A 56,973-nucleotide genomic window follows, 5' to 3' on the forward strand; every position below is an offset into this window, starting at 1 on the left:
GCGCCCCGCCGTCCCCGGGCTGGTGGACCCCTCGGGCCGCACGGCGGTCGACCTGCGGGTCTCCCTCACCGACCGCTGCAACCTGCGCTGCGGGTACTGCATGCCGCCGGAGGGCCTGGAGTGGATGCCGTCCGGTGACCTGCTCACCGACGACGAGGTCGTCCGGCTCGTGCGCCTGGCCGTGGAGCGGCTGGGCGTGCGGGAGGTGCGGTACACCGGGGGCGAGCCGCTGCTGCGCCGCGGCCTCGAGCGGGTGGTGGCTGCGACCACGGCGCTCCGCACGGCCGACGGCGCGCCCGTCGAGGCGTCGCTGACGACCAACGCCCTGGGCCTCGAGCGCCGCGCCGCCGGGCTGGCCGCCGCGGGCCTGCGGCGCGTCAACGTCTCGCTCGACACGCTGCGGCCCGAGCGCTTCGCTCAGATCACCCGGCGCGACCGGCACGCCGACGTCCTGGCGGGCGCAGCCGCGGCGGCCGCCGCGGGCATCGGCCCCGTCAAGGTCAACGCCGTCCTGCTGCCGGGGGTCAACGACGACGAGGCGCCCGAGCTGCTGGCCTGGTGCCTCGCCTCCGGCTACGAGCTGCGCGTCATCGAGCAGATGCCGCTGGACGCCCAGGGCGCCTGGACGCGCGAGGGTCTCGTGACGGCCGACGACGTCCTCGCGAGCCTGCGCGCGGCCTACGACCTCGAGGCCGACGACCCCGCCGCCCGCGGCGGCTCCCCCGCCCAGACCTGGTGGGTGCGGGCGCGGGGCGCCGACCCGTCGACGGCCCCGCTGGGGCGCGTCGGCGTCATCGCGTCCGTCACCCGGCAGTTCTGCGGCGCCTGCGACCGCACACGCCTCACCGCCGACGGCCAGGTGCGCAGCTGCCTGTTCTCCACCTCGGAGACCGACCTGCGGGGCCTGCTGCGCGCGGGCGCCGACGACGACGAGGTCGCCGACGTGTGGCGGGCGGCCATGTGGGGCAAGGCGCCGGCCCACGGCATCGGCGAGGCCGAGCCCCTGACGACCAGCGGCTTCGCGCGCGCGTCGCGGCCCATGAGCGCGATCGGCGGGTGAGGCGGACGTGACCTCCCCGACCCCCGGGCACGCACCCGTCGCCGGCGCCTCCGGTGGCCCCGCCGCGGACGGCGTGCGGCTCCGCGTGCGCCTGTACGCCGGCGCCGCCGCGGCCGCGGGCACGGAGGAGGACGTCGTCGACGTCCTCGCCGGCGAGGCGGGCGCGGTGCCCGACGTCGACGACCTGCGCCGCGCCCTGGCCCGCCGCCATCCCGCGCTCGCGCCCGTGCTGGAGGTCGCCACCGTGCTCGTGGGCGAGGTCGCCGCCGGGCCGGACGACCCGGTGGTCGTCGGCCCGCAGCTCGCGGGGGCCCCGCTCCCCGTCGTCGACGTGCTGCCGCCCTTCGCCGGTGGCTGAGGCGCCGGCCGAGGGCGCCCGCGGGCCGCTCGTCGAGGTCGTCGTCGTCGCGGCCGACGACCCCCGGCACCGCGCGCTCGTGCGCGACGCGGAGGTCGAGCTGCAGCGCCGCTACGGGGAGGGGTCGCTCGAGCCGCCCGAGGGGGCCTCGCACCCGGACCCGGCTGACGTCGTCCACCTGCTCGCGGTGGCGAGGGACGTGGCGCTGGGCTGCGCCGTCGTGGCGCCGCTGCCCGTGGTGGGCCCGGGCGTCGGCGAGGTCAAGCGCCTCTTCGTCCCCGCCGCGGCGCGGCGCCGCGGGGTCGCCACGGCCCTGCTGCGCGCGGCGGAGGACGCCGCGCGCGGCTGCGGGCTGCGCGCGCTGCACCTCGTGACGGGGACCCTGCAGCCGGAGGCGATCGCCCTCTACGAGCGGGAGGGATGGTCGCCCGTCGCCCCGTACGCGTGGGCCGACGACCCGATGACGCGGACCTTCGGCAAGCACCTCACCGCTGACCGCCGCTGACACGCGGGGCGGGGCGGTGGACGGGGAGGGTGTCCCGGCGCTCGCGGCGCCCCGGCCCTCAGGGCATGCCCACCCACTCGGCCCCGCCGTCGGCGAGCACCTGGCGCTTCCACACCGGCAGGCGCGCCTTGACCTCCTCGACCACCTCCTCGCAGGCGGCGAAGGCCTCGCGCCGGTGCGCGGCGGCCACCGCGACGGCGAAGGCGACGTCGCCGACCTCGAGCGCGCCGGTGCGGTGGCTGACGGCGAGGGCGTCGACGGGGTGGGCGGCGAGCACCTCGCGGGCGACCTCCTCGACGACGCGCCCCGCGCTGGGGTGGGCCGAGTACTCCAGGCGCGAGACCCGGGCGCCGTGGTCGTGGTCGCGCACGATGCCCCCGAACGTGACGACGGCGCCCGCGGCGGGGTCCTCGACGGCGGCCGCGTGCTCGGCGACGGACAGGACGTCCTCGGTGACGACCGCCCGGGCCAGGCGCCGTGCGGGCGGCGCGACCCGCGAGGCGTCCCGCGGCGTCCTCGCGCCGCCCGCGGCCCGGGGGTCGCCGGCCGGCGGCCCGGCGACGTCGGCGGTGGTGGCGACGGATCCGGCGGCGGGGGTCTCGGGCGTGCTCACTCCCCCACGGTAGGCGCGGGGCGGGCGACCGACCCGCCCTCGCCGTCGCCCTGGGCCCAACCCCCGCCGCGCCTCGGCCGGTGGGGGGCTCGCTCAGCGGCCGCCGAGCGCGGCCGCCTCGAGGCCGTGGACGACGAGGGGCCACCACGGCGGGGCGCCGCACGCGCGCCCGGCGTCCGTCGCCGCGACGAGGCGCGCCTCGTCGCCGTCGGCCAGGACGACGTCGTCCGGGGTCCCGCCGACGAGGGCGATGTGGCGCCACCGCGACGCCGGGGCGCGGCGCCCGTCGGCCGCGACGGGCCGGTGCCGGGAGAAGCCGAGCGGGCGCCCGGCGCCGACGACGGGCAGCGCCCACAGGCCCAGCCCCGACCTGTCCAGCCCCAGGCTGTCCGGCCCCGAGCTGTCCAGCCCCGAGCTGTCCGGCCTTGGGCTGTCCGTCCCCGAGAGGTCCGTTGCCGCACGCTCCGGCCCCGGGACGCGGGGGCGCCGCAGCAGCACGCGGCGCTCGTCGTCGACGACGAGGCCTCGGACGCCCCGCGTCGTCGCGGCCGGCGGCGGCGCGGCGCTGACGACGAGGTCGACGTGGACGGCGACGCCGTCGGGGCGCACCTCCACCCAGCTGCCGAGCACCTGCTGACCGCGCCGCTTCGGCACGCGCAGGCCGCTGGCGACGAGCCGCCGCAGCAGCTCCCCGGCCGGCACGAGCGTCGCCCCCGCGGCCTGCAGGTCCGCGAGCCGCTCCGCCGGCACGTCGTAGTGGTCGCCCTCGAACCCGCGCGCGGGGATGCCGACCCGCCGGGCGAAGGCGTGGAGCTCCTCGCGCGAGACGTCGCTGACGAGGTGGGACCACTCGCGCCCGTGCGCCGGCCAGCGTGGGGGGTCGACGAGCACGGCCACCGGCCGACCCTACGTCCGCCCCTCCCGGGCGCCCCCGCCGTCCGCCGTCCCCCGCCCCCGCAGGGCGATGTGTGGCCATGTCGCCCTGCCACCACCCCTCCCAGCGGCGACGTGTGGCCATGTCGCCCTGCCACCACCCCTTCAGGGGCGATGTGTGGCCATGTCGCCCTGGCAGGGGGCCCGAGGGCGACATGGCCACACATCGCCCTCCGAGAGGGCTGCCGGGAGCGACATGGCCACACATCGCCCCTGCGAGGGGCAGCCGAGGGCGACATGGCCACACATCGCCCCTGCGAGGGGCAGCCGAGGGCGACATGGCCACACATCGCCCCTGCGAGGGGCAGCCGAGGGCGACATGGCCACACATCGCCCCTGCGAGGGGCAGCCGAGGGCGACATGGCCACACATCGCCCCTGCGAGGGGCAGCCGAGGGCGACATGGCCACACATCGCCCCTGCGAGGGGCAGCCGAGGGCGACATGGCCACACATCGCCCCTGCGAGGGGCAGCCGAGGGCGACATGGCCACACATCGCCCCTGCGAGGGGCAGCCGAGGGCGACATGGCCACACATCGCCCCTGCGAGGGGCAGCCGAGGGCGACATGGCCACACATCGCCCCTGCGAGGGGCAGCCGAGGGCGACATGGCCACACATCGCCCCTGCGAGGGGCAGCCGAGGGCGACATGGCCACACATCGCCCCTGCGAGGGGCAGCCGAGGGCGACATGGCCACACATCGCCCCTGCGAGGGGCAGCCGAGGGCGACATGGCCACACATCGCCCCTGCGAGGGGCAGCCGAGGGCGACATGGCCACACATCGCCCCTGCGAGGGGCAGCCGAGGGCGACATGGCCACACATCGCCCCTGCGAGGGGCAGCCGAGGGCGACATGGCCACACATCGCCCCTGCGAGGGGCAGCCGAGGGCGACATGGCCACACATCGCCCCTGCGAGGGGCAGCCGAGGGCGACATGGCCACACATCGCCCCTGCGAGGGGCAGCCGAGGGCGACATGGCCACACATCGCCCCTGCGAGGGGCAGCCGAGGGCGACATGGCCACACATCGCCCCCTGGCGAGGGGAGGAGCGGGGTCAGGGACGCCGCGAGGGCGGCACCCCGGTGGGGTGCCGCCCTCGTGGGACGTGCTGCTGCTCGCGCAGCGGTGCCGGGCCGGGGCCCGGCGGGCGGGATCAGAAGTCCATGCCGCCCATGCCGCCGTCGGCCCCGGCGCCGGCGCCGGCCGCCGCCTTCTCGGGCTTGTCGGCGATGACCGCCTCGGTGGTGAGGAACAGGGCCGCGATCGAGGCCGCGTTCTGCAGCGCCGAACGGGTGACCTTCACCGGGTCGTTGATGCCCGTGGCGAGCATGTCGACGTACTCGCCGGTGGCGGCGTTGAGGCCGTGGCCGACCTCGAGGTTGCGCACCTTCTCCGCCACGACGCCGCCCTCGAGACCGGCGTTGACCGCGATCTGCTTGAGCGGGGCCTCGACGGCCACCTTGACGATGTTCGCGCCGGTCGCCTCGTCGCCCGTGAGCGAGAGGGTCTCGAACGCGCCCTTGCCCGCCTGGATGAGGGCGACGCCGCCGCCGGCGACGATGCCCTCCTCGACGGCCGCCTTCGCGTTGCGGACGGCGTCCTCGATGCGGTGCTTGCGCTCCTTGAGCTCGACCTCGGTGGCCGCGCCCGCCTTGATGACGGCGACGCCGCCGGCGAGCTTCGCGAGGCGCTCCTGGAGCTTCTCGCGGTCGTAGTCGGAGTCGCTGCGCTCGATCTCGGCGCGGATCTCGTTGACCCGGCCCTGGATCTGGTCGGTGTCGCCCGCACCCTCGACGATGGTCGTCTCGTCCTTGGTGATGGTGACCTTGCGCGCCTGGCCGAGGAGCTCGAGGCCGGTGCTCTCGAGCTTGAGGCCCACCGTCTCGGAGATGACCTGGCCGCCGGTGAGGATGGCCATGTCCTGCAGCATCGCCTTGCGGCGGTCGCCGAAGCCCGGCGCCTTGACGGCGGCGGAGCGGAAGATGCCGCGGATCTTGTTGACGACCAGCGTGGCCAGGGCCTCGCCGTCGACGTCCTCGGAGATGATGACGAGCGGCTTGCCCGACTGCGTGACCTTCTCCAGCAGCGGGAGCAGGTCCTTGATCGAGGAGATCTTGCCCTCGTTGAAGAGGATGTACGGGTCCTCGAGCACGGCCTCCATGCGCTCGGAGTCCGTGACGAAGTAGGGCGAGATGTAGCCCTTGTCGAAGCGCATGCCCTCGGTGAGCTCGAGCTCCAGGCCGAAGGTGTTGCTCTCCTCGACCGTGATCACGCCCTCCTTGCCGACCTTGTCCATGGCCTCGGCGATGAGCTCGCCGATGGACGCGTCGCCGGCGGAGATGCCCGCGGTGGCAGCGATCTGCTCGCGGGTCTCGACCTCGGTGGCGGAGGAGAGGAGCTGCTGCGAGACGGCCTCGACGGCGCGCTCGATGCCCTTCTTCAGGGCCATCGGGTTGGCGCCGGCGGCGACGTTGCGCAGGCCCTCGCGGACCATGGCCTGGGCCAGGACGGTGGCGGTGGTGGTGCCGTCGCCCGCGACGTCGTCCGTCTTCTTGGCGACCTCCTTGACGAGCTCGGCCCCGATCTTCTCGTACGGGTCCTCGAGCTCGATCTCCTTGGCGATGGAGACGCCGTCGTTCGTGATGGTGGGGGCGCCCCACTTCTTCTCGAGCACCACGTTGCGGCCCTTGGGGCCGAGCGTGACCTTCACGGCGTCGGCGAGCTGGTTCATGCCGCGCTCGAGACCGCGACGGGCGTCCTCGTCGAACGAGATGATCTTGGCCATGCTGGGGGTTTCCTCCCGGTGACGGGTGGGGCGGCCGGTCGGTGCCCGCGACGGACGGGTCGCGTGCGCGCCGGTCACGTCCCGCCGCGCCCACGGCCCTCACCTGACGACCGAGGTCCGTTGTCACTCTCGTGCGAGAGTGCCAGCCCCCATGATGAGCACTCTCCCCCCTCGAGTGCAAACGACCGGGCGTGCGGACGACCGGGGCGGGCGGACGACGCCGGCGGGCGGACGACCGGGCCCGCGCACCACGCCGGACCCCCGGACGCGACGACGCCGCCGCCCCGGCGGGGCGACGGCGTCGGACGGCGGCCCTGCTCGGGCGCCGGAGGGGTGCGGGGTGCCTCAGGAGGCGGGGCGGACGGCCTCGGCCTGCGGGCCCTTCTGGCCCTGCCCGACCTCGAACTCGACCTGCTGGCCCTCCTCGAGGGAGCGGTAGCCGTCCATCTGGATGGCCGACCAGTGCACGAAGACGTCGGGGCCGCCGCCGTCGACGGTGATGAAGCCGTACCCCTTCTCGGCGTTGAACCACTTCACGGTGCCCTGAGCCATGGTGCTACTCCTGTGTCGCTGTGTGCGGGTTCGAGGCCCGGGGAGGGCATCGGGTCTCACGCTCGCGTGGCTCGCGATGGTTCCGACGTGCGGGCCGTCCGTACGGGTGCGCGGTGGACCGGTGCTCATCGAACTGCTCGACCGGCGCCGAGAGTAGCGGCTGGCCCTGGCCGTGGCGAGGGTCGAGAGGCGCCTACCCGCCGAGCGAGAACCACACGCTGACGGCGAGCGCGGCGAGCGCCGCCAGCACCACGACGACGAGCACGGGGGCCGCGCGGCGCCAGGGGCCGGGGCGGGCCCGGTGGGCTCCCTGGCGGCGGGGCTCGCCGGCCGGCTCGTCGAGCTCGTCGCGGGGCGGCCCGGAGACGGCCACGCCCGTCAGCCCCGCGCGCCCAGCCGGCGCTCGGTGCGCGAGCGCTGGCGCTGGCTGCGCATGCGGCGCAGCCGCTTGACCAGCATCGGGTCGTGGGCGAGCGCCTCCGGGGAGTCGAGCAGCGCGTTGAGCACCTGGTAGTAGTGCGTGGCCGAGAGGTCGAAGAGCTCGCGGACCGCCTGCTCCTTCGCGCCGGCGTAGCGCCACCACTGGCGCTCGAAGGCGAGGATCTCCGCGTCGCGCGCCGAGAGACCTCCGGCGGGCGGGGCGGCGGGCTGCTCGGCGCTCGCGCCGGTGGCTGCGTCGTCCACTCCGGTCTCCTCCCGCGCTGCCGGCGTCGTCCGTCGGCGCCGAGCCCGCACCCTACGCCGCGAACCACACCGCTGTGGTTCGCCGGGGGCGCCGGTCACGGGCCGGTCCGGCGGACCGCCCGGACGGCCCCTACCGTGGCCGCGTGCTCGAGCCGGGGACCGCCGCAGGCACCGACGGCGCGGCCTCCCCGCCGCCCGAGGTGGTCGGCCCCGCACGCCGGGCGGGCGTCGACCTGGCGGTGGTCCACCCCGCCTGGTGGCCGGCGCTGGCCCCGGCGCGGGCGGACCTCGTGCGGGCCCTCGAGGCCGTGGCGGACGACGTCGCGGCCGGCCGGGAGGTCCTGCCCCGCGGCGACCGGGTGCTGCGCGCGCTCGCGCAGGCCCCGCAGGACGTGCGGGTCCTCGTCGTCGGCCAGGACCCCTACCCCACGCCGGGCCACGCCGTCGGCCTCTCCTTCTCAGTGGAGCCGGACGTGCGCCCGCTGCCCCCGACGCTGCGCAACCTCCTCGCCGAGCGGGACGCCGACACGGGCCTGCCGCCCGCGGCCACCGGCGACCTCACCGCCTGGGCGGGGCGCGGCGTCCTCCTGCTCAACCGTGTGCTCACCGTCGAGGCCGGCCGGTCGGGCTCCCACCGCGGCCGGGGGTGGGAGCGGGTGACCGAGGAGGTCGTGCGCGCCCTCGCGGCGCGCGGCGGCCCGCTCGTCGCCGTCCTCTGGGGCCGGGACGCGCAGGCGCTGCGCCCGGCCCTCGGCGGCACCGCCGTCGTCGAGAGCGCCCACCCGAGCCCGCTGTCCGCGCGGCGCGGCTTCACGGGCTCACGGCCCTTCACCGCCGTCGACGCCGCCCTGGCGGCGCAGGGCGCCGGACCGGTCGACTGGTCGCTGCCCACCTGACCCGCCCTGCGCCGGCGCGACCGCGGTCGGGGACGCCTGCGGGGGCGCCGGCCGCCCTCCCTCGGGCGCCCCACCCGCTTCCCCGCGCCGGGGCACCGAGCTCCTGGTAGGAAGCCGTACCGGCACCGGGGGGTGGTGCCCGCCCGTGACGACCGCCGCCGAGAGGGGCCGCCCCGTGGACGACCCGTCCCCCCGCCGCGCGCCCCGCCGCGCCCCGGGCGCAGGGGTGCGGCCGGCCGAGCCCGGGGCCTGATGGCCCTCGTCGTCCTCCTCGGGGGCCTCGTGGCCCTGGCCGCCGCCGCCCCGCTCCTGGGCCGCGCCCTGGGCCGCACGTCGTGCCTCGTCCTGGCCGCCGGGCTCGCGGCGGCCACGGCGGTCGTCGTCGCGCTCGTCCCCGGCGTCGTCGCCGGCCGCGACGTCGTCGCGTCCACCCCGTGGCTGCCGTCCCTGGGGGTCGACGCGGCGCTGCGCCTCGACGGCGTGGCGCTCGTCTTCGTCCTCGTCGCGCTCGTCGTCGGCGTCCTCGTGCTGGCGTACTGCGCCCGGTACCTCGACGACGCCGAGGCCGCCGGGCCGGTGCCCGCGGTGCTCGTGCTCTTCGCGGCCGCCATGTGCGGCCTCGTCCTGGCCGACGACCTCGTCCTGCTCTACGTCTGCTGGGAGCTGACGACCCTCTGCTCCTTCGTGCTCGTCTCGACGGCGGGCGCGCCGGCCACCGCCCCGGGGCGCCAGGCCCTCGTCGTGACGGTCGCGGGCGGGCTGTGCCTGCTCCTCGCCGTCGTGCTCGTCGTCGTCGCGACGGGCAGCACGAGCGTCCACGCGCTCGTGTCCGACCCCGACCGGCTGCTGTCCTCACCGCTCGCCGGGCCCGTCGCCGCCCTGGTCGTGGTGGCGGCGGCGACGAAGTCGGCGCAGCTGCCCTTCCAGGCGTGGCTGCCGGGCGCCATGGTGGCGATGACGCCGGTCAGCGCCTACCTCCACGCGGCGACCATGGTGAAGGCGGGCGTCTACCTGCTCGTGCGGACGAGCGCCGTCTTCGCCGGCCAGCCGGCCTGGACGGCCGTCCTCGTCTCCCTCGGCCTCACCACCGCGCTCGTCGGGGCGGTGCTCGCGCTGCGCGAGCACGACCTCAAGGGCGTCCTGGCGTACTCGACGGTGAGCCAGCTGGGGCTGCTCGTGGCGGCCGTCGGCGTCGGCACCCCCGAGGCGCTGGCCGCGGCGCTGCTCCACACCGTCGCCCACGCCCTCTTCAAGGCGACCCTCTTCATGCTCGTGGGCATCGTCGACCACGAGACGGGCAGCCGCGACGTCCGCGACCTCGCCGGGCTGCGCCGCGTCATGCCGTGGACCGCGGCCGCCACCGGCGTCGCCGCGCTCTCGCTCGGCGGCGTGCCGCCGCTGCTCGGCTTCGTCAGCAAGGAGTACCTCTACGAGGGCTTCCTCACCGCCGGCCCGGCCGCCTGGGCGGGCCCCGTGGCAGTCGGCGTCGCGGTCCTCGCCTCGACGCTGACCCTCGCCTACGCGGCCCGCGTGGCCCACGGGGCCTTCGGCGGCGAGGACCTGTCCCACCCCGGCCTCCACGAGCCGTCGCCGCTCTTCCTCGCCCCCGGCGCCGTCGCCGCCCTGGCCGGCGCGGTGCTGGGCCCCGCGGTCTCCTGGCTGTCCCCGCTGGTCGCGGCCGCGACGTCGGCGGCCCTGCCCGGCGAGGAGGCCCCCGAGGTCCACCTCTGGCACGGCGTGACGCCGCAGCTCGTCCTCTCCGGGGTGACGCTGGCGCTCGGCGCCCTGCTCTTCGCGCGCCGCGACGCGGTGGACCGGGTGCTGCAGGCCTGGTCGCCCCCCTCGGCCTCGGCCGCCTTCGAGCGCGGCCACGCCGGCCTGCTCCGCCTCGGCGAGGTCGTCGGGCTCCCCGACCGCGCGGGCGGCGCGCCGGCCCAGCTCGCGCGGCTCCTCGTCGCCGTCGTCGTCGTGGCCGCGCTCGCGGCGGTCGGGCTGGGCCCGCAGCCGGAGCGGCTCGTGTCCGAGGACCCGGTCGCGTGGGGCGTCGTGGTCCTCGCCGCCGGGGTCCTGGCCGCCCTCGCCGTCACGCGCTCGTCCCTCGTCCTCGTGGCCCTCGGCGGCACGACCGGCCTCCTCGTCGCCGTCTGGCTCCTCCTGCGGGGGGCCCTCGACGTCGCGATCACCCTGCTGCTCGTCGAGGTGCTCACGGCCGTCGTGCTCGTCCTCGTGCTGCGCGGGCAGCCCCGGCGGCTGCCGCGCACCTCCGCGCGCCGGGCGCTGCCCGTCACCGCGACGGCCGTGGCCACGGGTCTCGCCGCGGGCGGCGCCGCGTGGGCCCTCACGGGTCGACGCCCCCTCTCCGACGTCGGCGCGCAGGTCCTCGCCGAGGCCGAGCCGCTCACCGGCGGCACCAACGTCGTCAACGTCGTGCTCGTCGACCTCCGGGGGCTCGACACCTTCCTCGAGACGGTCGTCGTCGGCGTCGTCGCCCTGGGGCTCGTCGTCCTCGGCCGCGGACCCGCGGGGCGCCGCACCGGCCCGCCGGGGCCCGACCCGGTCACCGAGGACCTCGTCCTGCGCGTGGGCACCCGGCTGCTGGCCCCCCTCATGGTCGCTCTCGGCGCCTACCTCCTCTGGCGCGGCCACGACGAGCCCGGCGGCGGCTTCATCGCCGCGCTCGTCCTCGGCACGGCGGTCGCGCTCGGGCACCTCGCGGGCGGGCGGGCGCCCTTCGCCCGCACCCCGCGCGCGCTGCGGCCGAGCCTCCTCGTCGGCGGCGGTCTCCTCGTCGCCCTCGGCACCGGACTGGTGCCCCTCCTCGGCGGGGACGCCCTGCTGGCCCCCTTCGACCTGCCGCTGCTCGGCGCCCTGGGAGTCACCTCGGCGCTCGTCTTCGACGTCGGCGTCCTCCTCCTCGTGCTCGGCCTCGCCGTCGCCGCCGTCCACTCCCTCGACGCCGGCGTGCCCGACGTGGGGCGCGCGGACGAGCAGCGCCGCGCCACGCGCCCGCACCGCGAGGCCGACGGGGACGAGGACGGCGAGCGCGACGGCGCGCCGGTGGGCGGCGCGGCGGGAGGACGGCGATGACGACGGCCCTGCTCGTCGCGCTGCTCGCCGCCGCCGGGACGGCGCTCGTCCTCCAGCGCGGCGCCCTGCGGCTCGTCGTCGGCTTCGTGCTGCTGGGCCACGTCGGCACCGTGCTCGTGCTGTCGGCGTCCGGCGGGGACCGCCGGGGCGTGCCGCTGCTCGGGCAGGGGCCCGAGGACGTGCCGCTCGCCGACCCGCTGCCCCAGGCCTTCGTCCTCACCGCCGTCGTCATCGCCTTCGCCGTCACGGTGCACCTGCTCGGGGTCCTGCGCGCCGAGAGCAGCGCCGCCGACGACGACGAGGAGGACGCGGCCGTGGAGGAGCGCCAGCAGCGGCGCGCCGAGGGCGCGCCCTCGGACGCGGACGGGCGCCCCGCCTCCGCCGCGGACCCCGCCGGCTCGCCCGCCCCCGGCGACGACGGCCGCGGCGCCGGGGCCGCCCGGTGAGCGCCGCAGGGCCGGGCGCCCAGGCGCTCGTCGTCGCCCCCGTCGTGCTGCCCATGCTCGTCGCCGGGCTGCTCGTCCTCCTGCGCGGGACGTCGGGCGCCGGGTCCCCGGCCCTCGCCCGCTGGGCCGGCGTCGCCACGAGCGGCGCCGTCGGCGTCGTCGCCGCCCTCCTCCTCGCGCGCACGCTGTCCGGCGAGGTGCCGGCGACGCAGGTCGGGGGCTGGGTGCCCCGCCTCGGCATCGCCCTGGCCGCCGACGTCTTCGCCTCCGCCGTGCTCCTCGCCGTCTCCCTCGTCGTGCTCGCCGGCCTCGTCTTCGCCGGCGGCACGCGCGAGGACCGGGCGCCCGCCCTCGTGCCCCTCGTCCTCGTCATGTCCGCCGGCGTGCACGGGGCGCTGCTCACGGCCGACCTGTTCAACCTCTTCGTCTTCGTCGAGGTCATGCTCGTGCCGAGCTACGTGCTCCTCCTCCTCGGCCGGCGCCGCACCCGGCGGCGGCTGGCGGCCGCCCGCCTCTACGTGGCCGTCAACCTCCTCGCCTCCACCGTCTTCCTCGTCGGCGTGGGCCTCGTCTACGCCGCGAGCGGCACGGTGGCCCTGGCCGAGCTCGCCGCCGGGCCCGCCACCCCCGCCCGGCAGGCGGGCGTCTGGCTGCTCCTGCTCGCCATGGGCGTCAAGGCCGCCGCCGTCCCCCTGCACGGCTGGATGCCCCGCAGCTACGCCGTCGCCGGCCCCGCCGTCCTCGCCGTCTTCTCCGGCCTGCTCACCAAGACGGGCGTCGTCGTCCTCGTGCGGCTCGACGCGCTGCTGCTGCCCGGCGGGTCGGTCGTGCCGCAGGTCGTGCTGGTGGTCGGCCTCGTCACCGCGGTGGTCGGGGTGCTCCTCGCGGTCGGCGAGCACGAGTTGACCACCGTGCTCGTCGCCCACATGGTCAGTCAGGTGGGGTACCTGCTGGCCGCCCTGGGGCTCGCCTCGACGGCGGGGACGGCGGCGCTCGTCGTCTTCCTCCTGCAGTACGTGCTCGTCAAGGCGGCCCTGCTCATGGTCGCCGGGGCGGTCGAGACCCGGTACGGCACGACCGCGCTCGAGCGCCTCGGCTCCCTCGCCCACCGGGAGCCGGTGCTCGCCGTCGCCTTCGCCCTGGCCGCCGCCGCCCTCGCCGGGCTGCCCCCGACCTCGGGCTTCGTCGCCAAGCTGGCGCTCGTCCTCGCGGCGGGCGAGGACGGGCGGTGGGTGACGGCGTCGGTGCTCGTCGCGGTGAGCCTGCTCACGCTCGTCTCGATGCTCAAGCTGTGGCACCGGGTGTTCTTCGGCGCCCCCGAGGACGTGCCCGCGCGGGCGGCCGCGGCGCGGGGCGCCGGCGCCGCCGACGACGCCCGCCCGGCCGAGCGCAGCGGCACGACGCCCGCCGCGAGCGGTGACGCCGCCGCTCGCGCCCCCCGGCGCGAGCGCGTCGCGATCGCCGGCCCCCCGCTGGTGCTCGGCGCGCTGGCGCTCGTCGCGGGCGTGGCGGCGGAGCCCCTGCTCGCGGTCGGCGACGCGGCGGCCCGCGGGCTCGCGGACCCCTCCGCCTGGCTGGCCGCCGTCACGGGGGGCGCGCCGTGAGCCGCGACGGGAGGGGGCGCCGCCGGGGCCCCGTGAGCGCCGTCGGGCACGCCGGTCGCCTGGTCGCCTTCGCGGGCTGGTACGTCGGGCGCTTCCTCGCGGCCAACCTCGTCGTGCTGCGCGAGGTGCTCACGCCCGGCAGCGGCGTCGCGCCGGTCGTGCTCGAGCTGGTGCTGCGCTGCCGCACCGACGTCGAGGTGGCCTCCTACATCGCGCTCGTCGGGCTCACCCCCGGCACGCTCGTCGTCAGCAGCCACGACGGGCGGCGGCGTCCCCCGGACGGGCCCCCGGGCGGAGCAGAGGACGGGGACGAGGACGGGTCGGGCGACGGGCGGGGCGACGTCGTCGTGGCCGCCCACGTCATGCACGCCCCCGACGTGGCGGAGGCGCTGGCGGAGCTGCGCGAGCTGGAGACCCGCCTGCTGCGGGCCCTGCGGGCGGGCCCGGGCGCGGTGCCCCCGCCCCCGCCGCACGGCACCGTCGCGGGACCGACGGACGAGAGGGGAGCCTGATGGTCGTCGAGGTCGCCCTCGGGGTGATGGCCCTGTCGCTCGGGGTGTGCGCCTGGCGCGTGGTCGTCGGCCCCTCGGACGCCGACCGCGTCCTCGCCGTCGACCTCGGGTTCGTCGTCGTCGTGTGCGCGACGGCGCTGCTCACCGTGCGGCTGCGGACGCCGGCCCTGCTCGACCTCGTGCTCGTCGCGACGCTCGTCGGCTTCCTCACCACCGTGGTGCTCGCGCGGCTCGTCGCCGGGAGGGGGCGGTGAGCGCCGCGGCGGTCGTCGACGTCGTCGGCCAGGCCCTGCTGCTCGTGGGCTCGCTGCTCGTCGGCACGGCGGCGCTCGGGCTCGTGCGCCTGCCCGACGTCTACGCGCGCACCAACGCCGCGACCAAGGCCGCCGCCCTGGGGCTCGTGGTCGTGCTCCTCGGCGGCGTCGTGCTGGCCCCGACCGCCGGCTCCGTGCTGACGCTGCTCGTGGCCATCGCCCTGCAGCTCTTCACCGTGCCGATCGGCGGCTTCGAGGTGGCCCAGGCCGCCCGCCTGTCCGGCGCGCCCGTCACCCCGCTGACGCACCACGACGACCTGGGGCTGCCGCGGGAGGGGAGCCCGCGGGACGGCCGGCAGGGGGCAGACCAGCAGCGGGACGGCGAGGACGAGGGCGGCGTGCCGGTCGACGGGCAGGAGCGCGGCCCGGCGTGAGCGGGGGCGCTCAGCTGCGCAGCGGCGTCTCGCGGCGGCGCCGGGAGGCCTGGTCCAGGCCCCGCTCGACGGGCGCGGCCACCGAGTCCCCGAGCGAGGCGCCGGCCCCGATGGCGAGGGCGATCGCCCCCGCCTGGCCGAGCAGCACGAGCCCGGAGATGACGGTGCCGCCGGTGAGCTCGACGAGCGCGGTGTAGATCGTCAGACCGGGCAGCAGCATGATCGTGCCGGGCACGACGACGGCGAGCGGGGTGGCGCGGCGGCGCAGCGCGGCGACGCGGCCGACGGCGCCGACGACGAGCGCCGCGACGAGGGTGCCGAGGGCCCGCGGGCCGCCCGGGTCGCTGGCCGCGAGCAGCGCCACCTGCCCGGCCGCCGCGGCCACCGCCGTCACGAGGAGCAGGCGCGGGGGGGTGCGGTAGGCCACCGCCGCGGCGCCCGCGCCGAGGGCGGTCGAGACCAGCACGACGGGCAGCGGGGTGAGCGCGCCGCCGACGGCCGCGCCCACGGCGTCGGGGTCGACGCCCGGGACGCCCGCGCGGCGGGCGACGTCGAGGGCGAGGACGACGCCGCCGAGGATGGCGGCCGTCGTCATGAGGACGGTGACGAGCCGTGCGGCCGCCGTCACGGGGAAGCCGCGCAGCGCGTCCTCGACGGCCGCCACGAAGGTGCCGCCGGGCAGGAGCACGACGATGCCGCTGGCCACGACGAGCGCCGACGGCGGCACCTGGCCCGCCAGCGAGGGGGGCAGGGCCTCGGCCGCGAGGGTGAGCAGCGAGGACAGCGACCCGGCGATGAACGCCCCCGCGCCGACGGTGAAGAAGGCGGGCGCCCCGGCGCGCGACATCGCCCGCGCGCCCGCGTCGACGGCGAGCGCCATGACGAAGCCCGTGAGGAGGGCCAGCGGTCCGCCGCCGAGCCGCGCGACGACGGCGACGGCGAGCAGGCCCCACGCCACCCGTACCATCCAGCGCCGGTAGGGGCGGGGGCTGCTCTCCACCTCGGCCAGGCGCACGGCGACGTCGGCGCGCTCGAGGCGGCCCTCGACGAGGTCGAGGACGAGCGCGTGGGCGGCCGACAGGCGCGCGTACTCGGTGCCCGTGGACCGGACCACCTGCAGGCGGACGACGGGGGGAGCGTCGGCCGGGGCGTAGGCGACGGTGACGGAGGAGTACGTGATGTCGAGGTCGAGGTGCTGCTCGGACAGCCCGAGGGCCACCGCGGCGGCGACGACGCTGGACTCCACCTCGGCCGTGCCCGAGCCGGAGCGCAGGAGCAGGACGGCGAGGCGCAGCAGCAGGTCGACCTGGCGGTTCGGGTCCGCCGGCGCCGCCATCCGGTAGGGCGAGGCGAAGGGGGTGCCGCGCAGCCGGTCGACGATGAGGACGGGACGGGTCTGCTCCTCCTCGCCGATGACCCGCCGTCGCCACCCGGCGGTGCGCGCCTGCCCGCCGCCGCGGGGGACGCCGCCGCCCGTCGCCGTGGGCCCGGTGGTCGGGCCCGTGGTGGACCCCGTGGTGGACCCCGTGGTGGACCCGGTGGTGGACCCGGTCGTCGGGAGGCCGGTGGGTCCCGTCGTCGGACCGGTGGCGGGTCCGGTGGAGGGCGCCTCGCGGCGCCGTCGGCGGCCGGCGGGCTGGGGGGCTCCGGTCACTGGGAGATCCTCCCGAACCACAGCAGGGAGCCGAGCGCCGAGAGCACGACGAGCACGAGCGCGAGGCCGGTCCAGCGCGCCGTCGTCTCCTCCTCCTGCCGGACCGTCCCGATCGAGGAGCCGATGTCCTCGTAGACGGCGTCGAGCTCGCCGGCGGACTCGGCCTCGTAGGCCTGCCCCCCGGTGGTCTCGGCGATGTCGGCGAGCTCGCCCTCGTTGACGGGCACGGGCGTGCGCACCCCCTCCTGCGTGATGGTGCCGCCCGGCGTGCCGAAGGCGATGGTCGAGACGGGGACGCCGGCCTCGGCGGCGGCGCGCGCGGCGTCCTCGTTGGTGCGCCCGACCGTCGTCTCCCCGTCCGAGAGGAGCACGACGGCCGCGGGCACCGGCGCCGTCGGGTCGTCCGGGTCGGGCGGCGCCTGCTGGACCGCTGCGAGCGCGGCGTACAGGCCCTCGCCGATGCCGGTGTAGGAGGCCAGCTCGAGGCCGTCGATCCCCCGCTCGACGAGGGAGCGGTCCGTGGTCGGCGGCACGAGCACCTGCCCGGCGCCGGCGAAGGCGACGAGGCCGACGTTGAAGCGCGGCGGCAGCTCGGCGACGAAGGCGCGCGCCGAGCGCTGCGCCGCGGTGAGCCGGTCGGGCTCGACGTCGGTGGCCCGCATGGAGATCGAGACGTCGACGGCGAGGACGACGGTGGCGCGCTCGCGCGGCACCTCCACCTCCCCGAGGGGGCGGGCGAAGCCCACGGTCGCGGCCGCGACCCCCGCGACGAGCCCGGCGGCGACGACGTGGCGGCGCCAGGCGCGGCGGCGCGGCGCGACGGCGGCGAGCACCGGCAGCGCCGAGAAGCGCAGGGCGTTGGTGCGGCGCCGGCGCTGCGCCAGCACGTGCGCCACCACGAGGGCGGGCACGAGCAGGAGCAGCCACAGCCGCTCGGGGGCGAGGAAGCCGGTGACGAGCCCGTCGAGGGGGCCGCCCGCGGCGGGGGCCGCGGCGAGCACCGGCAGGGCGGCGAGCGGCGCGGCGCTCACGCCCGGCCCGCCATCCGGTCGACGGCGCGGGCGGTGCGCCGCTGGGCCAGCACGAAGCGCGCCGTCGCCGCCACCCAGTCCTCGTCGGTGGACAGGCGCAGGTGCGCGGCCCCGCACCGGCGCAGCGCGGCGGCGACGCGCGCCCGGTGCTCGGCCCCGGCCGCGCCGAAGGCGGCCCGGACCTCGGCGCGCCCGGTGTCCACCTCGAGCACCTCCCCGCTCTCGGGGTCGACGAGCTCGACGACGCCGACGTCGGGCAGCTCGCTCTCGCGCCGGTCCACGACCTCGACGGCGAGGACCTGGTGGCGGGCGGCGAGGCGGCGCAGGGCCCGCTCCCACGGCGGGGGGCCGCCCGCGGCGCCCTCCCCGTCGAGGAAGTCGGAGACGACGACCCGCAGCCCGCGGCGGCGGTGCGCGGCGCCGAGGCGCTCGACCGCGGCGGCCAGGTCGACGGCCGGGGCAGCGGTCGGGGCACCGGCCGAGGACCCGGCGGACGGCCCGGGGCCCCGGCGGCCGCGGCGCGGACGCGGCGGCAGCGGGGCGGGCTCGGCCATCGCGCGCCCCAGCAGCTCGCGCAGCGCGGCGTGCAGGGCCGTGCGGCCGGTGCGCGACGGGCGGCGCACCACCCCGCCCTCGTCGAGCACCCAGGCGCCGAAGCGGTCGCCGAGCCGCGTCGTCAGGTGCCCGACGACGGCGGCGGCCGTCACCGCGAGGTGGCGCTTGTCGCTGCGCGCCGTGCCGAAGGCCATGGAGGGCGACAGGTCGACGAGCACCCAGGTCTCGAGCTCGCGGTCGGCGACGACCTCGCGCACGTGCGGCTCGCCCGTCCGCGCCGTCAGGGGCCAGTCCATCCAGCGGACGTCGTCCTCGCCCGCGCGGTACGGGCGGCTGTCGGCGGGCTCGCTGCCCGGCCCCGTGCGCACGCCGAGGTGCTCCCCGCGCAGGAAGCCCTCGAGGCGGCGCACGACGGCGAGCTCGAGGCCCCGCAGCGCCCGCGCCCGGCCCAGCACCGCGGCCGCGCCGGCGGCGGCCCGTGCGTCGTCGCCGGGGCGGCCCGGCCCCCGGCCGAGCCCCGTCCCGGGCCCCCCGGCGGGCGCCGGCCCGGTCGGGCGCAGCACGGCCGTCACCGCGACGGGGCCCCGACGGGCACCGGGGGCGCCACCGCCGCGACGAGGCGCGCGACGACCTGCTGGGCGGCCACGCCGTCGGCCAGCGCGTCGAGGGACAGGACGAGGCGGTGGGCCACGACCTCGACGGCGAGCTCGCGCACGTCCTCGGGCAGCACGTGGTCGCGCCCGCGCACGAGGGCGAGCCCCCGTGCGGCCGCGAGGAGGCCGAGGGTGGCCCGGGGGCTGGCCCCCGCCTCGAGCAGGGGGGCGACGTCGGGCGCGCCGTAGGCGGCCGGGTCGCGCGTGGCCATGACGAGACGCACGACGTAGTCGCTCACGAGCGGGTGCACGTAGACGGCGTCCGCCGCCTCCTGCAGCCGCAGGACGCGCTCGGGGTCGAGGACCCGCCGGGCCCGCGGCGGGGCGACGCCCATGCGCCGGAGGATCTCGGCCTCGTCGGCCGCCCCCGGCAGCGGCACGTCGACCTGCAGGAGGAAGCGGTCGCGCTGGGCCTCCGGCAGCGGGTAGACGCCCTCGGACTCGACGGGGTTCTGCGTCGCGATGACGGTGAAGGGCTCGGGCACGGCGTGCGTGGCGCCCGCCAGCGAGACCTGCCGCTCGCCCATGAGCTCGAGCATCGCCGCCTGGACCTTCGCCGGGGCGCGGTTGACCTCGTCGGCGAGGACGACGTTGGTGAAGACGGGGCCGAGCTCGACGCTGAAGCGCTCGGTCGCGGGCGACCAGATGCGCGTCCCCACGATGTCGGAGGGCACGAGGTCGGGCGTGAACTGGACGCGGGCGAAGCTGCCGCCGAGGACGGTGGCGAAGGAGCGGGCCGCCAGGGTCTTCGCCGTCCCGGGCACGCCCTCGAGGAGCACGTGCCCGCGGGCGAGGACGGCGACGGCGAGCCGCTCGACCATGCCCTGCTGCCCCACGACGACGCGGCGCGCCTCGGCCACGGCCTCGGCGACCTCCTCGGCCGCGCCCCGCGCCGGGCCCGGCTCCGACGGGTGGGCGGGAGCCGCGCCAGCGGTCGCGTCGGGGTCCTCGGTCGCCACGCGCCCATCACACCACCCCGGCTCGAGGCGCGGGTCGACGCCCACGGGTCGGCCGCCCGCCTGCGCGCCGGTCGTCGGCCTGCGCGGCGGTCGTCGCGGGCGGGGCCCGACCTCGTCGGCGGAGGCCTCGCCGGCGGGGGCGGGAAGCGGGTGACCCCGGACCGGCCCCGCGACGCTGTGGTGTCATGAGCGCGTGAGCGCGGAGCCGGGCCCCGGAGAGGACCGCCCGGACCCGGCCGAGGGCGCCCACGAGCGCGCACAGGCGCCCGCCGGGAGCGGGGACGAGCCGCACGGGGACCCCGGCCAGGTGCTCCCGCTGCGCCCCGGCGACCCGGGCCGGCTCGGGCCCTGGTCCGTCGTCGGGCGCCTGGACCCCGACGAGGGCGCCCCTCCCGCGCCCGACGGCGCCGCGCGCCGGGGGCCCGCGCTCGTGGCGGCGGCCTCCGACCCGGGCGAGGCGGCCGCCGTCCTGGCCGCGCACGGCCCCGACGGCGCGCCCGCGCGGGTGGTCGTGCTCGGGCCCGGGCCGGCGGGCGACGCCGCGGCGCGCGACCGCTTCGGGGCGGCCGTGGCCGAGCTCGGCGCCGGCGGGCGGATCGTCGGCGCCTCCCTCGACGGGCCGTGGCCGTGGGCGGCCACCGCCGCCTCGGACGCCCGCTCGGCGCGGCTCCTCGCCCGCTCCCCGGTCGTCGACGGCGCAGCCGCCGCAGCGACGCGCGGTCCCGCCTTCTCGCCCCACTGGGTCGGCGCACCCCGGCCGGTCGCGCCCGCCGCCGCGGCACCCGCCCCGGCCGCGGCCCCGCGGCGCGACCGGCGCCCGTGGTTGCTGTCCGCCGTCCTCGGGCTGCTCCTCGTCGCGGCGCTCGTGCTGCTGCTGACGGGCGCGTGCCAGCCGACCGGCGGCGGCCCGGCGCCGCAGCCGAGCAGCTCCCAGCCCTCCCCCCAGCCGTCGCCGCAGCCCTCCCCCGGCCCGTCCTCGGGGCCCTCGCCCTCCCCCGGCGCCGAGCCGTCCCCGGGCGAGGGCGACCCGGGCCCCGGCGAGGAGGGCTCGCCGCTGCTGCTCGGGCCCGGCGTCGTCGGGCCCTCCTTCGGCCCCGACGACGACACCGAGGTGCTCACGCTCGAGGACCTGCCCTTCTCCTTCCGCGTGCCCGCGGGGTGGACGTGCGAGCGCGCGGCGCTCTCGGCGCCCGTGGTGCGCTACGACTGCGCGTCGCCGGACGGGGCCTCCGGCGGCGCCGTGCAGCTGCAGCCGTGCCCGCAGCCGTGCGGCCAACAGGCGTGGTGGGCCCTGCAGGACCTGCTCGCCCCGGGCGCCACGTGGTTCGAGGTGGACGCGACGACGGTGGCGGCCGAGGACTCCGCCCCCGGCCGCGAGGCCTCCTACCGGCTGCGGATGAGCCACCTCCTCGTCGCCGGCGAGCGCGAGGAGTCCGACCTCGACGCCCCCGACAGCCACCTCTACGCCGAGTTCTGGTCGCCCGAGGACGAGCGCCGCGCGGTCCAGGGCGTCGTCAACGACCTGCGCGCCAACACGCCCTAGCCGCCTGGTCCGTCCGGGGGCCCGCTCCCCGCGGGCTCACCGGGAGCGCCCCGGCGCGGGGCCGCGCCGCCCTACGCTGGCCCCATGGGCGCGGGGGGACGGGCGCCGGCCGCGCGGCCACGGGCCGCCGCCTCCGGTGCCGCCGCGCTGCTCGGCGCCGTCCTGCTCGCCGTCTCCGCGGCCCTGCCCGGCCCCGCGCGCGGCGGGCTCGTGCTCGCCGTCCTCCTCGCCGCCGGGCCGCTCGTCGCGCTCGCCGTGCGGCGCTTCGCGCCGGAGCGGCGCGCCCAGTGGCTCCTCGTCGCGGCCGCGGGCGCCGCCCTCGCCCTCGCCTGGGTCGGGCACCTGCTCGACTCCTGGCTGCTGGCCTGCCTGGCGCTCCTCGCCACCTACGCGTGCCTGGCGACGTCGGCCCAGCTGGCCCTCGGCCTCTCCGGGCGCCGGCGCTGGGTGCTCGTCGTCGACCTCGCGGCGGTCGCCGTCGTCGGCGCCGCGGGCGCGCTCTGGCTCGTCGCGGTCGTCGGGGGCCCCCCGCCCGCGGCCGCCGCCCTCGTCGCGGGCGGCGACCTCGTCCTCCTCGGCCACCTCGTGGCGCTGCTGCACTCCCGAGCCCGCGTCACGGTCTCCGTCCTCGCGCTGGTCGCCGCGCTGCTGGCGCTCGTCGTGCACCACGTCGGGTCGTGGGCCGACGCCGCGCCCGTCGCGTCGTCGTCCTGGGCCAGCGCGCTCGTCGCCGTCGCCGCCCTCGCCGTCACCGCGGCGTGGCACCCGAGCATGGCGGCCTTCGGCGACGTCGTCAGCCCGCTCGTGGCGCCGCGCCGCCAGGTGCTCGTCACGGTGCCGGCGGTCGTGGGCCTGCTCGCGGCGCTCGCCCTCGCCGCGGCCGGGGCGCTGCCCGAGCCGCCGCGGGGCACCGGCGCCGTCGTGGCGGTGGCCGCGCTCGCCGCCGTCCTGCTCATGACGACGAGCTCGAGCCTGCAGTCCGCCGTCGACCGCGAGCTCCTCGAGACCGACCCGCTGACCCGCGCGGGCAGCCGCCTCGCGCTGGAGCGCCTCCTCGCCACGCAGATCCACCAGGGGACGGACCCGGTGCGCCTCGTCGTCGTCGAGCTCGACGACGTCGCCGTCCTCGCGCGCCGGCAGGGCCGCCAGGCCGCCGACGACCTGCTCGTGCGGCGCGTGCGCGCCCTCGAGGACGGCCTGCCCGACGCGGTCGTGTGCCGGACCGGCCCGCAGACCCTCGCCGTCGTCGTGCCCACCGCCTCGCGGGCCCGCCGCCAGGAGACGCCGCTCGGCCTCGTCGCCGCCGTCCGCGCCCAGCTGGAGGCCCCCGGGCCGGAGGGGCCGACGACGCCCGGGGCCGCGACGTCGACCGCTGCGGTCCTCACGGTGCCCCCGCGCGCCGACCTGCCCGCCGAGGGCCTCTCGACGCGCGAGATCGTCGCCGCCCTCCTGCGGCACGCCGAGGTGTCCCTGCTCGCCGCCCGCGACCGGCGGGTCCCCGTCGAGGCCGACGTCGCCCGCGACGGCGCCTACGAGCGCGCGCGCCGGCTCGACAACGACCTGGCCGCCGCCCTGGAGGGCGCGGAGCAGATCGCCGTCCACTACCAGCCGCTCGTGGACCCGCGCACCGGCGCCGTCCGCTCCCTCGAGGCGCTCGTGCGCTGGGAGCACCCCGAGCTCGGCTCGGTGGCGCCCGACGACTTCCTCACCGCCGCCTCCCTGCAGGGGCGCGCCCGCGACCTCGACGACCTCGCGCGCCGCCAGGCCCTCGCCGACTTCCGCACGTGGCGGGCCGCCGGCGTCGAGCCCGAGCACGTCGCCGTCAACCTGTCCGCCCAGAGCCTGGAGTCGCCCGACCTCGTGGAGCGCGTCCTCGCCGACCTCGCCGCGGCGGGCGTCGAGCCGCACCACCTCGTCGTCGAGGTCGTCGAGCAGGAGGAGCTGCGCGACCTGCGCGCCGTCGCCGAGCGCCTCCACCGCCTCCACGCCACGGGCGTGGGCGTGGCGGTCGACGACTTCGGCGTCGGCCACGCGGCCCTGCAGTACCTCCTGCACCTGCCGGTGACGGCGGTGAAGCTCGACCGCAGCCTCGTCGCGGAGGTGCTCACCCCGGGCGGGCGGGCCCTGCTCGGGTCGGCGGTGGCGCTCGCCACCTCGCTGCGGGCCGAGGCCGTCGCCGAGGGCGTGGAGTCGGTCGAGCAGATGCGCGCCGTGGCCGACCTCGGCTTCGCCCTCGCGCAGGGCTGGTACGGCGGGCGCCCGCGCCCGGCCGAGGAGACCGGGGCCCTGCTCGCCCAGCGCGGGACGCGCCGGCCGGCGCCGGCCGGGGAGGTCGCCGGGACGGGTGCGGCCGCGGCCGGTCCGGCCCGACCGCGCTAGAGGCCCCGCTCGCGGGCGGGACCCGCCGGCGGCTCAGCCGGCGACGACGGGCCCGGCCTCGGACGCCCGCGCGGGGGTCCGGACGGCGAGCTGGTCGACGAGTCCCGACCCGACCGCGGCGACGGCCAGAACGGCCAGCCACAGGACGGCCACCGTGGTCGCCAGGTGCTCCAGACCTGCGCCGACGTCCGTCCCGAGGCCGGCGACGGACAGCAGGCCGCCCGCGGCGGCGGAGCCCGCGACGCCGGCGGCCGCACCGCGCGAGAGCAGTCGCAGGGGGCGGGAGCAGGCGGACCACCCGACCTGCAGCATCGCCCAGGCCGCGGCGCCGAAGCCGGTGACCGCGACGCTCGTGTGGACGAGGTCCTGCGTGGTCGAGCCCGTGGTGAGGGGGACGGGGCAGCCCTCGGTGCAGGTGACCCGGGAGGCGACGGCGAAGGCCAGGCCGGCGGCCGTGAGCGTGGCGCTGGTCGACCACGCCCCGAGCACCGGCGCGCACGCGCGGTGGCCGCGCAGGGCCCAGGCGACGAGCCCGCCCCCGGCGGCCAGGACGAGCAGGGCGGTGTTGACGACGCCCGCCGTGGGCATCCCGTCCGCGCCGAGCTGGCTGACGTAGACGCCGTCGCCCTCCACCCGCAGGCGGGCCGCCCACAGGGCCGCCAGGGCCAGCAGCGCGGCGAGAGCTCCCGCACCCGCCGCGGCACGGCGGTGGCCGGCCGCCGGCCGCGACGACGCCGGGACAGCGAGGGGCGTCGCGTCGTCGTGGCCTCCGGAGGCGGGCCCCGGCCGGTGGTGCGGGCGGTGGTGCGGGCGGTGACGGGGTGCTCCTCGCTCATGCCCTCGACGCTCTGGAGCGGACCCGGACCGCGTCGTCGGCCGAGCGGCCCCGGCCGCGGAGCCGTGAGGTGCTCCGGCGAGGGCCGGCACGACGGGGGCGCTCGACGACCGGACCGCGCCGACCTCCCGACGGCCCCGGGTGACGGCGGAGGAGGGCCGGGAGGCGGCGGCTGCGGTCCGGTCGGACCGTGGCCGTGGCCTCTCGGCCGCAGCGGGCGGCCGACGCGGCGACCTACCGTCCGGGGGTGCCCGGGCCCGTGCTGACGACCTCGCCGTCCTCCAGCACCCGGCAGGGGCGGCGCGGGGCGGAGCCGCGGCGGCGACGGGTCGTGCGCGAGGCCGTGGTCGTGGGGCTGGTCGTGCTGTCGATGACCTTCTCGCTGGGCGTCGAGCCCGAGACGGAGGTGGTCCCGCGGCTGGCGACCGTCGTCGTCGTGGTGGTCCTGCTGCTGCTGCGCGGACGGGCGCCGCTGGCCGTGACCGCCGGGACGGCCCTGCTCATGCTCACGGGCCAGCCGGTGCAGGTCGCCGCCCTGGTGGCCCTCCTGCAGGTCGCCGTCCGCAGCAGCTGGCGTCGGACGTCGGTGGCCGCGGGCCTGCTCCTGGTCGGCTACGCGGCCGCGCTCGTCGTCCACCGGTCGACGCCGTGGGCGGCGTGGCTCGAGAGCGCCGCCGTCCTGGTGACCGGCGCCGTCCTGCTCCTGGGCGCGACGGCCGGCGCGGGCCTCTACGCGGGTGCCCGACGCCAGCTGCTCGCCGAGGCGCGCGAGCGGGCCGACCGCGCCGAGGCCGACCGGGCGCGGCACGCCGAGCGAGCGCGTGAGCGGGAGCGCGCCCGGATCGCCCGCGAGATGCACGACGTGCTGGCGCACCGCCTCACGGTGCTCGCGCTCCACGCCGGGGCCCTCGAGTACGGGGCCCGCGCCACCGGCGGCGAGGTGGCCGAGACCGCCGGCGTCGTGCGGGAGAGCGCCCACCGAGCGCTCCAGGAGCTGCGCGACGTCCTGGGGGTCCTGCGTGCCGCGTCCGACGACGGCCCGGACGACGCCGGCGGCGGCGGGCTGCGTCCGCCGCCGGCTCTCGCCGACGTCCAGGGGCTCGTCGACGAGGCGGCAGCCGCCACCGGGTCCCCGGTGCGTCTGACCGTCGACGGCGACCTCGACGCCGTCTCCGCCCCGACGGGCCGAGCGGCGTACCGGGTGGTGCAGGAGGGCCTGACGAACGCCCGCCGCCACGCGCCGGGCGCTGCGGTCCTCGTCGTCGTCCGCGTGCCGGCGGGCTCCGGCGACGTGGTCGTCGAGGTCCGCAACGACCCCCCGCCGCCCGCCGCAGGAGCACCGCCGGTCGCCGGGCTGGCGGGGCGCGGCAGCGGCCTGCTCGGCGTCGCCGAGCGCGCGGCGCTGCTCGGCGGGCAGGTCGAGCACGGGCCCACGCCCGACGGCGGTCACCGCCTCGCCGTGCGGCTGCCCGGGGCGGGGACCGGAGCAGGAGCCGGGCCGGGGGCCGGGACGGACGGGAGGCCCGCAGCGGGCGGACCTCCTCCGGCGCTGGAAGGGTCCGGGGCGTGAGCCTCCGGGTCCTGGTCGTGGACGACGACGCCCTCGTGCGCTCGGCCCTGCGGATGGTGCTCGCCGCGGCGGACGACGTGGAGGTCGTCGGGGAGGCCGCCGACGGCGCCCGGGCCGTGGCCGCCGCGCGCGAGCTCGCCCCGGACGTCGTCCTCATGGACATCCGCATGCCCGGCACCGACGGGCTCGCGGCCACCGAGGAGCTGCTGCTGCGCGGTCCTCGCGAGGCGCACCGCCCGGCGGTCGTCGTCCTGACGACCTTCGACGCCGACGACCACGTCCTGCGGGCCCTGCGCGCGGGCGCCGCGGGGTTCCTCCTCAAGGACACCCCGCCGCACCTCATCGTCGACGCGCTGCGCACGGCCGTCGACGGCGCCCCCGTGCTCTCGCCGTCCGTCACCCGGCTGCTCATCGCCCGCGCCGTCCGCGAGAGCGGCGACGACCGCGCCCGAGCCGTCGTCGCCGGGCTCAGCCCGCGCGAGCGCGACGTCGTGGCGGGCGTCGGGCGGGGCCTGTCCGACGCGGAGATCGGCGCCGAGCTCCACCTCTCGCCCGCGACCGTGAAGGCGCACGTCTCACGCCTGCTGACGCGCCTACACCTCGAGGGCCGGGTGCAGATCGCTGTGCTGGCCCGGGACGCCGGGCTGCTGTGACGCCGCTCGCGATCAGCGAGCGGGCACCGGCGGCGAGGCCCACCGCGCAGTCGGTGACGTCGGACTCCCGCAGCCAGGAGTCGACCGCCTGCCGGCGCCGCTCCGGTTCCTCGGCGGCCGAGCCGCCACCCCTCGCAGCCGTCTCACTCGCGGTCGCAAGCGGATCGGAAGACCGCGGTCGGCTCGTCGCCGGACGTGCGACAGCAGCCCGGCCCTGGACAGCCCGCCCGCAGCATGGTCACACTTCTGACCATGTCACCGTCGTCGTCCATGTCGCTGGCCGAGGCCAAGGCGCACCTCTCCGAGGTCGTCAACCGCGTGGGCGTCCAGCACGAGCGGGTGCTGGTCACCGTCCACGGCGCCCCTTCGGCGGTCCTCATCTCGCCCGCAGACCTCGACGCGCTCGAGGAGACGATCGCCGTCCTCTCCGACAGCGACGTCGTCATGCGCTTGGCCGCCTCCGACGCCGAGCTCGCCGCCGGCCTCGGCGAGTCCGAGGCTGACCTGGCCGCCGCCATGCGCAGCCGGCGGGACGCCGCGGCCCGGTGACCTCTTCGCCCGAGGACGGGCGCTTCTCCCTGGTCATCACCCCGACAGCCCGACGGCAGCTGACTGACGTCCTCCCCGAGGCACCGGCCTTCGCCGCCTACGAGTTCGTCGTCGGCCCACTGCTGGACAACCCCCACCGGGTCGGCAAGCAGCTGCGCGCACCGCTGCACGACCGGCACAGCGCCCGCCGCGGCACCTACCGCGTCCTCTACCGGATCGACGACCAGGAGCGAACGGTCACGGTGCTGGACGTCACCCACCGCCGCGACGCGTACCGCAGCTGAGGCGGTGCGGGCTCCCGCCCGCCGTCGCCTCGCCACAGGGGATGGGCATCCGGCACGCGATGCGCCGCCACCGCGCCGCGGTCACGAGGAGGGAGCTCGCGCCCCCTCGGCAGCTGCCACGACGAGCAGCACCGCCGCTGCGCAGAGCACGAGAGCAGGCAGAAGCAGGCACAGGCCGAGACCGACGACCGTGACCACCGCCCACACCAGCGACGCCGCGGCGGCCAGGGACACGAGCAGGGCGGCCCTGGCTGAAGGCGCCCTCGACGCCCCGGCCCGAGCGACCACCGTGAGCAGGAGCGGCGCACCGATCACGACAGCCGCGACCGTCCAGCCCTCGTCGACGAGGTCGCCCGCGAACAGGAGCGCGACAGCCACGACGAGAGCTGTGGACACCGCGCACAGCACCACAGCGGACCTTCGCAACGCGCCACTGCGACCGCGCGAGCCCACGTGCGCCTCCAGCTGGAAGTGCGGGCGTCGGCGCCCACGTGGCCACCGTCCCACGCGGGATCGCTGGCCGGACAGCGTCCCGCTGTCGATCCGCTACCGGTGATGTGGGTCGTGGTCCGCTCAGCGGCCTGGTCGACTCGGAGGGCGGGCTGCGTCAGAGGTGGCTGGGCCCGGCCTCGAGGGGGCGGGGCTCGTCCTCGGGGTGCAGGCGGACGGCGAGGACGGCGACGTCGTCGCTGGTGCGGGGGTCGGTGGCGGTCGGGTCGTCGTGCACGAGGTCGTGCAGGAGTGCGTCGACCATGTCGGTGAGGCCGAGGGAGGCGTGGCGGGCGGCGGTGGCGCGCAGGACCTCGAGACCCTCGGGGAGGGGGCGGTGGCGGCGCTCGACGAGCCCGTCGGTGAACAGCAGCAGCGTCGACCCGGGGGGCAGGTCGGCGAGGTGGTCGCGGCGCCGGGCGCCGGGGTGCACGCCCAGCAGGAGGTCGTGGTCGTGGTCGAGGTAGTCGGCGTGGCCGTCGGCGGTGATCAGCAGGGGGGGTGGGTGGCCGGCGTTGGACCACCGCAGCCGCCGCAGCCCGCGGGTGGCGTGGGCGTCGGGCTGCTCGATCCGGCCGAGCAGGACGGTGGCCATGGTGGGCAGCCGGAGCCCGGCGATGGCCTGGTCGACCCTGGCCAGGACGGCCGAGGCGGGCTCCTCGGAGGCCCAGGCCAGGGTGCGGGTCATCGCCCGGAGCTGGCCCATCTGGGCGGCGGCGGCGATGTCGTGGCCGACGACGTCGCCGATGACCAGGGTGGTGGCGCCGTCGGGCATGACGACGGCGTCGTACCAGTCGCCGCCGACCTGCTCGGTGTTCGCGGCCGGCAGGTAGCGGGCGTGCCACTGCAGGTGGTCGGGCTGGGGCAGGTCGGTCAGCAGCGCCCGCTGCAGGGTCACCGAGGTGGCCACCGCCTGGGCGGCGCGGGCGGCCTCGGCGTCGTGGGCGCGGATGCGCTGCAGGGCCAGGGAGCACTGGGTGGCGAAGGCGTCGAGGACCTCGACGAGCTGGCGAGGGAATGTCTGGGGCTCGGCGTACCCCACCGACAGCGACCCGACGGGTGCTCCGTCGACGAGCAGGGGCACGAAGGCCCAGGCCTGGCACCCGGTGAGGTCGGCGGCGTCGACCATCCCGTGGCCGTAGGCCACGCAGGCCGCGCGGTCGGGCAGGAGGGTCCGGCGGCCGGTGGTGGCGGCCAGCGGTGTCGGCAGGGGGTCGTCGGCGGCCATCTGCGCGTAGGCCACCGGGGCCTGGTCGCCGAGCTGGTTCATCGACACGCGGACCACGTCGCCGTCGACGATCGCGATGGCGCCGCCCTGGGCGCCCAGGGCGGTCAGGCCGTGGCGGACGACGACCTCGGTGAGCTCCTCGACGCTGGTGACGGCGGCCAGGCGGGTGCTGACCTGGGCCAGGGCGGCCAGGGTCCGGGCGACGGTCCGCTCGGCCTCGCGGGCGGTGTGCAGCTCGCTGATGCGGGTGTGCAGCTCGGCCTCGACCTCGGCCAGACGCGTCTGGTGCTCGGCTGTGCCGGCGGCGCCCGCGCCGACGAGGTCCACCCCGGCGGCTTCGTTGGCGCGGACGTAGTCGGTGATGTCCTCGACGCGCTGCAGCACGTGGGTGGTGCGTCCGTCGGCGTCCAGCAGCGGCGCGGAGATCAGCGACCAGTGCCGCTGGACCATCCGCTCGGTGGCGGGGTCGGGGATCGAGTAGGAGTACAGCGGCAGGGCGTCGGGCACGCCGGTGTCGCGGGCCCGCTCGAACGACAGCCGCAGGGTGTTGCGGCCCTGGTCGTCGACGGCCTCCGGCGGCGCGGGGAAGACGTCGAAGACGTCCCGGCCGACCACCTCCGCGCGGGTGCGGCCCGACAGGGCGCAGTGCGCGCGGTTGACGTCGGCGATGACCAGGTCCGGCGTCATCACCATGTACGCCGTCGGCAGCTCGTCGAAGAGCAGCCGGAAGTCCACCGGCGCGAAGATCACCGCGGCATGGTAGGCGACTGCCTGCGACGGGACCGGTGGCTCCCGCCGAGCTCCTCATCGCGGGTCGTCCGCCCTTCCGCCCATCACCGTGCCTGCACGACCTCCCGGGGACGGCCGGCGGCGCACGAGCGGCACCACGGCACCGCACGACCCGGTGGGTCACCGCAGGCCCGCCGCCCGTCCCCGACGGCCGCCGACGTGCGCCCCGGTGGACCCCTCGCCGCCGGCGCGAGCGGGAGCCGGACTAGGACAGGTCGTAGGCGGCGGTCGAGCGCACGAGCTCCACGCGGGCCGCGTCCTCGTCCCACGGACCGCGGGCCAGGGCGTCGGTGACGGCGCGCTCGACGGCCTCCCGGGCCTCGACGTCGTCCTCCGCCTCGACGAGCAGCACCAGGTCCGCCCCCTCCCCGTCCTCGTCGACCCGCACGTCGCGGGCCCCCGGGTCGGGCTCGCCCGTGGCCAGCCGCGGCAGGGGCAGCTCGAGGTCGGCGCCCAGGCGCTCGACCTCCTCGACGGCGACGGGCGCCGAGAAGGAGAGGACGACGTCGACGCGGTGCAGCACGGGCATGCCCGCCAGCATCTCCCGACCCCGGCGACCGCGCCCGTCGTCCGGCTCCGATGGCTACGCTGGGTGGCACTTGGTGGCCCGCTGCACTCGCGCGGGTCGCCGCGCGGCGACGACGGGCGAGGTGGCGGGATGACCGGGGGCACCAGCGAGGGCGGCACGACGGCGGAGGGCGCCGGCGCGGCCCCGGCAGCGCTCACCGGCTACCGCGAGGGGGGCTCGCGGCGCATCGACCGGGTGCTCTCGCCCTCGTTCGTCGAGGGCCTGGCCGACCTGGGGGACGCCGAGCTGCGCGAGCGGCGCGAGCTGGCCATCGCCGAGGAGGCCGATCTCGCCTACACGCGGCGCCTCGTCGACGGCCGCCTCGCCCTCCTCCTGTCCGAGCGGGCGCGCCGCGAGCGCTCCGAGCGCAGCGCCGGGCTGGGCGAGCGCAGCGACGACGAGATCGTCGCCGGGCTCGTCGCCGCCCTGCTGCGCCCGGCGCCGGAGGACGCGCCGGGCAGCCAGGACGACGCGGCGCGCGAGGTCGTCGACGCCCGCGACATGCCGGTCGTCCCGAGCAACGCGGGCATCTACCACCGCGACGCCGAGCGGGCCTTCGCCGACATCCGCTTCAGCGACCTCGGCTCCCTGGACGACTCCGACCTCGAGGAGCACGCGGCCCTGCTCTCCACGCGCGAGCAGCGCCTCACCGGCGACCGCGGCCGGGTGCTCGAGGTGCTGCGCCTCCTGCGCCGCGAGGCCGACGCCCGCTCCTCGGCCGCCTGACCTCCACGGCCGCTGGACCACCTCGGCCGCCTGACCTCGCACCCCCACCGCGGTCGGCTCGTCGACCGGGTGCACCCGTCCGGCGCAGGCGTGACCGGGCTGACGTTCGGAGCTGCTCGCCGGGCGCTTGCCGCAGCAAGCACGAGCGCGCACCATGAGGTCGTGACCAAGGTGCTGGGGGTCGAGGTGGGCCGCGTCGGCGGGGCCGTGGGAGCCGTCGGGGACCTCGGCGGGTTCCTCCGCGAGCAGCGCGAGTCCGCGCAGCTGTCGCTGCGCCAGCTCGCCGCCGCGGCGGGCGTGAGCAACCCCTACCTCAGCCAGGTCGAGCGGGGGCTGCGCCGCCCCAGCGCCGAGGTGCTGCAGCAGATCGCCCGCGGCCTGCGGATCTCGGCCGAGGCCCTCTACGTCCGCGCCGGGCTCCTCGACGAGCACCGCCCCGGCGACGACGGCGAGGTGCGCGCCGCCGTCCTCGCCGACCCGTACCTCTCGGAGCGCCAGCGCGAGGTCATGCTCGAGATCTACGCGACCTTCCGGTCCGAGAACTCCCGCTCCGAGGTGCCGACGGGAGGCGCCCCGGAGAGCACGGCCGCCGCGGCGGGGGCGACGCCGGAGGCGGAGCCGCACGCGGGAGCCGAGGCGGAGGACGCCGCGGTGACGCCGGCCCGCGCCCCGCGGCGGCGCGCCCCGTCCTCCCGCCCCGCGGCTCGGTCGACCGGGGGCACGACGCGTCGCCCGTCCGCCCGTGCGGGGCGTCAGGGAGCCGACGCCACCGCCGAGGGGTCGGACGACGGTGCGCCGGCGCGCACGGCAGGCGCCACCGCACGCTCGAGCGGACGCACCGCCGGGCGCACGACCGGACGGACCGCCGGCCGCCGCACCCCGACGCCGAGGGCCGTGGCCGAGGACGCGTCGCTCGTCGTCCCCGAGGAGCCGGCGGCCGAGGACCTGGCCGCCTCCCACCCCCCGCCCGCCGACGGCGGCTCCAGCCGCTGAGGCTCCGCCCCGGTCGGCCACCGCCGACGCGGTGACCGATCGTCCGACCACCCGCACCCCGACCGTCTGACGCCGACCGGTGGGACCACCGGTCCGAGGAGGAACCCATGGCCCTGACGCCGGACCTGCGCCGCAGCGCGCTCGACCTCGGCTACGTCCTGGCGGGCGTCGCCGACGTGGCCGCCGAGCAGGCCAAGGGCCTGCACGAGCGGGCGCGCGGCCGGCGCGAGGAGATCCTCACCCGCGACTACGCGGGCGAGGCGCGCGCCGTCGCCGAGCGGCTCCAGGGCGCCCCCGCGGTCGTCGTGGCGCGCGGGCTGGAGGTGGCGAGCCGCACCCAGGTCGTCGTCGACGACCTCGGCAGCCGCGGGCGCCGGCTCGTGGAGCGAGCGCAGGGGCACGAGGGCGTCGACGACGTCGCCGAGCGGGCCGGGGACGCCGCCGCCGCGGCGGGCCGCTCCGCCCGGGAGGCCGCCGGGGCGGTGCGGGAGGTCGTCGCCGACGGGGCGGACGCGGTCGCCGACCGGGCCGCGACCGGGGCGACGGCCCCGGGCCAGGACGACGCGGCGGCCGGACCCCGCGCGACCCGCGCCGGAGCGGCAGCCGGGCGGCGCAGCGGCTCGGCGCGGCGCACGACGACGACCCGCTCCACCACCGGGCCCGCCACGGACGCGCCCGACGCGGAGCCCGCAGCCGCCCCGCGCCGACGCCGCACGGGCACGGGCACGGGCACGGGCACGGGCACGGGCACGGGCACGGGCACGGGCACGGGCACGGGCACGGGCACGGGCACGGGCACGGGCACGGGCACGGGCACGGGCACGGGCACGGGCACGGGCACGGGCACGGGCACGGGCACGGGCACGGGCACGGGCACGGGCACGGGCACGGGCACGGGCACGGGCACGGGCACGGGCACGGGCACGGGCACGGGCACGGGCACGGGCACGGGCACGGGCACGGGCACGGGCACGGGCACGGGCACGGGCACGGGCACGGGCACGGGCACGGGCACGGGCACGGGCACGGGCACGGGCACGGGCACGGGCACGGGCACGGGCACGGGCACGGGCACGGGCACGGGCACGGGCACGGGCACGGGCACGGGCACGGGCACGGGCACGGGCACGGGCACGGGCACGGGCACGGGCACGGGCACGGGCACGGGCACGGGCACGGGCACGGGCACGGGCACGGGCACGGGCACGGGCACGGGCACGGGCACGGGCACGGGCACGGGCACGGGCACGGGCACGGGCACGGGCACGGGCACGGGCACGGGCACGGGCACGGGCACGGGCACGGGCACGGGCACGGGCACGGGCACGGGCACGGGCACGGGCACGGGCACGGGCACGGGCACGGGCACGGGCACGGGCACGGGCACGGGCACGGGCACGGGCACGGGCACGGGCACGGGCACGGGCACGGGCACGGGCACGGGCACGGGCACGGGCACGGGCACGGGCACGGGCACGGGCACGGGCACGGGCACGGGCACGGGCACGGGCACGGGCACGGGCACGGGCACGGGCACGGGCACGGGCACGGGCACGGGCGAGGAGACCGGGGGCACGACCTCGGGCACGCGCCGCGCCACCGGCTCGACCCGGCGCCGCACGGGCGCGACGGCCGACGAGACCACGACGGCGACCACCGGCACCGCCGAGACCGAGGGGACGGCCGCCACCCCGCGCACCGGGAGCGTGCGGACCGCCGGCCGCCGCAGCGCCGCCTCGACCCGCGCGCAGGACGCGCCGGCGGCGGGCGACGGCGAGGGGACCACGGCGGATGCCGGCCGGTCCGGGGCCTCGGGCGGGGGGCGCAGCCGCACCGCCGGCACCCGCTCGAGCTCCAGCGGCTCGGACACCGCCGACAGGGCGACGACGGGCGGGACGACGACGGGCGGGGCGGGCACGGGCGGGACGACGACGGGCGGGACGGGCACGGGCACGTCGACGCCGGCGCGCGCCCGGCGCCGGACCTCGGCCGACGGCCCCCGGGCGACGAGCAGCGTGGCGCGCCGGCGCGCCGAGGCGGCCCGTGCGGCCGCCCAGGAGGCGACGGGCGCGGCCGCGGCCGCCGCCGGCTCCGCCGGGGCGGCCGTGCGGGCGGGGGCCGAGGAGGCCGGGTCCTCGTCGTCCACGTCGTCCTCGACGGCGTCGTCGTCGGGCGGGGCCCCGACGGCCGGCGACGGAGGTCCGCGGGACGGGGCCTGACCGGCCCCGCCGCTCGGTCCCGGCCGAGAGCCGACCGGCGCGGACCGTGCCACCCGCTCGACCACCCCACCCGGCCGGCGCTCCGGCGAGGGGGGCGCGGCCGTCGGCCGGCCGGCTCAGCGGCCGGTGGCCCCCTCGACGGCCCGGTCCAGCAGACCGCCCACGTCGGGCAGGTCCTCGAGCCCCGGCAGGTCGTCGGTCCCCGGCAGGTCGTCCAGCCCCGGCAGGTCGTCGAGACTCGGGAGGTCATCGGCGTCGGGCAGGTCGTCGGCGCCGGGGAGCCGGTCGAGCCAGGAGGCCGCGCCGTCGTCCCCCGCGAGGCCGGCGAGCAGCCCGGCGCCGGGCAGGTCCAGGCCGCCGACCAGCTCCTGGGCGCGGGCCCCGAGGTCCAGCTGCGCCTGCAGGTCGTCCCGTGCCGCGCGGACCTCGGGGAGCAGGTGGTCGCCCTGGATCTCCCCCAGGCGCTCGCGCGCCGCGTCCGACGCGGCGGTGACGTCGCCCAGGCCGTCGAGGGCCCCGCGCAGGGCCGGCAGGTCGAGGCCCTCGCCGCTCGTGAGGGAGGAGCGGGCCTCGTCGACGCCGCCCACGACCCGCTGCAGCCCGGGCAGGCCGTCGTCGGCGAGCCGGTCGACGGCGACGGACGCCGTCGTCAGCGCCGCCAGGTTCTCCCCCAGCGGCAGCCCGCTGGCCAGGCGCCAGAGGGGGTCGTCGGTGGCCTCGACGGCGCGGTCGGCGTCGGCCTGCACCCGCCGGGTCGAGGCGGCCAGGGCCTCCGGGTCGGCCCGGACCACCGCCGCGGTGATGGCGGGCACCTCGTCCCGCACCCGCTGCAGCGCCGACCAGGCGACCCAGCCGCGCGAGGCCGTCCAGGCGGCCGCCCCGAGCACCAGCACGAGGCCGACGAGGAGCACCCAGCCGACGACGCGGCGCATCAGACCTTCTTCAGCCTCGCGGAGGCGTACGACCGCATCGCGGTGGTGGGGGTCGCGACGTCCAGCGCCCACAGCAGGTCGCCCTCGACCGCGCCGTAGAGGCGCTGGGCGGCCGTGTAGGTGCCCGTGGAGGTCGAGGTCCGCGCCACGAGGTCGGTGCTCAGCTCGACCTTCGTGCCCGTGGCGCGGCCCAGGTAGATCTCGACGGCGCCCTCCGGCTGGGCCAGGAGCAGCTCGACCTGGACCCCGCCGCTGCCGTCGTCGCCCGTCCGCCACACCCCGGACTCCGAGGACATCGGCCCGACCGGCTGGCCCTCGTCGTCGAGGTACCAGCTCTGGGCGCGGTAGGCGAGACCCCCGAGCCCGTCGTGCGCCATGAGGACCTCCTGCCCGAACCGGCGCTCGGGGACGTCGTCGTAGCCGACGACGCCGGCGCCCTCCCAGCGGCCCTCCATCCAGGCGAGCGGGACGAGCGAGGCGGGCAGGTCGGCGCGGATCTCGAACGGCATGCGGCTCCTCGGTCGGACCCCGCGCGTGGCGGGGCGAAGGTCAGCGCTGGCCGGTGAAGAGCTTGTAGACGACGTAGACGGCGAACCAGCCGATCACGACGGCGGACAGCACCAGCAGGGACGTGTAGAAGACCTCCAGCGCGTGGAGGTCGGACTCGGTCAGGTCCATGGGCGGAGGGTAGCCCGCGGCGGGCGCGCGCTCCCCCGCGGGCGCCGCCGCGAGCGCACGAGCGCCAGGACCGCGGCGCCGACCAGGGGCGGGACGAGCAGGTCCGCGACCGTCAGGCCGTGGCGGGGCGAGACCTCGACGAGCACCGCCCCCTCGACGGGACCGTTGACGAGCCACCAGGCCAGGCCGGCGGCCACGACGAGCCCGAGGGCGGCCACCGAGGGGCGCACGACGGCGAGGACGGTCGCCGCCAGGAGCGAGACGAGCACGGCGCCGACGACCACCGCCCGACCTTACGCACCGGCCGGGCCGTCGGGGTCGCGGCTCCGGCGCCTCAGGGCGCGACGACGACCTCCTGGGCCGCCGTCACCACCCCGCCGGAGGGCAGGGCGACGTGGAGGACGGCGTCGGGCGGCGTCGAGCGCTTGACGACGGCGAGCGCCACGGGGCCGAGCTCGTGGTGGCGCGCCGACGTCGTCACCGCGCCGACCGCCCGGCCGGGGGCCCCGTCCGCCGCGGGCAGGGAGAGGGCGCTGCCCGCGGGCGGCAGGTCGTGCCCGGAGCCGTCGAGGTGCAGCGCCACGAGGCGGCGCGGGGGCCGCCCGAGGTTGTGGACGCGGGCCACCGTCTCCTGGCCGCGGTAGCAGCCCTTGCGCAGGTGCACCGCCGTCCGCAGCCAGTCCAGCTCGTGCGGGATGGTGCGGTGGTCGCTCTCGGCGCCCGCGCGGGGGCGCCAGGCCTCGACGCGCAGGGCCTCCGCCGCCCAGCTCCCGGCGAGGTCGCGGTCGGCGGTGAAGGCCTCCAGCTCCCCCCGGGGGACGAGCACCTCGCGCCAGGCGCGGCCCGCCGCCGGGTGCTCGTCCTCGGGGACGGCCGCGTAGGAGGTGCCGCCCGGGGCCGTGGCGGGCCACGGGTCGACCCAGGCGACGGGCTCGCCCTCCACGCCCTCGCGCCCGACCGGCTCGCCGACGACGGCGACGCGGTCGGTCACGTCCTCCACCTCGACGCGCAGCAGGAAGCGCATGCGGTCGAGGAAGGCCACGAGCTCGGCCTGGCGGCCCGGCTCGACGGTGATCCACGTGGCCTCGCCGTCGTCGACGACGTGCAGGGCCTGCTCCACGTGGCCCTTGGGGCTGAGCAGGAGCGCCTCGGTGCTCGTGCGCGGCGGGAGGTCGGCGACGGCCTGCGTCGTCAGCGAGTGCAGCCACGTGAGGCGGTCGGGCCCGGCGACGCGGACGACCCCCCGCGTCGAGAGGTCCACCAGGGCGAGCCCCTGCTCCAGCAGCCGCTGCTCGCGCACCGGGTCCCCGTAGTGCCAGGCCGTGCCGGCGTCCTGGCCCTCGGCGGGGACGGCGCCGGGCAGGTCGAGCAGGGGCGACGCCGGCGCGCCCGCGGCGGCACCCTCCTCGGGCGCTGCGGCGGACGGGGCGCCCGCCGGCGTCGTCGTCCCGGTCGTGGAGGTGCTCGCCGTCATGCCGGGGGCAGCGCCCGGGCGGGCCCGCGTGTTCCCCGCCCCCGTGCGTCGGTCAGCCCCGCGCGGGGCGGGGCGGCTCGGGCCGGTCGGCGTCGAGGTCCTCGGCCCACCCGTCGCGCTGGCCCACCTCGTACCAGTCGATGCGGCCCTCGATGCGCTCGCCGCGCTCGGCGTACTTGCGGCGCGCGCGCTGCAGGTAGGTGCGCACGGTGGCCTCGCCGACGCCCATCTGGCGCGCGACCGTCCGCAGCAGCAGCCCCGAGCCGAAGAGCACGAGCGCGCGGCTCTCCTGGGGGCTGAGGGCGGGCCGCCAGTCCTGGCCCGCCGCCAGCACCTCGGCGAGGGCGGGCGTGACGTAGGACTCGCCGGCCGCGGCGGCGCGCACCGCGGCGAGCAGCTCGTCGCGCCCGCTGACCTTGGGGACGTAGGCGAGGGCGCCCGCCTCCACCGCGCGCTGCACCGACGCCGGCTCGGCGTCGGCGCTGATGACGACGACGGCGCAGCCCTCCTCGACGAGGCCGGCGACGGACGCCGCGGGCGACGAGCCGTCGTCGAGCACGAGGTCGAGGACGACGACGTCCGCGGGGTGCGCCGGGGACGCCCGCAGCGACGCGAGCCCGGGGTGGGTGCCGACGAGCTCGACCTCGTCCGGGGCGGCGCCGACCCAGGCGGCGATGCCGTCGAGGATGACGGGGTGGTCGTCGACGACGGCCACCCGCACCCGCCCGGTGCGCCCGCCGTCCCGCCCCCGCGCTGCGCCGTCCCACCCCCGCGCCGCGCCGTCCTGCTCTGTGCTCACGGCCGCTCCTCCCCGTCGCCGCCGACCTCGAGCACGAGGAGGGACTCCCCCTCGCCCGGCCTCCCCGCGGACGGGGCCGGCTCCGCGATCCACTCGGCGCTCCGCCCGGGGCCGCCGAGGCCCGCGAGGAGGTCGGCGGCGAGGCGGTCGTGGGCGAGCGCGGCGGCTCCGCGCACGGTCACGACCGCGCCCCCGCCGAGCAGGACGACGTGCACGTCGCCGCCCAGGGCGCGCGCCCGGCGGACGAGCGCGACGAGCGGGCCGCGCTGCTGGACGGGCAGGTCGCCCCGACCGTCGTCGGCGCGGACGACGACCGCCGCCCGCGCGTCAGCCGCGGCGCCGGCGGACGCGGCGTCCGCCGCCAGCGCGTCGTCGAGCCAGCTGCGGGCGGCGCCGCGCACGAGCCGGGCGCGCAGCCGCCGGCCGGCGGCCGAGGCCGTCGCCGCGTCGTCGGGACCGAGCGGCACGGGCGCGCCCGCGACGACCCGCTCGAGCAGCGGCCCCACCTCCGCGCGCGCCGTGGCGAGGCGGACGGCGCCCTCGTCCGCCGCGGCGGTGGCGGCGCGGCGCTCGGCCTCCTCGCGCGCCAGCTCGGCTTCCGAGCCCCGTCGCGCGGCCTCCAGCCGCGCCACCATGAGGAGGTAGGCGGCCCAGGCGGCCACCGGGACGGACCCCACGGCCGCCATCTCGACGCCGCGCGCCACCGACTGCGCGGCGGAGGAGGTCGTGTGCAGCAGCGACCCGCCGACGAGGAGGACGGCGTGCAGGACGCCGACGAGGACGACGTCGCCCAGCGGCCGCACGGCGAGCAGGCACAGCAGCGCCAGCCCGACCGCGGTGGCCGCGAAGAGGCCCTCGCCGTAGACGGCGCTGTCGCGCGTCTGCAGCACCGCGGCCACGTCGACGCCCATGAGCAGGGAGACGGCCGCCGTCACGGCCGGCCGCGACCGCACGACGCGGCGCCCGGAGGCCAGCACGAGCACCGCGGGCACGGCGACGGCCAGCAGCACGGCCACCGCGACCACGACCGGCGAGCGGAAGGTGCCGGGCGGCGACACGGCCACCCGCAGCGTGGACTGCAGGGCGACGACGAGGACCAGCACGAGCAGCATCGGCCGCGCCCCCGGCATGACGTCCTCCAGCCGCAGGCGCCACCACGGCCCGGCGTGGGGCGGCAGCAGGTCGGGCGACCGGTCGTGCCCGCGGCCCTCCGGCCGGTCGTGCGCCCGGCCAGCCGGGACCTCCCCGGCGGGACGCGACGCCTGAGCCTCCGACCCCTGAGCCGCCGGCCCCGGGCGCGCGGCGGGGGCGCCGGGGGTCACGGCGCGCCCCCGGACCGCCGGCCGCGGACGGACCCGTCGGCGGGCGGACCCCCGGCTCCGAGCGGGACGGCCATCGCGACGACCGTGCCGCGGCCGGGTCGCGAGCGCACGCCGACGGTCCCGCCGACGTCCTCGACCCGGTCGCGCACCGAGCGCGCGAGGCCCAGCGATCCCGCGGGCACGGCCGCGGGGTCGAAGCCGCGGCCGGCGTCGACGACGAGCGCCCGCGCCGTGCACGCGCGGGTCGACCAGACGACGAGGGCCGAGGACGTGCCGGCGTGCCGCACGACGTTGCGCAGGCACTCCCCGACCGCCCCGAGCAGCGCGTCCACGGCCCCGGCCGCCCCCGGCGGCGCGGGCACGGGGGCCGGCGCCCCGCCGTCGTCCTCGCGGCGCACCTGCACGGCCAGGCCCTCCGCGTCCGCCCGCGCGACGAGGCGCGCGAGCCCGGCCGCGAGCCGCTCCGCGGCGTCCTCCTCCGCGGCCTCCGGGCCGGTCGGCGGCCGCACGGGGCCGGCGTCCACGGCGGCGGGTGAGGAGGCCCGCCCGCCGTGGCCGTCCGTCCGTGGCGCCAGCCCGTCCACCGGCCCCCCCGACGCGACGGCCCCGGGACCTCCCGCGCCCGCCGCCGCCCGCCGCGACGCCCCCGCCCCCGCCCGCTCGGCGTCCGGCCCGGCGGCGACGAGCACGGCGAGCGCCTCGGCGGCCAGCTCGCGCGCCGCGCGGGAGCGCTCCGCGTCGGCGGTGACGAGGGCGGCGAGGGTGCCGAGGACGACGTCGTGCAGGCGCGCGTCGAGGCGCCGGCGCGCGGCCGCGAGGTCGCGGGCGACGAGGAGGTCCACGGCGGCGGCGCGCTGGGCGGCCAGCGAGCGCTCGGCCCGCCGCGCGCTGCGGTCGGCGACGAGGAGCGAGACGACGGCGAGGACGGCCGTGACGAGGGGCCCGACGAGGTCGGGTGCGGACAGCCCCGACGCGTGCGCGGAGACGCAGACGACCGCCGCCGCCGCGCCTCCCCCCGCCACGGCGCGCGCGAGCACGGGCCGCACGGGCCCGGGTGCGCCCGCCAGCGACCACAGGACGACCGACGCCGCCGTGGCGAGCACCCGCAGCACCGCGTCGGCCTCGCCCGGCGTGCCGGAGCCGACGAGGACGGGCAGCACGGTGCAGCTGACGAGGCCGACGACCGGCAGCACCGCCAGGGGCAGCGGCCGCAGGAGGTGGACGACGGCGAGCACCAGCCAGGCGGCCGTGGCCGCCGCGGCGGCGACGACGGTCGGGCTGCCGCCGTCGGGCGCCAGCGCCGCCGCGGCGAAGGCCGCGGCCACGACGAGGACCTCGAGCACCACGACGACGGACGTGTAGACGTGCCGCCCGCGCTCGAGACCGCCCTGGACGGGCGTGGGTCGCGGCGCGGGGACGCTCCCCCGGCGGGTCGACCTCGCGCCGGGTCCGCCGGCGGGAGCGGCGGCGGACCCGTCGGCGGGACGGCCGCGGAGCGCCGCCGGGGCGTCGGGCGCCACGTCGGCCTAGCCGGTCCGGGCCGGGCGGCCCCTGGCCCCGGCCGCGGGGTCGGCGCCCGGGCCGAGCGCGCGGGCGAGGGCGTCGACGGCCGCGGCCACGACCGCGGCGGTGTCGGCGAACCCGCCCGCCGGGCCGGCCAGCGGGTCCAGGACGTCGTCGTCCTCGGGGCGCCGGGGCGGGGGCGCCGCCGCGCGCCGCCGCGCGGCGGTGGTGGCCGCCGCGCGCACGCGCGCCGCCGGGTCGCGGCCGGGCACGCGCTCGCCGTCGAGCAGGCGGGCGAGCTCGCGCAGGGTGAAGGTCCAGCGCGCGGCGCGCGGGGCCAGGCGCGCGGCGTCGGCGGCGTGCGCCCGGGTGAGGGCGAGCACGAGGTCGGCGCCCAGCAGGGTGCTCGCGTCGGCGCGGCGCGCGGAGAAGCCGGCGACGGACCCGCCGTGCTCGAGCACGGGGCCCACGGCGCCCGGGGCCATCGGCGCGCCGGGGGCGGCGCGCAGGCCGGCGCTCACGACCTCCGCACCGGGGCCGAGCGCCGGGGCGAGCAGCCGCTCGACCATCGGGGAGCGGCACGTGCCCTCCCCGCACACGGCGACGACGCGCGCGGGCCCGGTCAGCGTGGGGCTCACGGCCCGACCACCGCCGCGAGCAGCTGCACCGGCACGGCGGCCAAGCCCACGGACACGAGCCCGATGGTGCCGGACAGGCGCCGCGAGGTCGCCCGCGGCAGCGCCACGAGCAGGCGGTCCACGGCCCCGACGACGACGGCGAGGGCGACGCCGAGGACGGCGGCCTCCACCGCGCGCACGTCGGGCAGCAGGCCCGCCACGGCGGCGGCCGCCGCGCCGGCGGCCACGAGCGCGAGCGCCCCGGTGAGCCGCTGCGGCCACGGCAGCGCCGTGACGAGCAGCGCGGCGGCGAGGCCGCCCGCCCCCACGAGCACGACGTCCGGCTGGAGCGCGGCGGCCGACAGCCAGCCGGTGGCGAGGCCCGCGACGGCGGCCCCGGCGACGGTGCCGGCCACCGACTCGGCGAGCCGCGGGCGCCCGTCGCGGCGCAGGATCTGGTGGAGGAAGGCGAGGACGACGGAGATCCCGAGCGCCGCGAGCACGGCCTCCGCGGCGCCGGCGGCGCTCGGGTCCGCCAGGGGGCGGGCGCGGCCCTGCGTGCCCCCGAGCACGAGGGCGGCCGTGGCGCCCACCCCGGCGACCGCGACGACGGCGCTCGTGCCCGAGGGCGAGGGCAGCGCGAGCAGGCGGGGCCACCCGAGGCCCACGAGGACGGCCAGCAGGGCCACCAGCGGCGCCACGGCCACGGGGGCCCAGAGCACGGCCGCGGCGAGGGCCGCGGCGACGACGGCGCCGGCGGCGGCGGGCAGGACGCGGATCACCGCCCGGAGCTCCTCACGGCGGGCATCCTCGCAGACGCCCCGACCCTGGCCCCTATCCTCGCCGGTGACCGGGCCGCCCGGGCGGCGCCCCGCGCCCGCCGGGCGCCGCACGCCGCACGGTGAGGAGGTGGTCGTGGCTCAGCTCCTCATGCTGACCAACGCCCTCGCCCCCTCGGCCGAGGTGCTGCCCGCCCTCGGCCTGCTCGCCCACCACGTCCGGGTGCTGCCCGCGGAGCCGTCCGTGCTCGTCGACGCGCCGTCGGCCGACGCCGTCCTCGTCGACGGCCGGCGCGAGCTCGCGGCCGCCCGCTCCCTCACGCGCCTGCTGCGCACCACGGGCGTGTCCTGCCCGCTCCTGCTCGTCCTCACCGAGGGGGGCCTCGCCGCCGTCGCCGCCGACTGGGGCATGGACGACGTCCTCCTCGACTCCGCCGGCCCGGCCGAGGTCGAGGCGCGGCTGCGCCTGGCCACGGGCCGCGCGCGCCTCGCCGACGACGAGGGCGAGGCGAGCGACGAGATCCGCGCGGGCGACGTCGTCGTCGAGGAGTCCACCTACACGGCCCGCGTGCGCGGCCGCGTCCTCGACCTGACCTACAAGGAGTTCGAGCTCCTCAAGCACCTCGCGCAGCACCCGGGCCGCGTCTTCACGCGCGCCCAGCTGCTCCAGGAGGTCTGGGGCTACGACTACTTCGGCGGCACCCGGACGGTCGACGTCCACGTCCGCCGCCTGCGCGCCAAGCTCGGCGCCGACCACGAGCAGCTCATCGGCACCGTCCGCAACGTCGGCTACCGCTTCGTCCCCCCGGCCCGCGACCGCCGCGACGCCGAGCCGCTCGACGCCTGAGGCCGCCGACGGGCGGACCCCCGCCCCGCCCCCTCGATCGCTCCCCGCCGGCACCCGCCCTCCTGCGGTGCGCGTCCTCGCCCCGCCGCCTCCCGCGCCCCCCCGTCCGGGTGATCCCCGCAGCCCCGGTTCGCCGGAACAGTTGCCCGGGGCATATCGTTGCTTCCAGCACGCAACATGGGGAGGCGCGATGATCTCGGCGAGGACCGCCGCGGACCTGCTGGAGGAGGCCCGGGGGCTGCACCGCAGCACCCGGGCGCTGCTGCGCCGACCCGCCTCCGACCGGGCGGGGGCCGCCGCCGAGGCCGTGCTCGCCCTCCTCGCCGAGGCCGGCGAGGTGCGCCCCGGCGCCCTCGCCTGCCGCGTCGGCGCCTCGCCGTCCGTGCTGAGCCGCCAGCTGGCGGACCTGGAGGAGGCCGGCCTCGTCGAGCGCCGCGCGGACCCCGACGACGGCCGCGCGCACCTCGTGCGCACCTCCCCCGACGGGGACGCCCTGCTCGCCGCGACGGCGAGCGCCCGCGCGGAGCGGCTGCGCGGCGTCCTCGACGCGTGGAGCGAGCAGGACGCCCGCGCGGCGCTGGCCTCCCTGGCGCGGCTCCGCCACGACCTCGAGGCGGCGGCGGGCGGCGCCCGCTCCGGCGCCTCCCCCACGGCCCGCGCGACCCCCGACCACCAGCCCCCCGACCACGGCACCTCCCACCGGGAGACCCCCGACCACCGGCACCCGCCGGAGCCCGGCGGACGACGACGTCCTGCGGTGCACCACCCCGACCCGACGACCGCAGCGACCGGCCACCGCGCCGTCCGCGCAGACCAGGAGGTGGGCGCGTGAGCGTCCTGTCCACCCCGAGGACCACGGGCCCCGGCCCCGACGAGCGCCCGGAGGAGCAGCGCCCCGACGGCGCCGCCCCGGCGTCCTCCTCCGCCCCGCCCCCGGCCCCCGGCCCCGGCGGCAGCCCCGCGGGGCCGACGGGCGAGGCGCCCGGCATGACACACCGGCAGGTGCTCGAGGTCCTGGCGGGCCTGCTCGCCGGCCTCTTCACGGCCCTGCTGTCGACGACCATCGTCGCGACGGCCCTGCCGACGATCATCGGTGACCTCGGCGGCACCCAGACCGCCTACACCTGGGTGGTCACGGCGGCGCTGCTCGCCAACGCCGTCTCCACGCCCCTGTGGGGCAAGCTCGCCGACCTCTTCAGCAAGAAGCTCCTCGTCCAGCTCTCGCTCGTCGTCTTCGTCGTCGGCTCGGTGGTCGCCGGCGTCTCCCAGGACGTGTCGCAGCTCATCGCGGCCCGGGTCGTCCAGGGCGTCGGCATGGGCGGCCTGACGGCGCTGGTCGTCGCCATCATCGGGTCGGTCATCCCGCCCCGGCAGCGCGGCCGCTACTCCGGCTACATGGGCGCCGTCATGGCCGTCGCCATGTCCGGCGGGCCGCTCGCCGGCGGCGCCATCGTCGGTGTCGTCAGCTGGCGCTGGACCTTCTTCGCCTGCGTGCCCCTCGCCGTCGTCGCCCTCGTGCTCATCCAGCGCACGCTCGTCCTCGTCGAGAGCAAGCGACGCCCCCGCATCGACTGGCCGGGCGCCGTGCTGCTCTCCACGGGCGTGAGCCTGCTGCTCGTCTGGGTCTCCTTCGTCGGCGACTCCTTCGCCTGGGCCTCCTGGCAGACCGCCGCGATGGTGGGCGGCGGGCTGGCGCTGTGCGCCGCCCTCGTCCTCGTCGAGCAGCGGGCCGCCGAGCCGATCATCCCGCTGGGCGTGCTCAAGGAGCGCACGACGGCGCTGGCCGTCGTCGCGAGCGTCGCCGTCGGCATCGCGCTCTTCGGGTCGAGCGTCTTCCTCGGGCAGTACTTCCAGACCGCCCGCGGCTACAGCGCCTTCGACGCGGGCCTGCTCACGCTGCCGAACGTTGCGGGCTCCCTCGTGGGCACCATCGTCTCCGGACGCCTCATCACCCGCTACGGCCGCTGGAAGCGGTTCCTCGTCGGCGGTGCGCTCATCATGATCACCGGGCTGTCGCTCATGGGCACCGTGGACCACCTCACGCCGCTGTGGCATGTGGGCGTCTTCATCTCCCTCATCGGGCTCGGCACCGGCTGCCTCATGCAGAACACCGTCCTCGCCGTGCAGAACACCGTGGCGCTCAAGGACATCGGCTCGGCCTCGAGCTCGGTCGCCTTCTTCCGCACCCTCGGCGGCACCATCGGCGTCTCCGTGCTCGGCTCGGTGCTCGCCACCCGCGTCGCCGACCTCACCACCCAGGGCCTCGCCGACCTCGGCGTCGTCACGGGCAGCGGCGGCGGCTCCGGCGGCTCCGGCGGCGGCAGCCTCGACCTCGCCGCGCTCCCGGCCCCGGTCGCCGAGGTCGTCCGCGCCTCCTACGGCGACGCCACCGGGCGCATCTTCCTCGTCGCGGCGGCGGTCGCCGTCGTCACGCTCGTGGCCGTCAGCCTCATCCGCGAGGTGCCGCTGCGCACCACCGTGGACGTCGCTCGTCCGGCAGCCGACGCGTCGACCGCCGGCGCCACCGAGGCCCCCGCCGACGGCGGGGCGCCGCTCGGCCGTCACGCCGACCTCGCCGCGCCGGTCGACGCCGCCGACGCGGGGTCGACCGCGGCGGACGACGCCCCCGGCCCCCGGGGACGCCACGCGGCGCCGACGGCCGTGGACCCTGGTCCTGACGGGGACGCCGACGCGGCGGAGCGGCAGCCGAGCACGACGGGCGCCTGAGCGCGGCGCCGCCCGTCGGACGACCCCGACGGGCGGTCCGTCCCTAGGGTGGCTGGCCGTGAGCGACCAGCCCCCCGTCCCTCCCGGTGACGCGCCTCCCCACGGGGCCCGGCCCGGGGACGCCCGGCCCAGCGGCACCGCGGCCCCCGACGGCGTCCACCTCGCCCCGGCCCTCGCGCCGGGCGAGGTGGACGCCGTCCTCGCGCTCGTGGCGGCCGCCGCCCGCGCCGACGGGACGCCGCCGGTCTCCGAGCAGGGCCTGCTGCAGCTGCGCGCGGGCGAGCCGCACCTGCAGCACCTGCTCGCCCGCCGCGACGGGCGCCTCGTCGGCTACGGCCTCCTCGTGCCGGAGCCCGGCGGGGAGGGCGCCGGGTCGGCGGGCGCCCTCGTCGGCGAGCTCGTCGTCGACCCGGCCGCCCGCGGCCGCGGGACCGGGCGGGCGCTGCTCGAGGCGGCCCTCGCGGCGCGCGGCGAGCGGGCGCTGCGCCTGTGGATGCACGGCGACCTGCCCGCCGCCGCGGCGCTGGCCCGGGGGGCGGGCCTCGCGCGCGTGCGCGAGCTCCTCACGATGGAGGCCGACCTCTCCGCGCCCCTGCCCCCGCTCCCGGAGGTCGACGGCGTGCGCCTGCGCTCCTTCGAGCCCGGGCGCGACGAGGAGGCCTGGCTCGCCGTCAACGCGCGGGCCTTCGCCGACCACCCCGAGCAGGGCGCGTGGACCCTCGAGGACGTCCGCGCCCGCGAGGCCGAGCCCTGGTTCGACGCCGCCGGGCTCCTGCTGGCCGAGGACGAGCGCACCGGCGCGCTGCTCGGCTCGCACTGGACGAAGACGACGCCCGCGGATGACGAGCTCGGGGGCGGAGCCGCCGAGGAGGGGGCCGCGCCGGTCGGCGAGGTCTACGTCGTCGGCGTCGACCCCTCCGCCCAGGGCCGGGGCGTCGGGCGCCTCGTCACCCTCGCCGGGCTGCACCACCTGCGGGGCCGGGGCGTGCGCCGCGTCGAGCTCTACGTGGAGGCCGACAACGCGGCGGCGCTCGCCGTCTACCGTCGGCTCGGCTTCGAGCGCTCCGGCGCGGACGTCGTCGTCGAGGCGCCGGCGACCGCGGCGACCGCGGGGCGCCCGTGAGCGCGGGCCGCCGCGAGCGCCGCCGGCGACGTCAGCAGCGCGCCGGGTCGCCCGCCGCACCGGCCCGGCCGGCCGCCGCACCACCTCGACCGGCCCCCTCGCCGCCGTCCGCGCCCCCGTCCGCGGAGGCGCCGACCGGGGGGGCCGGTGGCACCATGAGGGAGGTGACCACGTCGACCGACCAGGGCCCCGGCGCGACCGCCACCAGCGGCGAGGGCCTCGCCGCCCGACCCGACGCCGCGGCGGAGCTCGACGACGGCGCCCGCGCGGGCGCCTCCCGGACGCTCGACACGGAGACGGCCGCCCACCTCGGCGACGCGGCGCCCATGCCCGTCCCGGGCGCCGCCGCCGGCGACGACGAGCCGCTGCCCGACGACCGGTTCCTCGACCGCGAGCTGTCGTGGCTCGCCTTCAACGACCGGGTGCTGCAGCTCGCGGAGGACGACGACCTCCCCCTGCTCGAGCGGGCCCGCTTCCTCGCCATCTTCGCCTCGAACCTCGACGAGTTCTTCATGGTCCGCGTGGCCGGCCTCAAGCGCCGCATCGCCACGGGCCTCGCCGTCACGGCCGCCTCGGGGCTGCAGCCGCGGGAGGTGCTCTCGCAGATCTCCCGCCGCGCCCACGAGCTCATGGAGCGCCACGCGCGCGTGCACTCCGAGGTCGTCCGCCCCCGGCTCGTGGACGCGGGGATCCGCCTCGTGCGCTGGGAGGAGCTCGACGACGAGGAGCGCGCCGGCCTCGGGACCTTCTTCTCGCGCCAGGTCTTCCCCGTGCTCACGCCGCTGGCGGTCGACCCGGCGCACCCCTTCCCCTACATCTCGGGGCTCTCGCTCAACCTCGCCGTCGTCGCGCGCAACCCCTCGACGGGCACCGAGCACTTCGCCCGCGTCAAGGTGCCGCCGCTGCTGCCCCGGCTGGTCCCGGTGGACGACGACGACGACGCCGGCGCGCGCGGCGCTCCGGCGTCCGTACGCTTCCTGCCGCTCGAGGAGCTCATCGGCGCCCACCTCGACCAGCTCTTCCCGGGCATGACCGTGGTCGCCAGCTCGGCGTTCCGCGTCACCCGCAACGAGGACCTCGAGGTCGAGGAGGACGACGCCGAGAACATCCTCCAGGCGCTGGAGAAGGAGCTGCTGCGGCGGCGCTTCGGCCCGCCCGTCCGCCTCGAGGTCGCCGACGACACCGACGAGCACGTGCGCGAGCTCCTCGTGCGCGAGCTGGGCGTGCGCGGCAGCGAGGTCTACGAGCTGCCCGCCCCCCTCGACCTGCGGTGCCTCAACGCCGTCGCCGACCTCGACCGGCCGGAGCTGCACTACCCGAAGGCCGTCTCCCGCACGCACCACCTGCTCACCGACGGGCGCGAGACCGCTTCTCCCGGCGACGTCTTCACCGCCGTGCGCAAGCACGACATCCTCCTGCACCACCCCTACGACGCCTTCTCGACGAGCGTCCAGGAGTTCCTGCAGCAGGCGGCGGCCGACCCGGACGTCCTCGCGATCAAGCAGACCCTGTACCGCACGAGCGGGGACTCCCCGATCGTCGACGCGCTCATCGACGCCGCCGACGCCGGCAAGCAGGTCGTCGCCCTCGTGGAGATCAAGGCGCGCTTCGACGAGCAGGCCAACATCTCGTGGGCCCGCAAGCTCGAGCAGGCCGGCGTCCACGTCGTCTACGGCATCGTGGGCCTCAAGACGCACGCCAAGCTCTGCCTCGTCGTGCGCCAGGAGCGCGACGGGCTGCGCCGCTACTGCCACATCGGCACGGGCAACTACAACCCGAAGACGGCGCGGCTCTACGAGGACATGGGGCTGCTCACCGCGGACGAGACCGTCGGCGAAGACGTCACCAAGCTCTTCAACCAGCTGTCGGGGTACGCGCCCCGCACGACCTTCTCGCGGCTGCTCGTGGCGCCCCGCTCCCTGCGCGCGGGCCTCGTCGAGCGCATCGAGCGGGAGGTCGAGCACCACCGCGCCGGCCGGCCGGCGGAGGTGATGGTCAAGGTCAACTCGATGGTCGACGAGACCGTCATCGACGCGCTCTACCGCGCCTCGCGCGCCGGGGTGCCCGTCACCGTCGTCGTCCGCGGCATCTGCGCCCTGCGGCCGGGCATCCCCGGGCTCTCGGAGACGGTGCGCGTGCGCTCCGTGCTCGGGCGCTACCTCGAGCACAGCCGCATCTTCGCCTTCGCGGCCGGCGGCACCCCCGAGGTGTGGATCGGGAGCGCCGACATGATGCACCGCAACCTCGACCGCCGCGTCGAGGCGCTGGTGAAGATCGACGACGGCGCCGAGGTCGCCGAGCTGCTCGAGTACCTCGAGCTCCAGGCGGACGACGGCACGGCGTCCTGGCACCTCGGGCCCGACGGCACGTGGGAGCGCCACAGCCACGACGCCGACGGGAAGCGCCTGCTGGACGTGCAGCAGCACCTGCTGGAGCGGCGGCACGCCCCCGCCGGGCGGTCCTGAGCCCGCAGGGCGCGCCGCCCCCGGGCGGGGGGAGGCCGGCGCCCCGTCCTTCCCCGCCGCCCGCCCCGCGGCCCGCTCCGCCGCCGGGTCGGCGGGCCGCCCCCCGGCCGCCGGCGCCGCACGGGGCCACCGGGTCCCCCCGCCCGCCCTCGGCCCCGGCGGGAGCCGGGCCGCCGGGGTGGCAGCATCGGCGGATGGACCCCGCGCCCCGACCCCGCCCGGGACCCGACCGAGGACGAGCCCCCCTCGCGGCGGTGCCCCCGCCCGCGCCGCGGACGAGCACGCCCCCGGCGGCGAGAAGCGCTGCGCCGCAGCCGCACCCGCTCCGGGGCAGCACCGACGACGCGGCCTCCGCCGAGCCCGACGGCCCCTCGGCCGGCCGCACGGACCCGGTGCGCGCCGCCGGCGCCCTCGTGTGGCGGGTCCGCTCGGGGCGCCTGCAGGTCGCGCTCGTGCACCGGCCGGCCTACGACGACTGGTCCTTCCCCAAGGGCAAGCTCGACCCGGGCGAGTCCGCCGTGGCCGCGGCCGTGCGCGAGGTGGCCGAGGAGACCGGGCTGCGCGTCGTGCTCGGGCAGCCGCTGCCCGCGGCGCGGTACGTCCTCGGCGGCAGCGGCGACCGCGTCGTCAAGCACGTGGCCTACTGGGCCGCACCGGCTCCCGCCGGCGGCCTGCCGCGCCCGCCGCGCCCCCGGGAGGTCGACCGGACCGAGTGGGTGGACGTCGACGAGGCGAACCGCCGGCTCACGCGCCGGGGCGACCAGGTGCAGCTGCGCGCGCTCGCGGCGCTCCACGAGGACGGCTGCCTCGACACGTGGGCCCTCATCGTCGTGCGCCACGGGCACGCCCGCCCCACCACCGTGTGGGCCCACGACGAGGCCGACCGCCCCCTCGTGGCCTCCGGCCGCCGCGAGGCGAAGCAGCTCGTGCCGCTGCTCGCCGCGCGGGGGCCGGCGCGCGTCGTCTCGAGCCCCTGGGAGCGCTGCCTGCAGACCGTGCGGCCCTTCGTCGAGGACTCCGGGGTCGGCCTGCGCACCAAGGGCCGGCTCACGGAGTCGGCGCACCGCCGCGACCCCGACAAGGTGGCGCGCTACGTCGGCCACCTCGTCGACAAGGGCCGGCCCGTCGTCGTCTGCACGCACCGCCCCGTTCTCGGCACCCTGCTCGGGGCCCTGGCCGGGCGTGCGGCGGCCGGCACCGGGGCGGGCGCCGCCATCCCCGCCACGGACCCCTTCCTCGCCCCCGGGGAGGCGCTGGTGGCCCACGTCTCGCGGCGCTCGGGGCGCGTCGTCGCCGTCGAGCGGCACGCTCCCCAGCCGTGAGCGGCGCCTCTTCCGGACCAGGCCGTCCCGTGGGAGGCTCGTCGCCCGCTTTCGTCGCTGTGCGTGGTCGACGCGTCGGAGCGTGGTCGACCTGCGGCACCTCGGGCCTCCGGCCACGCGTCGTTCACCCCTGGTTCACCGTCGCCCAGGGGTCCTGACACCTGCCCTCCCTACCGTCCGGGACGTCGGCGGGGATCCCCCTGCCGCCCGACGGCCCACCGGCCGCCCTTCGACGAGAGGCCCTTCCCTGATGCGCAGCTCCACCACGCGCGCGGCCCGCGCCGCCCTCGCGACCACGTCGGCCGCGGCCCTCGCGCTCACCCTCGCCGCCTGCAGCGCCAGCAACGAGCCCGGCAGCGGCTCCGGCGGCGGCTCGACCGGCGGGAGCACCTCCGGCGGAGACGCGGCGAGCACCATCAACGGTGCCGGCGCGAGCACCCAGCAGGCCGCGTTCCAGGCCTGGTCGGTCAACTTCCAGGAGGCCGAGGGTACGGCGGTCAACTACCAGCCCGTCGGCTCGGGCGACGGCCGCACCCAGTTCCTGTCCGGCGGCGTCGACTTCGCCGGCTCCGACGCCTACCTGGACGACGAGGAGTTGGCGGAGGCCGACGAGCGCTGCACCGACGGCGCCATCGACCTGCCGGTGTACGTCTCCCCCATCGCCATCGCCTACAACCTCGAGGGTGTCGAGGACCTGCAGCTCTCCCCCGCCGTCCTCGCCGGGATCATGGCGCAGGACATCACCACGTGGGACGACCCGGCCATCGCCGAGCTCAACCCCGACGCCGAGCTGCCGGCAGAGCCCATCACCCCCGTCAACCGCTCGGACGACTCCGGGACGACGGAGAACTTCACCGAGTACCTCGACGCCGCCGCGCCCGACGCGTGGACCTACGGCGTCGTCGAGACCTGGCCCGTCGCGGGCGGCGAGGCCGCTCAGGGCACGGCCGGCGTCGTCCAGGCGGTCTCCAACGGCAGCGGCACCATCGGCTACGCCGACGCGAGCCAGGTCGAGAGCAGCGGCCTGTCCGCGGCCACGATCCAGGTGGGCGGGGAGTTCGTCGGCCCGACGCCCGAGGCCGCGGCCGCCATCCTCGACAACTCGACGCGCGTCGAGGGCCGCCCCGAGGGCGACATCGCCATCGACCTCGACCGCACGACCGCGGAGGCGGGCACGTACCCGATCGTCCTCGTCAGCTACCAGATCGCCTGCAAGGGCTACGAGGACCCGGCCGTCGGCGAGGCCGTCGCCGCCTTCATCGGCTACGTCGCCTCGGAGGAGGGCCAGCAGGCCGCTGCGGAGCAGGCCGGCAACGCGCCCATCTCCGAGCAGCTCCGCTCCGACATCATGGACTCGCTCGAGCTCGTGACCGGTAGCTGAGGAGCGCCACCCAGGTGACCACCACCACGCCCGCCCTCACGGGCAGCCGCCGCCGTCCCGGGGACAAGGTCTTCTCCGGGACGGCGGCGGCGAGCGCCGTCCTCATCCTCGTCGTCCTCGCCGGCGTCGCCCTGTTCCTCCTCGCCGAGGCGTACCCGGCCCTCGTCGCGCCCTCGGGGAACATCTCGGGCGGCGAAGGGCTGGTCGTCTACCTGTGGCCCATCCTCTTCGGCACGCTCATCACGGCGGTCCTCGCGATGGTCCTCGCGGTGCCCGTCGCCGTCGGCATCGCCCTGTTCATCTCCCACTACGCCCCCCGCCGGCTGTCGCAGGCGCTCGGCTACGTCGTCGACCTGCTCGCCGCGGTCCCGAGCATCGTCTACGGCTTCTGGGGAGTGCAGGTCCTGGCTCTCGCCCTCGTGCCGCTCTACCAGTGGCTCGCCGAGAACCTCGGCTGGATCCCCCTCTTCGCCGGCCCCGCCTCCTCGACAGGACGGACGATCCTCACGGCGTCCCTCGTCCTCGCGGTGATGATCCTGCCGATCGTCTCGGCGCTCTCGCGCGAGGTCTTCCTCCAGACCCCGCGGCTCCACGAGGAGGCCGCCCTCGCGCTGGGAGCGACCCGCTGGGAGATGATCAAGTACGCGGTCATCCCGTACGGGCGCTCGGGCGTCATCAGCGCCTCGATGCTCGGCCTCGGCCGAGCGCTCGGCGAGACGATGGCGGTGACGCTGGTGCTGTCGGCCTCCGGCGGCGTGAGCTTCAACCTCATCAACTCCGGCAACCCGCCGACCATCGCGGCGGAGATCGCCCTCAACTTCCCCGAGGCGACGGGGCTCCGCCTGGCCGAGCTCATCGCCGCTGGCCTGCTGCTCTTCGTGCTCACCTTCGCCGTCAACTTCGCAGCGCGCGCCATGGTCACCCGGCAGAAGGGCGGATCCTCCTGATGGCCTCGCAGACCCCGACCGGGACCGACCAGCGCGAGCCCGGGACCCCCGACGTCGACGCTCTGTCTCGCTACCAGCCCCCCTCGCTGGCTGCCTCCATGCACGGTTCCCTGCCGCGCTGGGCCGGCCCCGCCGCCGCGGGGCTCGCACTCCTGGTGGCGGCGGCGCTCGTCGCGGTGACGGACCTGCACGTCGCCCTGGCCGTGATCATCGGGGCGGTGGTGGGCATCGCCGCGTTCGTCGTGGCGTCCCGGGTGGTCGAGGGCGAGCGCGCCGCGACCGACCGCTTCGTCACGGCGCTCGTGACGACGGCCTTCGTCGTCGCACTGCTGCCGCTGGTGTCCGTGGTCTGGACGACCGTCTCCCGGGGCATGGCGCGCTTCGACGCCGCCTTCTTCACCCAGTCCATGTACGGGGTCATCGGTGAGGGCGGTGGGGCCTACCACGCCATCATGGGGACGCTCATCGTCACGGGCGTCGCCACCCTGATCTCCGTCCCCATCGGCACCATGACGGCGATCTACCTCGTCGAGTACGGGGGCGACAACCGCCTGTCCAGGGTGGTCACCTTCCTCGTCGACGTGATGACGGGCATCCCGTCCATCGTCGCCGGGCTCTTCTCCCTGGCCCTCTTCACGCTGATCTTCGGACCGGGCCTGCGGATCGGCATCATGGGGTCCGTCGCGCTGTCCGTGCTGATGATCCCCATCGTCGTGCGGGCCGTCGAGGAGATGCTGCGCATCGTCCCCGCGCGCCTGCGCGAGTCGAGCTACGCCCTCGGCGTCCCGAAGTGGCGGACCATCGTCAAGGTCGTGCTTCCCACCGCCGCCTCCGGGATCGCGAGCGGCGTCGTCATCGCGGTCGCCCGCGTCATGGGCGAGACGGCCCCCCTGCTCGTCACGGTCGGCTTGACGGCGTCGACGAACCTCAACCCCTTCGAGGGGCGCATGCCCGTCCTGCCGGTCTTCGCCTACTACCAGATCACGGCGCCCGGCATCCCCGCCCAGGCCTTCATCGACCGGGCGTGGACCAGCGCGCTGCTCCTCATCATCTTCGTGATGGTCCTCAACGTGGCCGCGCGCGTGCTGGCCCGCGCCCTGGCGCCCAAGACCCGCTGAGAGGCAGCATGAGCATCTTCACCAGGCCCGCCCGCACCGAGCAGCAGGACTCAGGCGGCCGCGACCGGCCCACCCCCCGATCCGCAGGAGCAGTCATGAGCCGCCAGATCGACGTCTCCGACCTCGACATCTACTACGGCTCCTTCCTCGCGGTCGAGAAGGTCACGATGGAGATCAAGCCGCGGAGCATCACGGCGCTCATCGGGCCCTCCGGCTGCGGCAAGTCGACCTTCCTGCGCTCCCTCAACCGCATGCACGAGGTCATCCCCGGCGCCCGCGTCGAGGGCAAGGTCGTCCTCGACGGCCAGGACCTCTACGGGCCCGGCGTCGACCCGGTGGCCGTCCGGCGCTCCGTCGGCATGGTCTTCCAGAACCCCAACCCGTTCCCGACGATGTCGATCTACGACAACGTCCTCGCGGGCATGCGCCTCAACAACAAGCGCCTCAAGCGCTCGGAGGCCGACGCGGTCGTCGAGCACTCGCTGCGGGGCGCCAACCTCTGGAAGGAGGTCCAGGACCGCCTGGACCGCCCCGGCGCCGGCCTGTCCGGCGGCCAGCAGCAGCGCCTGTGCATCGCCCGCGCCATCGCGGTGCAGCCCCAGGTGCTCCTCATGGACGAGCCCTGCTCCGCGCTCGACCCCATCTCCACCCTCGCGATCGAGGACCTCATGGGGGAGCTGAAGAAGGAGTACACGATCGTCATCGTGACCCACAACATGCAGCAGGCCTCGCGGGTCTCCGACCGCACCGGCTTCTTCAACATCGAGGGCACCGGCAAGCCCGGCAAGCTCGTCGAGATGGACGCCACCGACACGATCTTCTCCAACCCGTCGGTCAAGGCGACGGAGGACTACGTGAGCGGCCGCTTCGGCTGACTCGCCCTGCCCGCCCCACCCCCGAGCAGGGCCCGACGCCACGCGCGTCGGGCCCTGCTCGCGTCGGAGGCCACGTCCGCGGCTCACGACCGGAGGCGCGTCCGGCCGGGGCCGTCAGCCGCGGGAGAGGAGCAGCAGCGCCTCGTGCGCGAGCCAGGCCAGGGCGCCCGCCGCCGGCACGGTGGCCACCCAGGCGGCGACGACGCGGCCCAGCACGCGCCAGCGCACCCGCCGCACCCCGGGCACCGCCCCCGCGCCCACGACGGCCGAGGTGATGGACAGCGACGTCGACACCGGCGCCCGCAGCACCACGGCGGCGGAGTGGAGCAGCAGCGCCGTCGTCGCCTGGGCGGCGAGCGCGGCCGTCGGCGACAGCGGCACGAGGCGCTCCCCCACCGTCCGGACGATCCGCCGCCCGCCCACGAGCACGCCCGCGGCCAGGGCGAGCGCCACGACGACGACCGTCCAGGCGGGCCGCCCGCCGAGGGCGTCGGCGGGGACGCCGACGCCGGACGCCACGAGGCCGGTGACGACGACGGCGGCCGTCCGCTGGGCGTCGAGGACGCCCGAGCCCACCGCCGTCGCCGCGGCCGCCACGACCTGCGCCGTCCGGAGGCGGCGGTGCGCGCGCGCCGGCATGACCCCGCGCAGCAGCCACAGCAGGGCGAGCACGAGGGCCGCCGCGACGAGGGCGCCGGCCACGACGACGCCGAGGCCGGGCAGCACGACGCCGTCGAGGAGGGCGCCCCAGCGCACGGCGCCGTCCGGCGCGGCGAGGGCGGCGCCCGCCAGCCCGCCGAACAGCGCCTGGGTCGTCGAGGTCGGCACGCCCCAGCGCCACGTGAGGAGGTTCCAGGCCACCGACCCGAGGAGGGTGGCGAGCACGAGGCGCAGGCCGTCGTCGCCCACCGGCACGACGGCGGCGTCGGGGACGCCGACGACGAGGAACGAGCTGCCGAGCAGCCCACCGAGCAGCACGAAGGAGGAGGCCACGGCCAGCGCCACCCGCGGCGGGAGGGCGCGGGTGGCCACGGAGGTGGCGACGACGCCCGCCGCGCTGTGGACGCCGTTCGTCACGGCGAAGGCCAGCGCGGCCACGACGACGGCGACGAGGAGGACGACCACCGGCTCAGGGGTCCACGAGCGCGATGACCTCGACGACGTGCGCGAGCCGCTCGAACGCGCCGGCGGAGCGCTGGAGGGCGTCGGCCACGTCGCGCAGGCGCAGCGCCCGGCGCAGGTCGCCGTCGTCGAGGAGCTCCGAGCGCAGGCGCAGCAGGAGGGCGCACGCGCGGTTCTCGAGGCGGTTGACCTCGACCCAGTACTCCGCGAGGCGGTCCGCGGCGTCGACGTCCGCCATCGCCCGCCGGGTCAGCTCGGCGAGGCGCACGAGCAGCGGGGCCACGTCGAGGAAGGCCGGCGGCAGGGGCGCCGGACCCTGCGCGGCGACGAGCTGGCCGGCCAGGGCCATCTCGTCGACGCAGGTGTCGAGGGCCTGCGCCAGCGCGTGCACGTCGCGGCGCGCGAAGGGCGGGGAGAAGGTCGAGGTGAGGCGCCGGGAGACGAGGTGCACCTGGTCGTCGGCGGCCCGCTCGGCCTCCTGCAGCGCCTCGAGGGCCCGGTCGCGCTCGGGGGGCGCCGACGCGAGCACCTCGGCGAGCAG

The 56,973-nt window shown here is 78.2% G+C and carries 55 protein-coding genes (1 of these 55 only partly in view); 29 read left to right on the top strand and 26 right to left on the bottom strand.

The genetic code is table 11. From position 1 onward, the window contains the following. The first annotated feature begins 19 nt into the window (after positions 1–19). Genes moaA through WDV85_RS03240 form a run of 3 tightly spaced genes read left to right on the top strand, consistent with a single transcriptional unit; the run spans position 20 to position 1,923 of the window. The gene (moaA, locus tag WDV85_RS03230) at positions 20–1,060 is read left to right on the top strand and encodes a GTP 3',8-cyclase MoaA (RefSeq protein WP_445263185.1); all 1,041 of its coding nucleotides are present in this window, start codon (positions 20–22) and stop codon (positions 1,058–1,060) included. 7 nt (positions 1,061–1,067) lie between these two features. Further along, complete coding sequence (locus tag WDV85_RS03235; protein WP_339569243.1) at positions 1,068–1,418, top strand: MoaD/ThiS family protein; 351 nt, start codon at positions 1,068–1,070, stop codon at positions 1,416–1,418. After that, positions 1,411–1,923, top strand: coding sequence for a GNAT family N-acetyltransferase (locus WDV85_RS03240; protein ID WP_339569244.1), 513 nt, complete (start codon positions 1,411–1,413; stop codon positions 1,921–1,923). The genes WDV85_RS03235 and WDV85_RS03240 overlap by 8 nt, the downstream gene beginning before the upstream one ends. Before the next feature lie 58 nt (positions 1,924–1,981). Here WDV85_RS03240 and WDV85_RS03245 read toward each other — a convergent pair whose 3' ends face one another. From WDV85_RS03245 to WDV85_RS03270, 6 genes are all read right to left on the bottom strand, one after another. Continuing rightward, a complete protein-coding gene (locus WDV85_RS03245) occupies positions 1,982–2,536 on the bottom strand; it encodes a molybdenum cofactor biosynthesis protein MoaE (protein WP_339569245.1) in 555 nt (184 codons plus the stop codon). A gap of 93 nt (positions 2,537–2,629) precedes the next feature. Further along, on the bottom strand, positions 2,630–3,433 hold the full coding sequence (locus WDV85_RS03250; protein ID WP_339569246.1) for a DUF4031 domain-containing protein: 804 nt from the start codon (positions 3,431–3,433) through the stop codon (positions 2,630–2,632). A 1,190-nt stretch (positions 3,434–4,623) separates the two neighbouring features. Next, positions 4,624–6,255 carry a chaperonin GroEL gene (gene groL / locus WDV85_RS03255; protein WP_339569247.1) on the bottom strand — a complete coding sequence of 544 codons (1,632 nt, stop codon included), beginning with the start codon at positions 6,253–6,255 and terminating at the stop codon, positions 4,624–4,626. Between the two features lie 345 nt (positions 6,256–6,600). Then, positions 6,601–6,807 (bottom strand): cold-shock protein, encoded by a 207-nt coding sequence (locus WDV85_RS03260; RefSeq protein ID WP_171203256.1) that lies wholly within the window; start codon positions 6,805–6,807, stop codon positions 6,601–6,603. Between the two features lie 193 nt (positions 6,808–7,000). After that, the gene (locus WDV85_RS03265) at positions 7,001–7,180 is read right to left on the bottom strand and encodes a hypothetical protein (RefSeq protein ID WP_339569248.1); all 180 of its coding nucleotides are present in this window, start codon (positions 7,178–7,180) and stop codon (positions 7,001–7,003) included. Between the two features lie 5 nt (positions 7,181–7,185). Then, positions 7,186–7,491 carry a DUF3263 domain-containing protein gene (locus tag WDV85_RS03270; protein WP_339569249.1) on the bottom strand — a complete coding sequence of 102 codons (306 nt, stop codon included), beginning with the start codon at positions 7,489–7,491 and terminating at the stop codon, positions 7,186–7,188. Between the two features lie 233 nt (positions 7,492–7,724). On the opposite strand from WDV85_RS03270, the gene WDV85_RS03275 reads away from it, so the two are divergent. From WDV85_RS03275 to WDV85_RS03305, 7 genes are all read left to right on the top strand, one after another. Continuing rightward, a complete protein-coding gene (locus WDV85_RS03275) occupies positions 7,725–8,387 on the top strand; it encodes a uracil-DNA glycosylase (RefSeq protein WP_445263186.1) in 663 nt (220 codons plus the stop codon). 252 nt (positions 8,388–8,639) lie between these two features. Next, positions 8,640–11,474 (top strand): hydrogen gas-evolving membrane-bound hydrogenase subunit E, encoded by a 2,835-nt coding sequence (gene mbhE / locus WDV85_RS03280; protein WP_339569251.1) that lies wholly within the window; start codon positions 8,640–8,642, stop codon positions 11,472–11,474. Then, positions 11,471–11,920: a sodium:proton antiporter gene (locus WDV85_RS03285; protein ID WP_339569252.1), complete on the top strand. Its 450-nt coding sequence runs from the start codon at positions 11,471–11,473 to the stop codon at positions 11,918–11,920. Before mbhE ends, WDV85_RS03285 begins: the two co-directional genes overlap by 4 nt. Beyond that, positions 11,917–13,524, top strand: coding sequence for a proton-conducting transporter transmembrane domain-containing protein (locus tag WDV85_RS03290; RefSeq protein ID WP_339569253.1), 1,608 nt, complete (start codon positions 11,917–11,919; stop codon positions 13,522–13,524). Before WDV85_RS03285 ends, WDV85_RS03290 begins: the two co-directional genes overlap by 4 nt. Positions 13,525–13,556: 32 nt before the next feature. Further along, the gene (locus tag WDV85_RS03295) at positions 13,557–14,036 is read left to right on the top strand and encodes a Na+/H+ antiporter subunit E (protein ID WP_339569254.1); all 480 of its coding nucleotides are present in this window, start codon (positions 13,557–13,559) and stop codon (positions 14,034–14,036) included. Then, positions 14,033–14,290, top strand: coding sequence for a monovalent cation/H+ antiporter complex subunit F (locus WDV85_RS03300; protein WP_445263187.1), 258 nt, complete (start codon positions 14,033–14,035; stop codon positions 14,288–14,290). Before WDV85_RS03295 ends, WDV85_RS03300 begins: the two co-directional genes overlap by 4 nt. Further along, positions 14,287–14,724 (top strand): cation:proton antiporter, encoded by a 438-nt coding sequence (locus WDV85_RS03305; RefSeq protein ID WP_339569256.1) that lies wholly within the window; start codon positions 14,287–14,289, stop codon positions 14,722–14,724. Before WDV85_RS03300 ends, WDV85_RS03305 begins: the two co-directional genes overlap by 4 nt. A 10-nt stretch (positions 14,725–14,734) precedes the next feature. Here the strand turns inward: WDV85_RS03305 and WDV85_RS03310 are convergent, their stop codons facing one another. The 4 genes from WDV85_RS03310 to WDV85_RS03325 form a co-directional block, all read right to left on the bottom strand. Further along, the gene (locus WDV85_RS03310) at positions 14,735–16,378 is read right to left on the bottom strand and encodes a threonine/serine exporter family protein (RefSeq protein WP_339569257.1); all 1,644 of its coding nucleotides are present in this window, start codon (positions 16,376–16,378) and stop codon (positions 14,735–14,737) included. Next, positions 16,375–17,409, bottom strand: coding sequence for a VWA domain-containing protein (locus WDV85_RS03315; protein ID WP_339569258.1), 1,035 nt, complete (start codon positions 17,407–17,409; stop codon positions 16,375–16,377). Before WDV85_RS03315 ends, WDV85_RS03310 begins: the two co-directional genes overlap by 4 nt. Continuing rightward, on the bottom strand, positions 17,406–18,419 hold the full coding sequence (locus WDV85_RS03320) for a DUF58 domain-containing protein (RefSeq protein WP_445263188.1): 1,014 nt from the start codon (positions 18,417–18,419) through the stop codon (positions 17,406–17,408). The genes WDV85_RS03315 and WDV85_RS03320 overlap by 4 nt, the downstream gene beginning before the upstream one ends. Before the next feature lie 113 nt (positions 18,420–18,532). Continuing rightward, positions 18,533–19,576, bottom strand: coding sequence for an AAA family ATPase (locus WDV85_RS03325; RefSeq protein WP_339569260.1), 1,044 nt, complete (start codon positions 19,574–19,576; stop codon positions 18,533–18,535). 193 nt (positions 19,577–19,769) lie between these two features. Here WDV85_RS03325 and WDV85_RS03330 point away from each other — a divergent pair, with 193 nt between their 5' ends. Both WDV85_RS03330 and WDV85_RS03335 read left to right on the top strand, forming a co-directional pair. Next, positions 19,770–21,119, top strand: a complete 1,350-nt coding sequence (locus tag WDV85_RS03330) for a hypothetical protein (protein ID WP_339569261.1) — start codon at positions 19,770–19,772, stop codon at positions 21,117–21,119. An 84-nt stretch (positions 21,120–21,203) separates the two neighbouring features. Next, positions 21,204–23,498, top strand: coding sequence for a GGDEF domain-containing phosphodiesterase (locus tag WDV85_RS03335; RefSeq protein WP_339569262.1), 2,295 nt, complete (start codon positions 21,204–21,206; stop codon positions 23,496–23,498). A gap of 33 nt (positions 23,499–23,531) precedes the next feature. Here WDV85_RS03335 and WDV85_RS03340 read toward each other — a convergent pair whose 3' ends face one another. Continuing rightward, a complete protein-coding gene (locus tag WDV85_RS03340) occupies positions 23,532–24,425 on the bottom strand; it encodes a DUF998 domain-containing protein (RefSeq protein ID WP_339569263.1) in 894 nt (297 codons plus the stop codon). A gap of 155 nt (positions 24,426–24,580) precedes the next feature. Here WDV85_RS03340 and WDV85_RS03345 point away from each other — a divergent pair, with 155 nt between their 5' ends. The 4 genes from WDV85_RS03345 (at position 24,581) to WDV85_RS03360 (ending at position 27,389) form a co-directional block, all read left to right on the top strand. After that, positions 24,581–25,903, top strand: a complete 1,323-nt coding sequence (locus tag WDV85_RS03345) for a sensor histidine kinase (protein WP_339569264.1) — start codon at positions 24,581–24,583, stop codon at positions 25,901–25,903. Next, positions 25,900–26,556 (top strand): response regulator transcription factor, encoded by a 657-nt coding sequence (locus WDV85_RS03350; protein ID WP_339569265.1) that lies wholly within the window; start codon positions 25,900–25,902, stop codon positions 26,554–26,556. The genes WDV85_RS03345 and WDV85_RS03350 overlap by 4 nt, the downstream gene beginning before the upstream one ends. A 270-nt stretch (positions 26,557–26,826) precedes the next feature. Then, the gene (locus WDV85_RS03355; protein ID WP_339569266.1) at positions 26,827–27,105 is read left to right on the top strand and encodes a type II toxin-antitoxin system Phd/YefM family antitoxin; all 279 of its coding nucleotides are present in this window, start codon (positions 26,827–26,829) and stop codon (positions 27,103–27,105) included. Continuing rightward, positions 27,102–27,389, top strand: coding sequence for a type II toxin-antitoxin system RelE family toxin (locus tag WDV85_RS03360; RefSeq protein ID WP_339569267.1), 288 nt, complete (start codon positions 27,102–27,104; stop codon positions 27,387–27,389). Before WDV85_RS03355 ends, WDV85_RS03360 begins: the two co-directional genes overlap by 4 nt. An 81-nt stretch (positions 27,390–27,470) precedes the next feature. Here WDV85_RS03360 and WDV85_RS03365 read toward each other — a convergent pair whose 3' ends face one another. The 3 genes from WDV85_RS03365 to WDV85_RS03375 form a co-directional block, all read right to left on the bottom strand. Continuing rightward, positions 27,471–27,800, bottom strand: a complete 330-nt coding sequence (locus WDV85_RS03365) for a hypothetical protein (RefSeq protein ID WP_339569268.1) — start codon at positions 27,798–27,800, stop codon at positions 27,471–27,473. A gap of 196 nt (positions 27,801–27,996) precedes the next feature. Beyond that, positions 27,997–29,856, bottom strand: coding sequence for a SpoIIE family protein phosphatase (locus WDV85_RS03370; protein WP_339569269.1), 1,860 nt, complete (start codon positions 29,854–29,856; stop codon positions 27,997–27,999). Positions 29,857–30,100: 244 nt separating this feature from the next. Then, positions 30,101–30,424 (bottom strand): hypothetical protein, encoded by a 324-nt coding sequence (locus WDV85_RS03375; RefSeq protein WP_339569270.1) that lies wholly within the window; start codon positions 30,422–30,424, stop codon positions 30,101–30,103. Positions 30,425–30,553: 129 nt separating this feature from the next. Between WDV85_RS03375 and WDV85_RS03380 the strand changes: the two genes are divergently transcribed. The 3 genes from WDV85_RS03380 (at position 30,554) to WDV85_RS03390 (ending at position 34,401) form a co-directional block, all read left to right on the top strand. Then, positions 30,554–31,189 carry an RsiG family protein gene (locus WDV85_RS03380; RefSeq protein ID WP_339569271.1) on the top strand — a complete coding sequence of 212 codons (636 nt, stop codon included), beginning with the start codon at positions 30,554–30,556 and terminating at the stop codon, positions 31,187–31,189. Between the two features lie 162 nt (positions 31,190–31,351). Continuing rightward, positions 31,352–32,182 (top strand): helix-turn-helix domain-containing protein, encoded by an 831-nt coding sequence (locus tag WDV85_RS03385; RefSeq protein WP_339569272.1) that lies wholly within the window; start codon positions 31,352–31,354, stop codon positions 32,180–32,182. A 107-nt stretch (positions 32,183–32,289) separates the two neighbouring features. Further along, complete coding sequence (locus WDV85_RS03390; RefSeq protein WP_339569273.1) at positions 32,290–34,401, top strand: hypothetical protein; 2,112 nt, start codon at positions 32,290–32,292, stop codon at positions 34,399–34,401. 116 nt (positions 34,402–34,517) lie between these two features. Here the strand turns inward: WDV85_RS03390 and WDV85_RS03395 are convergent, their stop codons facing one another. The 10 genes from WDV85_RS03395 to WDV85_RS03440 form a co-directional block, all read right to left on the bottom strand. Then, positions 34,518–35,333: a hypothetical protein gene (locus WDV85_RS03395; RefSeq protein WP_339569274.1), complete on the bottom strand. Its 816-nt coding sequence runs from the start codon at positions 35,331–35,333 to the stop codon at positions 34,518–34,520. After that, positions 35,333–35,842, bottom strand: a complete 510-nt coding sequence (locus tag WDV85_RS03400) for an FABP family protein (protein WP_171203894.1) — start codon at positions 35,840–35,842, stop codon at positions 35,333–35,335. The genes WDV85_RS03395 and WDV85_RS03400 overlap by 1 nt, the downstream gene beginning before the upstream one ends. A gap of 40 nt (positions 35,843–35,882) precedes the next feature. After that, positions 35,883–36,011: a hypothetical protein gene (locus WDV85_RS03405; RefSeq protein ID WP_281359443.1), complete on the bottom strand. Its 129-nt coding sequence runs from the start codon at positions 36,009–36,011 to the stop codon at positions 35,883–35,885. Further along, complete coding sequence (locus WDV85_RS03410; RefSeq protein ID WP_339569275.1) at positions 36,002–36,295, bottom strand: hypothetical protein; 294 nt, start codon at positions 36,293–36,295, stop codon at positions 36,002–36,004. Before WDV85_RS03410 ends, WDV85_RS03405 begins: the two co-directional genes overlap by 10 nt. A 50-nt stretch (positions 36,296–36,345) precedes the next feature. After that, the gene (gene ygfZ, locus WDV85_RS03415) at positions 36,346–37,485 is read right to left on the bottom strand and encodes a CAF17-like 4Fe-4S cluster assembly/insertion protein YgfZ (protein WP_339569276.1); all 1,140 of its coding nucleotides are present in this window, start codon (positions 37,483–37,485) and stop codon (positions 36,346–36,348) included. 52 nt (positions 37,486–37,537) lie between these two features. Further along, complete coding sequence (locus tag WDV85_RS03420; protein ID WP_339569277.1) at positions 37,538–38,284, bottom strand: response regulator; 747 nt, start codon at positions 38,282–38,284, stop codon at positions 37,538–37,540. Beyond that, positions 38,281–39,414 (bottom strand): hypothetical protein, encoded by a 1,134-nt coding sequence (locus WDV85_RS03425; protein WP_339569278.1) that lies wholly within the window; start codon positions 39,412–39,414, stop codon positions 38,281–38,283. Before WDV85_RS03425 ends, WDV85_RS03420 begins: the two co-directional genes overlap by 4 nt. 188 nt (positions 39,415–39,602) lie before the next feature. After that, on the bottom strand, positions 39,603–41,126 hold the full coding sequence (locus WDV85_RS03430) for a sensor histidine kinase (RefSeq protein WP_339569279.1): 1,524 nt from the start codon (positions 41,124–41,126) through the stop codon (positions 39,603–39,605). A 6-nt stretch (positions 41,127–41,132) separates the two neighbouring features. Further along, a complete protein-coding gene (locus WDV85_RS03435; RefSeq protein WP_339569280.1) occupies positions 41,133–41,747 on the bottom strand; it encodes an arsenate reductase/protein-tyrosine-phosphatase family protein in 615 nt (204 codons plus the stop codon). Next, positions 41,744–42,508, bottom strand: coding sequence for a hypothetical protein (locus WDV85_RS03440; RefSeq protein ID WP_339569281.1), 765 nt, complete (start codon positions 42,506–42,508; stop codon positions 41,744–41,746). The genes WDV85_RS03435 and WDV85_RS03440 overlap by 4 nt, the downstream gene beginning before the upstream one ends. Before the next feature lie 133 nt (positions 42,509–42,641). On the opposite strand from WDV85_RS03440, the gene WDV85_RS03445 reads away from it, so the two are divergent. The 10 genes from WDV85_RS03445 to pstB all read left to right on the top strand — a co-directional run bounded on the left by WDV85_RS03445 (position 42,642) and on the right by pstB (position 55,310). Further along, positions 42,642–43,352 carry a response regulator transcription factor gene (locus WDV85_RS03445; protein ID WP_298802025.1) on the top strand — a complete coding sequence of 237 codons (711 nt, stop codon included), beginning with the start codon at positions 42,642–42,644 and terminating at the stop codon, positions 43,350–43,352. Positions 43,353–43,542: 190 nt separating this feature from the next. Next, positions 43,543–44,184, top strand: a complete 642-nt coding sequence (locus WDV85_RS03450) for a MarR family winged helix-turn-helix transcriptional regulator (RefSeq protein ID WP_339569282.1) — start codon at positions 43,543–43,545, stop codon at positions 44,182–44,184. A gap of 155 nt (positions 44,185–44,339) precedes the next feature. Further along, entirely contained in the window at positions 44,340–46,079 is a 1,740-nt protein-coding gene (locus tag WDV85_RS03455) for an MFS transporter (RefSeq protein WP_445263189.1), read from the top strand. Positions 46,080–46,137: 58 nt separating this feature from the next. Further along, complete coding sequence (gene mshD, locus WDV85_RS03460; RefSeq protein ID WP_339569284.1) at positions 46,138–47,202, top strand: mycothiol synthase; 1,065 nt, start codon at positions 46,138–46,140, stop codon at positions 47,200–47,202. Between the two features lie 326 nt (positions 47,203–47,528). Continuing rightward, positions 47,529–49,667 carry an RNA degradosome polyphosphate kinase gene (locus tag WDV85_RS03465; protein ID WP_445263190.1) on the top strand — a complete coding sequence of 713 codons (2,139 nt, stop codon included), beginning with the start codon at positions 47,529–47,531 and terminating at the stop codon, positions 49,665–49,667. Positions 49,668–49,921: 254 nt separating this feature from the next. Then, complete coding sequence (locus WDV85_RS03470) at positions 49,922–50,989, top strand: NUDIX hydrolase (RefSeq protein ID WP_339569286.1); 1,068 nt, start codon at positions 49,922–49,924, stop codon at positions 50,987–50,989. Between the two features lie 250 nt (positions 50,990–51,239). Further along, a complete protein-coding gene (gene pstS, locus WDV85_RS03475; protein WP_339569287.1) occupies positions 51,240–52,370 on the top strand; it encodes a phosphate ABC transporter substrate-binding protein PstS in 1,131 nt (376 codons plus the stop codon). A gap of 14 nt (positions 52,371–52,384) precedes the next feature. Continuing rightward, the gene (gene pstC / locus WDV85_RS03480) at positions 52,385–53,317 is read left to right on the top strand and encodes a phosphate ABC transporter permease subunit PstC (RefSeq protein ID WP_339569288.1); all 933 of its coding nucleotides are present in this window, start codon (positions 52,385–52,387) and stop codon (positions 53,315–53,317) included. Positions 53,318–53,415: 98 nt separating this feature from the next. Further along, positions 53,416–54,435, top strand: a complete 1,020-nt coding sequence (gene pstA, locus WDV85_RS03485) for a phosphate ABC transporter permease PstA (protein WP_339569289.1) — start codon at positions 53,416–53,418, stop codon at positions 54,433–54,435. 95 nt (positions 54,436–54,530) lie between these two features. Continuing rightward, positions 54,531–55,310: a phosphate ABC transporter ATP-binding protein PstB gene (pstB, locus tag WDV85_RS03490; RefSeq protein WP_171202746.1), complete on the top strand. Its 780-nt coding sequence runs from the start codon at positions 54,531–54,533 to the stop codon at positions 55,308–55,310. A 114-nt stretch (positions 55,311–55,424) separates the two neighbouring features. Here the strand turns inward: pstB and WDV85_RS03495 are convergent, their stop codons facing one another. Both WDV85_RS03495 and WDV85_RS03500 read right to left on the bottom strand, forming a co-directional pair. Beyond that, a complete protein-coding gene (locus WDV85_RS03495) occupies positions 55,425–56,435 on the bottom strand; it encodes an inorganic phosphate transporter (RefSeq protein ID WP_339569290.1) in 1,011 nt (336 codons plus the stop codon). A 4-nt stretch (positions 56,436–56,439) separates the two neighbouring features. Then, a protein-coding gene (locus tag WDV85_RS03500) for a DUF47 domain-containing protein (RefSeq protein WP_339569291.1) crosses the window boundary here: on the bottom strand, positions 56,440–56,973 show its 3' portion. Its footprint extends 84 nt past the window's final position; 534 of the gene's 618 nt are visible here — the last part of the coding sequence; its start codon lies beyond the right edge, outside the window; its stop codon occupies positions 56,440–56,442.

Origin of the sequence: Pseudokineococcus sp. 5B2Z-1 (assembly GCF_037482305.1) — a bacterium.
GTDB lineage: Bacteria > Actinomycetota > Actinomycetes > Actinomycetales > Quadrisphaeraceae > Pseudokineococcus.

What these genes read in the sequence shown, in the direction of transcription:
- groL (WP_339569247.1), bottom strand. Translation starts at nt 6,255, where the DNA reads ATGGCCAAGATCATCTCGTTCGACGAGGACGCCCGTCGCGGTCTCGAG.
- WDV85_RS03260 (WP_171203256.1), bottom strand. Translation starts at nt 6,807, where the DNA reads ATGGCTCAGGGCACCGTGAAGTGGTTCAACGCCGAGAAGGGGTACGGC.
- mbhE (WP_339569251.1), top strand. Translation starts at nt 8,640, where the DNA reads ATGGCCCTCGTCGTCCTCCTCGGGGGCCTCGTGGCCCTGGCCGCCGCC.
- WDV85_RS03285 (WP_339569252.1), top strand. Translation starts at nt 11,471, where the DNA reads ATGACGACGGCCCTGCTCGTCGCGCTGCTCGCCGCCGCCGGGACGGCG.
- WDV85_RS03335 (WP_339569262.1), top strand. Translation starts at nt 21,204, where the DNA reads ATGGGCGCGGGGGGACGGGCGCCGGCCGCGCGGCCACGGGCCGCCGCC.
- WDV85_RS03355 (WP_339569266.1), top strand. Translation starts at nt 26,827, where the DNA reads ATGTCGCTGGCCGAGGCCAAGGCGCACCTCTCCGAGGTCGTCAACCGC.
- WDV85_RS03375 (WP_339569270.1), bottom strand. Translation starts at nt 30,424, where the DNA reads ATGCCCGTGCTGCACCGCGTCGACGTCGTCCTCTCCTTCTCGGCGCCC.
- WDV85_RS03380 (WP_339569271.1), top strand. Translation starts at nt 30,554, where the DNA reads ATGACCGGGGGCACCAGCGAGGGCGGCACGACGGCGGAGGGCGCCGGC.
- WDV85_RS03390 (WP_339569273.1), top strand. Translation starts at nt 32,290, where the DNA reads ATGGCCCTGACGCCGGACCTGCGCCGCAGCGCGCTCGACCTCGGCTAC.
- WDV85_RS03395 (WP_339569274.1), bottom strand. Translation starts at nt 35,333, where the DNA reads ATGCGCCGCGTCGTCGGCTGGGTGCTCCTCGTCGGCCTCGTGCTGGTG.
- WDV85_RS03400 (WP_171203894.1), bottom strand. Translation starts at nt 35,842, where the DNA reads ATGCCGTTCGAGATCCGCGCCGACCTGCCCGCCTCGCTCGTCCCGCTC.
- WDV85_RS03405 (WP_281359443.1), bottom strand. Translation starts at nt 36,011, where the DNA reads ATGGACCTGACCGAGTCCGACCTCCACGCGCTGGAGGTCTTCTACACG.
- ygfZ (WP_339569276.1), bottom strand. Translation starts at nt 37,485, where the DNA reads ATGACGGCGAGCACCTCCACGACCGGGACGACGACGCCGGCGGGCGCC.
- WDV85_RS03425 (WP_339569278.1), bottom strand. Translation starts at nt 39,414, where the DNA reads ATGCCGGGGGCGCGGCCGATGCTGCTCGTGCTGGTCCTCGTCGTCGCC.
- WDV85_RS03450 (WP_339569282.1), top strand. Translation starts at nt 43,543, where the DNA reads ATGATCTCGGCGAGGACCGCCGCGGACCTGCTGGAGGAGGCCCGGGGG.
- WDV85_RS03455 (WP_445263189.1), top strand. Translation starts at nt 44,340, where the DNA reads ATGACACACCGGCAGGTGCTCGAGGTCCTGGCGGGCCTGCTCGCCGGC.
- WDV85_RS03465 (WP_445263190.1), top strand. Translation starts at nt 47,529, where the DNA reads ATGCCCGTCCCGGGCGCCGCCGCCGGCGACGACGAGCCGCTGCCCGAC.
- pstS (WP_339569287.1), top strand. Translation starts at nt 51,240, where the DNA reads ATGCGCAGCTCCACCACGCGCGCGGCCCGCGCCGCCCTCGCGACCACG.
- pstA (WP_339569289.1), top strand. Translation starts at nt 53,416, where the DNA reads ATGCACGGTTCCCTGCCGCGCTGGGCCGGCCCCGCCGCCGCGGGGCTC.
- pstB (WP_171202746.1), top strand. Translation starts at nt 54,531, where the DNA reads ATGAGCCGCCAGATCGACGTCTCCGACCTCGACATCTACTACGGCTCC.